This window comes from Anoxybacillus thermarum (assembly GCF_000836725.1).
Classification (GTDB): Bacteria; Bacillota; Bacilli; order Bacillales; family Anoxybacillaceae; genus Anoxybacillus; species Anoxybacillus thermarum.
On the sequence record NZ_JXTH01000004.1, the window covers coordinates 1 to 57,671 of the forward strand.

At 40.4% G+C, this 57,671-nt stretch carries 53 protein-coding genes and 1 pseudogene (1 of these 54 running past the window's edge); 41 read left to right on the top strand and 13 right to left on the bottom strand.

All coding sequences use genetic code 11. The features are described 5' to 3' along the window. The 3 genes and pseudogenes from LH47_RS14975 to LH47_RS01560 form a co-directional block, all read left to right on the top strand. Positions 1-145: pseudogene (locus LH47_RS14975) on the top strand (UPF0236 family protein); the annotation flags it as partial. A gap of 442 nt (positions 146-587) precedes the next feature. Continuing rightward, positions 588-1,421, top strand: coding sequence for a 5'-3' exonuclease (locus LH47_RS01555; RefSeq protein WP_043964145.1), 834 nt, complete (start codon positions 588-590; stop codon positions 1,419-1,421). Positions 1,422-1,433: 12 nt separating this feature from the next. Further along, on the top strand, positions 1,434-1,913 hold the full coding sequence (locus LH47_RS01560) for a hypothetical protein (RefSeq protein ID WP_043964147.1): 480 nt from the start codon (positions 1,434-1,436) through the stop codon (positions 1,911-1,913). 24 nt (positions 1,914-1,937) lie between these two features. Here the strand turns inward: LH47_RS01560 and LH47_RS01565 are convergent, their stop codons facing one another. The 3 genes from LH47_RS01565 to LH47_RS01580 all read right to left on the bottom strand — a co-directional run bounded on the left by LH47_RS01565 (position 1,938) and on the right by LH47_RS01580 (position 5,003). Then, a complete protein-coding gene (locus tag LH47_RS01565; RefSeq protein WP_043964149.1) occupies positions 1,938-3,179 on the bottom strand; it encodes a glutamate-5-semialdehyde dehydrogenase in 1,242 nt (413 codons plus the stop codon). A gap of 21 nt (positions 3,180-3,200) precedes the next feature. Further along, positions 3,201-4,319 carry a glutamate 5-kinase gene (proB, locus tag LH47_RS01570; protein ID WP_043964151.1) on the bottom strand — a complete coding sequence of 373 codons (1,119 nt, stop codon included), beginning with the start codon at positions 4,317-4,319 and terminating at the stop codon, positions 3,201-3,203. Positions 4,320-4,634: 315 nt separating this feature from the next. Continuing rightward, positions 4,635-5,003 carry a DUF1640 domain-containing protein gene (locus LH47_RS01580; RefSeq protein WP_043964155.1) on the bottom strand — a complete coding sequence of 123 codons (369 nt, stop codon included), beginning with the start codon at positions 5,001-5,003 and terminating at the stop codon, positions 4,635-4,637. A 152-nt stretch (positions 5,004-5,155) separates the two neighbouring features. Between LH47_RS01580 and LH47_RS01585 the strand changes: the two genes are divergently transcribed. After that, on the top strand, positions 5,156-6,058 hold the full coding sequence (locus tag LH47_RS01585) for an ABC transporter ATP-binding protein (protein WP_043964157.1): 903 nt from the start codon (positions 5,156-5,158) through the stop codon (positions 6,056-6,058). Next, on the top strand, positions 6,048-7,277 hold the full coding sequence (locus tag LH47_RS01590; RefSeq protein WP_043964158.1) for an ABC transporter permease: 1,230 nt from the start codon (positions 6,048-6,050) through the stop codon (positions 7,275-7,277). Before LH47_RS01585 ends, LH47_RS01590 begins: the two co-directional genes overlap by 11 nt. Before the next feature lie 24 nt (positions 7,278-7,301). Here the strand turns inward: LH47_RS01590 and LH47_RS01595 are convergent, their stop codons facing one another. Beyond that, positions 7,302-7,775, bottom strand: a complete 474-nt coding sequence (locus tag LH47_RS01595; RefSeq protein WP_043964160.1) for a PCYCGC motif-containing (lipo)protein — start codon at positions 7,773-7,775, stop codon at positions 7,302-7,304. A gap of 117 nt (positions 7,776-7,892) precedes the next feature. On the opposite strand from LH47_RS01595, the gene LH47_RS01600 reads away from it, so the two are divergent. Both LH47_RS01600 and LH47_RS01605 read left to right on the top strand, forming a co-directional pair. Continuing rightward, a complete protein-coding gene (locus tag LH47_RS01600; protein ID WP_043964162.1) occupies positions 7,893-9,815 on the top strand; it encodes a FapA family protein in 1,923 nt (640 codons plus the stop codon). Positions 9,816-9,931: 116 nt separating this feature from the next. Then, positions 9,932-11,908: an acetoacetate--CoA ligase gene (locus tag LH47_RS01605; protein WP_043964164.1), complete on the top strand. Its 1,977-nt coding sequence runs from the start codon at positions 9,932-9,934 to the stop codon at positions 11,906-11,908. A 119-nt stretch (positions 11,909-12,027) separates the two neighbouring features. On the opposite strand, the gene LH47_RS01610 is transcribed toward LH47_RS01605, so the two are convergent. Further along, positions 12,028-12,432 (bottom strand): Uma2 family endonuclease, encoded by a 405-nt coding sequence (locus LH47_RS01610; RefSeq protein ID WP_052585001.1) that lies wholly within the window; start codon positions 12,430-12,432, stop codon positions 12,028-12,030. Positions 12,433-12,647: 215 nt separating this feature from the next. Here LH47_RS01610 and LH47_RS01615 point away from each other — a divergent pair, with 215 nt between their 5' ends. The 3 genes from LH47_RS01615 to LH47_RS01625 are packed head-to-tail and all read left to right on the top strand — an operon-like array spanning position 12,648 to position 16,208. Further along, positions 12,648-13,034, top strand: a complete 387-nt coding sequence (locus LH47_RS01615) for a MerR family transcriptional regulator (RefSeq protein ID WP_043964166.1) — start codon at positions 12,648-12,650, stop codon at positions 13,032-13,034. Continuing rightward, positions 13,031-14,560 carry a class I adenylate-forming enzyme family protein gene (locus LH47_RS01620; protein ID WP_043964168.1) on the top strand — a complete coding sequence of 510 codons (1,530 nt, stop codon included), beginning with the start codon at positions 13,031-13,033 and terminating at the stop codon, positions 14,558-14,560. Before LH47_RS01615 ends, LH47_RS01620 begins: the two co-directional genes overlap by 4 nt. Then, entirely contained in the window at positions 14,538-16,208 is a 1,671-nt protein-coding gene (locus tag LH47_RS01625; protein ID WP_043964171.1) for an acyl-CoA dehydrogenase family protein, read from the top strand. Before LH47_RS01620 ends, LH47_RS01625 begins: the two co-directional genes overlap by 23 nt. 34 nt (positions 16,209-16,242) lie before the next feature. On the opposite strand, the gene trhA is transcribed toward LH47_RS01625, so the two are convergent. Beyond that, positions 16,243-16,878, bottom strand: coding sequence for a PAQR family membrane homeostasis protein TrhA (gene trhA / locus LH47_RS01630; protein WP_043964173.1), 636 nt, complete (start codon positions 16,876-16,878; stop codon positions 16,243-16,245). Between the two features lie 138 nt (positions 16,879-17,016). Here trhA and LH47_RS01635 point away from each other — a divergent pair, with 138 nt between their 5' ends. Both LH47_RS01635 and trpB read left to right on the top strand, forming a co-directional pair. Continuing rightward, complete coding sequence (locus tag LH47_RS01635) at positions 17,017-17,943, top strand: alpha/beta hydrolase (protein WP_043964175.1); 927 nt, start codon at positions 17,017-17,019, stop codon at positions 17,941-17,943. Positions 17,944-18,021: 78 nt separating this feature from the next. Beyond that, positions 18,022-19,185, top strand: a complete 1,164-nt coding sequence (gene trpB, locus LH47_RS01640; protein ID WP_043964177.1) for a tryptophan synthase subunit beta — start codon at positions 18,022-18,024, stop codon at positions 19,183-19,185. A 44-nt stretch (positions 19,186-19,229) separates the two neighbouring features. Here the strand turns inward: trpB and LH47_RS01645 are convergent, their stop codons facing one another. From LH47_RS01645 to LH47_RS01655, 3 genes are all read right to left on the bottom strand, one after another. Further along, on the bottom strand, positions 19,230-19,625 hold the full coding sequence (locus tag LH47_RS01645; protein WP_084220348.1) for a hypothetical protein: 396 nt from the start codon (positions 19,623-19,625) through the stop codon (positions 19,230-19,232). 145 nt (positions 19,626-19,770) lie between these two features. Further along, a complete protein-coding gene (locus LH47_RS01650) occupies positions 19,771-20,367 on the bottom strand; it encodes a nucleotidyl cyclase domain-containing protein (protein WP_043964179.1) in 597 nt (198 codons plus the stop codon). A 97-nt stretch (positions 20,368-20,464) separates the two neighbouring features. After that, positions 20,465-21,817: a YjiH family protein gene (locus tag LH47_RS01655; RefSeq protein ID WP_043964181.1), complete on the bottom strand. Its 1,353-nt coding sequence runs from the start codon at positions 21,815-21,817 to the stop codon at positions 20,465-20,467. A gap of 361 nt (positions 21,818-22,178) precedes the next feature. On the opposite strand from LH47_RS01655, the gene LH47_RS01660 reads away from it, so the two are divergent. Then, the gene (locus LH47_RS01660) at positions 22,179-23,147 is read left to right on the top strand and encodes a YbgA family protein (protein WP_043964183.1); all 969 of its coding nucleotides are present in this window, start codon (positions 22,179-22,181) and stop codon (positions 23,145-23,147) included. 16 nt (positions 23,148-23,163) lie between these two features. On the opposite strand, the gene LH47_RS01665 is transcribed toward LH47_RS01660, so the two are convergent. Further along, on the bottom strand, positions 23,164-24,489 hold the full coding sequence (locus tag LH47_RS01665; RefSeq protein WP_043964184.1) for an APC family permease: 1,326 nt from the start codon (positions 24,487-24,489) through the stop codon (positions 23,164-23,166). Positions 24,490-24,789: 300 nt separating this feature from the next. Here LH47_RS01665 and LH47_RS01670 point away from each other — a divergent pair, with 300 nt between their 5' ends. The 4 genes from LH47_RS01670 to LH47_RS01685 are packed head-to-tail and all read left to right on the top strand — an operon-like array spanning position 24,790 to position 28,209. After that, entirely contained in the window at positions 24,790-25,695 is a 906-nt protein-coding gene (locus LH47_RS01670) for a metal ABC transporter solute-binding protein, Zn/Mn family (RefSeq protein WP_019417767.1), read from the top strand. Between the two features lie 2 nt (positions 25,696-25,697). After that, positions 25,698-26,438 (top strand): metal ABC transporter ATP-binding protein, encoded by a 741-nt coding sequence (locus LH47_RS01675; protein WP_043964188.1) that lies wholly within the window; start codon positions 25,698-25,700, stop codon positions 26,436-26,438. A gap of 5 nt (positions 26,439-26,443) precedes the next feature. Then, complete coding sequence (locus LH47_RS01680; RefSeq protein ID WP_043964191.1) at positions 26,444-27,343, top strand: metal ABC transporter permease; 900 nt, start codon at positions 26,444-26,446, stop codon at positions 27,341-27,343. Continuing rightward, positions 27,340-28,209, top strand: a complete 870-nt coding sequence (locus LH47_RS01685; RefSeq protein WP_043964193.1) for a metal ABC transporter permease — start codon at positions 27,340-27,342, stop codon at positions 28,207-28,209. The genes LH47_RS01680 and LH47_RS01685 overlap by 4 nt, the downstream gene beginning before the upstream one ends. Positions 28,210-28,217: 8 nt before the next feature. Here LH47_RS01685 and LH47_RS17075 read toward each other — a convergent pair whose 3' ends face one another. Beyond that, positions 28,218-28,346 (bottom strand): hypothetical protein, encoded by a 129-nt coding sequence (locus LH47_RS17075; RefSeq protein ID WP_009361369.1) that lies wholly within the window; start codon positions 28,344-28,346, stop codon positions 28,218-28,220. A gap of 125 nt (positions 28,347-28,471) precedes the next feature. On the opposite strand from LH47_RS17075, the gene LH47_RS01690 reads away from it, so the two are divergent. The 8 genes from LH47_RS01690 (at position 28,472) to LH47_RS01725 (ending at position 35,370) form a co-directional block, all read left to right on the top strand. Next, positions 28,472-29,713: an MDR family MFS transporter gene (locus LH47_RS01690; protein ID WP_043964196.1), complete on the top strand. Its 1,242-nt coding sequence runs from the start codon at positions 28,472-28,474 to the stop codon at positions 29,711-29,713. Next, positions 29,710-30,270: a histidine phosphatase family protein gene (locus LH47_RS01695; RefSeq protein WP_043964197.1), complete on the top strand. Its 561-nt coding sequence runs from the start codon at positions 29,710-29,712 to the stop codon at positions 30,268-30,270. Before LH47_RS01690 ends, LH47_RS01695 begins: the two co-directional genes overlap by 4 nt. A gap of 99 nt (positions 30,271-30,369) precedes the next feature. Continuing rightward, positions 30,370-30,996, top strand: a complete 627-nt coding sequence (locus LH47_RS01700) for a PEGA domain-containing protein (protein WP_043964199.1) — start codon at positions 30,370-30,372, stop codon at positions 30,994-30,996. Between the two features lie 138 nt (positions 30,997-31,134). Next, the gene (locus LH47_RS01705; protein ID WP_043964201.1) at positions 31,135-31,794 is read left to right on the top strand and encodes a 5-bromo-4-chloroindolyl phosphate hydrolysis family protein; all 660 of its coding nucleotides are present in this window, start codon (positions 31,135-31,137) and stop codon (positions 31,792-31,794) included. Then, positions 31,778-32,929 (top strand): toxic anion resistance protein, encoded by a 1,152-nt coding sequence (locus LH47_RS01710; protein WP_043964203.1) that lies wholly within the window; start codon positions 31,778-31,780, stop codon positions 32,927-32,929. Before LH47_RS01705 ends, LH47_RS01710 begins: the two co-directional genes overlap by 17 nt. A 66-nt stretch (positions 32,930-32,995) precedes the next feature. After that, complete coding sequence (locus LH47_RS01715) at positions 32,996-33,349, top strand: rhodanese-like domain-containing protein (protein ID WP_043964206.1); 354 nt, start codon at positions 32,996-32,998, stop codon at positions 33,347-33,349. A 72-nt stretch (positions 33,350-33,421) separates the two neighbouring features. Continuing rightward, a complete protein-coding gene (gene cdr / locus LH47_RS01720) occupies positions 33,422-35,062 on the top strand; it encodes a CoA-disulfide reductase (protein WP_043964208.1) in 1,641 nt (546 codons plus the stop codon). A gap of 11 nt (positions 35,063-35,073) precedes the next feature. Then, on the top strand, positions 35,074-35,370 hold the full coding sequence (locus tag LH47_RS01725; RefSeq protein ID WP_043964210.1) for a rhodanese-like domain-containing protein: 297 nt from the start codon (positions 35,074-35,076) through the stop codon (positions 35,368-35,370). Between the two features lie 26 nt (positions 35,371-35,396). Here LH47_RS01725 and LH47_RS01730 read toward each other — a convergent pair whose 3' ends face one another. Beyond that, positions 35,397-36,452 carry a DctP family TRAP transporter solute-binding subunit gene (locus tag LH47_RS01730; RefSeq protein ID WP_043964212.1) on the bottom strand — a complete coding sequence of 352 codons (1,056 nt, stop codon included), beginning with the start codon at positions 36,450-36,452 and terminating at the stop codon, positions 35,397-35,399. Positions 36,453-36,525: 73 nt separating this feature from the next. Here LH47_RS01730 and LH47_RS01735 point away from each other — a divergent pair, with 73 nt between their 5' ends. The 6 genes from LH47_RS01735 (at position 36,526) to LH47_RS01760 (ending at position 43,045) form a co-directional block, all read left to right on the top strand. Next, complete coding sequence (locus tag LH47_RS01735; protein ID WP_043964214.1) at positions 36,526-38,118, top strand: ATP-binding protein; 1,593 nt, start codon at positions 36,526-36,528, stop codon at positions 38,116-38,118. Then, a complete protein-coding gene (locus LH47_RS01740) occupies positions 38,115-38,792 on the top strand; it encodes a response regulator (protein WP_043964216.1) in 678 nt (225 codons plus the stop codon). The genes LH47_RS01735 and LH47_RS01740 overlap by 4 nt, the downstream gene beginning before the upstream one ends. An 81-nt stretch (positions 38,793-38,873) precedes the next feature. Continuing rightward, positions 38,874-39,911 carry a TRAP transporter substrate-binding protein gene (locus LH47_RS01745; RefSeq protein WP_043964217.1) on the top strand — a complete coding sequence of 346 codons (1,038 nt, stop codon included), beginning with the start codon at positions 38,874-38,876 and terminating at the stop codon, positions 39,909-39,911. A 56-nt stretch (positions 39,912-39,967) separates the two neighbouring features. Beyond that, positions 39,968-40,489 (top strand): TRAP transporter small permease, encoded by a 522-nt coding sequence (locus tag LH47_RS01750; RefSeq protein ID WP_043964219.1) that lies wholly within the window; start codon positions 39,968-39,970, stop codon positions 40,487-40,489. After that, a complete protein-coding gene (locus LH47_RS01755; protein ID WP_043964222.1) occupies positions 40,486-41,757 on the top strand; it encodes a TRAP transporter large permease in 1,272 nt (423 codons plus the stop codon). Before LH47_RS01750 ends, LH47_RS01755 begins: the two co-directional genes overlap by 4 nt. A 97-nt stretch (positions 41,758-41,854) precedes the next feature. Beyond that, entirely contained in the window at positions 41,855-43,045 is a 1,191-nt protein-coding gene (locus LH47_RS01760) for an MFS transporter (RefSeq protein ID WP_043964224.1), read from the top strand. A gap of 12 nt (positions 43,046-43,057) precedes the next feature. Here LH47_RS01760 and LH47_RS01765 read toward each other — a convergent pair whose 3' ends face one another. After that, the gene (locus tag LH47_RS01765) at positions 43,058-44,401 is read right to left on the bottom strand and encodes a TrkH family potassium uptake protein (RefSeq protein ID WP_043964225.1); all 1,344 of its coding nucleotides are present in this window, start codon (positions 44,399-44,401) and stop codon (positions 43,058-43,060) included. Between the two features lie 169 nt (positions 44,402-44,570). Here LH47_RS01765 and LH47_RS01770 point away from each other — a divergent pair, with 169 nt between their 5' ends. The 10 genes from LH47_RS01770 to LH47_RS01815 all read left to right on the top strand — a co-directional run. Next, positions 44,571-46,253, top strand: a complete 1,683-nt coding sequence (locus LH47_RS01770) for a methyl-accepting chemotaxis protein (RefSeq protein WP_043964280.1) — start codon at positions 44,571-44,573, stop codon at positions 46,251-46,253. A 77-nt stretch (positions 46,254-46,330) separates the two neighbouring features. Beyond that, on the top strand, positions 46,331-47,317 hold the full coding sequence (locus LH47_RS01775; protein WP_043964227.1) for a sugar-binding protein: 987 nt from the start codon (positions 46,331-46,333) through the stop codon (positions 47,315-47,317). After that, complete coding sequence (locus LH47_RS01780; protein WP_043964229.1) at positions 47,314-48,753, top strand: sensor histidine kinase; 1,440 nt, start codon at positions 47,314-47,316, stop codon at positions 48,751-48,753. The genes LH47_RS01775 and LH47_RS01780 overlap by 4 nt, the downstream gene beginning before the upstream one ends. Then, entirely contained in the window at positions 48,731-49,963 is a 1,233-nt protein-coding gene (locus LH47_RS01785; RefSeq protein ID WP_043964231.1) for a helix-turn-helix domain-containing protein, read from the top strand. The genes LH47_RS01780 and LH47_RS01785 overlap by 23 nt, the downstream gene beginning before the upstream one ends. A 179-nt stretch (positions 49,964-50,142) precedes the next feature. Next, positions 50,143-51,225, top strand: a complete 1,083-nt coding sequence (gene xylF / locus LH47_RS01790; protein WP_043964233.1) for a D-xylose ABC transporter substrate-binding protein — start codon at positions 50,143-50,145, stop codon at positions 51,223-51,225. Between the two features lie 16 nt (positions 51,226-51,241). Next, positions 51,242-52,795: a xylose ABC transporter ATP-binding protein gene (locus tag LH47_RS01795; RefSeq protein WP_084221226.1), complete on the top strand. Its 1,554-nt coding sequence runs from the start codon at positions 51,242-51,244 to the stop codon at positions 52,793-52,795. A gap of 3 nt (positions 52,796-52,798) precedes the next feature. Further along, entirely contained in the window at positions 52,799-53,968 is a 1,170-nt protein-coding gene (locus tag LH47_RS01800) for a sugar ABC transporter permease (protein WP_043964235.1), read from the top strand. Between the two features lie 283 nt (positions 53,969-54,251). Continuing rightward, a complete protein-coding gene (locus LH47_RS01805) occupies positions 54,252-55,457 on the top strand; it encodes a branched-chain amino acid ABC transporter substrate-binding protein (protein ID WP_043964237.1) in 1,206 nt (401 codons plus the stop codon). 121 nt (positions 55,458-55,578) lie between these two features. Further along, positions 55,579-56,565: a branched-chain amino acid ABC transporter permease gene (locus LH47_RS01810; protein WP_043964284.1), complete on the top strand. Its 987-nt coding sequence runs from the start codon at positions 55,579-55,581 to the stop codon at positions 56,563-56,565. 9 nt (positions 56,566-56,574) lie between these two features. Beyond that, positions 56,575-57,671: the 5' portion of a branched-chain amino acid ABC transporter permease gene (locus LH47_RS01815; protein WP_043964286.1), read on the top strand. Its footprint extends 190 nt past the window's final position; the window shows 1,097 of its 1,287 coding nt (coding positions 1-1,097); its start codon is at positions 56,575-56,577; its stop codon lies beyond the right edge, outside the window.

Genomic DNA, 57,671 nt, shown 5'->3' on the forward strand with positions numbered 1-57,671 from the left:
GTCCAAGCGGGTTGAACAGGCCAAACGGAAGGCAGGACGGTTGTGGGCAGATGTGGTGCGTCAGAATCTACCGTGTCTGCAGCGGTCATCCGGGACGCCGATCCATCAAGCGTTGTCGGCGCTTCGGGATTTTGGTTGGGTGTAAAAAAATGGAATACAATATCATCACTTCAAGATGAGGGATGAGAGTCCAAAAGCGCTTACGATATCAATTCCTGAAAATGGTTCGCTAACTAGTGATTGACAACACCCGTAGTGAACCGAAAAAATGTTCTCCACAAAGTCTTGACTGACTCAGTTACATTGCTTTCTTTGCATTTCTTGTATGTCTTTTGTATATTAGTTGGTCTAAAGAAGGTTGGAAAGGCATTTTACTTCTTTTTTTAAAAGGTATTGTTATTTTTTTTATTATTTACGTTGTCGTATTTGTTATTGTATGGTCGATTATGAAGTTGGTTGGTTTTTTAAAAAGACGTTTGCAATGAATGATACGTTGCACAAAATATTTTTCGAGCGATTCCACCATCCCATATGGAGTGGTTTTTTGTTATACTTGTTTCATCGATACATAGAAAGGATAACGCGCGATGGAACGAGAACATTTGTTGTTGATTGATGGAATGGCGTTATTGTTTCGATCGTTTTATGCGACAGCGCCGAGATGGATGGTGAATAGCCGTGGGGTGCCGACGAATGCGGTATATGGGGTAGTAAAGCATATCGAAGCGGCGACAAATGCCCTTCAACCGACGCACGTCGTTTGTTGTTGGGATATGGGAAGTACGACGTTTCGCACCGAATGGTTTCCAGACTATAAAGCGAATCGTGGGGAGCCGCCGTGTGAATTAGTTCCGCAATTTGATTTAGCGAAAGAAGCGGTTGCGATGCTAGGCATTCCGAATATCGGCGTGCTCGGTGCCGAAGCGGACGATTGCATCGGCTCGCTTGTGAAGCAATATCGTGAGGAGATGCGCATTTCGATTGTGACCGGGGATCGTGATTTATTTCAACTTCTTTCGGAACATGTCACTGTTTATTTGTTGGCAAAAGGAATCGGCAAATACGAAGCGTATACGCTCGACCGTTTTATTGAAGAAAAAGGGATTCAACCTCATCAGCTTATCGATGTGAAAGCGCTTATGGGTGATCCAAGCGACAATTACCCAGGCGTGCGCGGCATCGGGGAGAAGCAAGCGGTTAAACTCATTCAACAATACGGTTCGATTGAAGGAATTTTAGAGAACTTAGCGAACGTAACAAACGCACAGCAGAAAAAAATAACAGAACATCTCGACTTGCTTCATTTGTCGCGAAAACTAGCGGCCATCCATTGCGATATTCCGATTCAATTAGAGTTGGAAAAAGCGAAATGGGATGGGGAGCAGAGGCGGTTTAGGGAAGTATTAGAAGCGATTCGGTAAGGGGAGTAAATCATGTTAGTAGAAGGAACAAAAAGCGGGACGTTCCATTGCAGAAGGAAAAGTCGGACGTTAAACAACAAAAAGGTGCTAAATGTATGTGAAAATTCTCTAAAAACACTAGATTTGAAGTCGTTTCCGATCATTGATGACTTTGAAATCATAGTGACAGTTAAAAGTAACAAGACATGGGGAAAACATCTTTTTTTCTATAGTGCGAAGCAAAATGAAATTCTCACTTCATTTCCATGGTGGGATTTTGCAGAGAAATTTTTGGGGATGTGGGATGAACATGATATTCCGATTGGCACAATTGCTCGACCTTTTTTTGACCTTGAACAAGGATGGCATATTATCATTTTCGAAAAACGTGACTATGTGTACATTCTAGAAGGTAACGAGTATAATAGTGAATACAACAAAATTCATACGTGGTACAAGGTTCAGAAAGAAGTGTACTATGAAGAATGGAAAAAGTTATTGAATATGTTTTAACCAGCCCCCTGCGGAGGCTGGTTGTTATTTTCGCACTTGCCCGTTTCCATACACGAGTGTTTTCGTTGTCGTGATGGCGCGTAAGCCCATTGGGCCACGAGCGTGCAGTTTTTGCGTGCTAATGCCGATTTCAGCGCCGTATCCGAACTGTTCGCCGTCGGTAAACCGAGTGGAGGCGTTATGGTACAATACAGCGGCGTCGACGCGAGCAAAAAACTGCTCTACATGTTCGTTGCATTCGGAAATAATTGCTTCAGAATGTTTCGTGCCGTACCGTTCAATATGTTCAATCGCTTCATCTACCGTTTCGACGAGCTTCACCGCCAAAATGGGTGCTAGAAATTCGGTTGCCCAATCTTCTTCTTTTGCCTCACAGACGAACGGATATGTATCCGCAAGTAGTTTGTCAACACGCAATTCGACCCCTTTTTCATGCAATGTTTCAAGCAACTCTTTTATATACGGCCATTGTTTATGAACAATCACCGTTTCGACCGCATTGCAGACAGATGGACGTTGTAGTTTCGCATTGATGACGATATCGAGCGCCATTTCTTTTTGCGCGGAGTCGTCGATAAAAATATGGCAATTGCCGACACCTGTTTCTAACACAGGAATTGTGGCGTTTTCGACGACCGACTGAATAAGTCCTGCACCGCCGCGCGGAATGAGGACATCTACATATTCTTTTAGACGAAACATTTGTTGAGCGGTTTCACGGCTTGTATCTTCTAACAGTTGAATGGCGTCTGTAGGAACTTTCGACTGTTTTAATGCTTGTTGCATAACGGAAATAAGTGCTTTATTTGAGTGAATGGCAGAAGAACTGCCACGCAACAAGACGGCGTTTCCTGTTTTTAAACAAAGGCTAGCCGCATCGACGGTGACGTTTGGTCGCGCTTCGTACACCATCCCAACGACGCCGAGCGGTACACGAATTTGTTTTAAGGTTAGCCCATTTGGTCGCGTCCATTGTTCAATTGTTTCCCCAATCGGATCTGGCAAATCAGCGACTTGGCGGACACCATCAGAGATTTGTTGAATGCGTTCTTCCGTAAGCTGCAGCCGATCAAGCAATGAAGGAGAGAGAGCGTTTTCTTTTCCGATCGCCATGTCTTTTTCGTTTTCTTGTAAAATGTACTCTGTTTGTGCAATTAACGTTTCTGCAATCATCGCCAGCGCGTTGTTTTTTTCTTCTGTTGATAACATTGCTAATTGACTAGCCGCTTGCTTTAATTTTTTCGCTTTGACGATTAATTCACTCATTCGTTTTCGCTCCTTTCGTTTTTAGCAGACAGATGTCCTTTTGAAACATACTAAGTTGTCGCGATGAATAACTTCTGGGCGATGGTGGAAAGAATATCGTTTCGCTTCCTCGCTTGCAAGCCCTTTTACTTTCGCTAAATCACCCGCCGAATAATATACTTGTCCTCTAGCGATCACATCGCCTTTTTGATTGACGACATTGACGACATCAAGCGCTTGAAATGAGCCGAATACGTTAGTTACACCGACTGGCAATAAACTTTTTCCTTTATGCAAAATGGCTGTTTCTGCCCCTTCATCAATTTCAATCGCTCCTGTGACTTCGGAATGGTACGCGATCCATTGCTTGCGCATTCCCATCTGTTCTTGAAAAGGAGAGCCGATATACGTTCCATCGCCTTTCCCTTCTAAAATATGTTGCAATTTTTCTTTGCCAGTCCCTGTGCCGATAAAAACACTAACACCGAAAGAAAGAGCTTTTTGTGCTGCCAACAGCTTTGATTTCATTCCTCCCGTTCCAACTTTTGATCCACTTCCACCTGCTTGTTCCATCAGTTCGTCGGTAATTTCTGATAAGAAATGATACTTTTTCGCTTCAGGACGTTTCGGATTTTGGTCGTATAGCCCGTTAATGTCTGTTAAAATGATGAGGGCATCTGCATGTAAAAATCCACTGACGAGCGCCGACAATAAATCGTTATCTCCAAACGTCAACTCTTCAACGGAAACGGAATCGTTTTCGTTAATAATCGGAAGCACGCCCCGTTCTAACAATGTAGAAATCGTCGCAAATAAGTTACGAAATCGCTCGCGGTCGTAAAAATCGTCGCGCGTTAACAACAATTGTCCAGTGACGATTCCAAATGAACGAAAGGCTGAAATGTAGCTTTGCATCAGCACCCCTTGACCGACTGCGGCGGCCGCTTGTTTTCCAGCGATTGTTTTTGGTCGTGAACGATACCCAAGCAACCCAAACCCGGCAGCGACTGCGCCAGAGGAAATGAGAATGATATCATGTCCGAGTTGTTTCGTATACGCAAGCGCTTCAACATGTCCACGTAGTTTTTGTTCCGAGAGTATCCCGTTTTTTTCTGTTAATGAGCTACTCCCGATTTTAACGACAATTCGCTTTTTTTTCACGATTTCACTCCTTTCTTAAAATAAAAACGCTTCTCCGCCCTTATAGAAAAGGACGGAAAAGCGTTGTTTCCGCGGTACCACCTTTTTTGGCGCAAAGCGCCCACCTCTTGCCCCGTAACGTAGGGAAACGACTTATGTTTGCATAAGCGGCCATATAGGGTAGGTTCAACCAATTTCCTGTGAGGAACCTTCCAGCCTATGAGTTCCACTCTCTTGCACATTCCATCGGTTTACTCGTCCCGTGCCTTTTTCACTTATTATATTTTTTATATTTTTTAGAATTATGAAACAAAAAAGCGAAGATGTCAACGGATTTTACGACTGTTTGGATAAAAGACGAAGTTTCCGCTCATGTTGGGGTGTTTTGGAAGAAAGCAGATCAACGGTTTCTTGTGTATCCGATAGCTCGTCTCGTAAGTGATCGATTTTTTCGTTTAGTTGTTTAAATTGTTCGTTCGTCTCTTGCTTCAATTCATCGATTTTTGTTTCTAATTTGCTTTCCACCGCACGAATCTCATTTCGGAGTTGTTGTCCCATTTCTTGCATTTCAGTCCGTAGCTGATTGCCCATTTCTTGCATTTCAGCACGAAGTTGGTTGCCCATCTCCTGCATTTCAGCACGAATTTTGTCTGAAAATAGTTCGAGCGCTTTCACAATTTCTTTTACAATTATTTCTTTCTCCACTTCGATTCGCCTCCCCTTTGCTTTTTATTATAAATGAATGACGGACAAGAAAGAAATATGTTTCTTGTCATTTTTTGATCATAAAAAGTAAATAAATGAAACTTTTACCTGGATTTATACGTTATAATGGAATAAAGGGAGGAGTGAGAAACATGGGTTTAGTTTTACAACATGTAACAAAACAGTTTGGTTCGTTTGTAGCAGTAGATGACGTAACATTATGTATTCCAGAACAGCGTATGTTTGGATTTCTTGGAGCAAATGGAGCGGGGAAAACGACAACGTTCCGAATGATTTTAGGGCTGCTTGAGCCGACAAAAGGGGAGATTACATGGAACGGCGAGCGCATCACGTATAAGCATAGTCACCTTATTGGGTATTTACCAGAAGAAAGAGGGCTGTATCCAAAGTTAAAAGTAAAAGAACAGCTCATTTATTTAGGAAGATTGCGAGGGTTACGTAAAGAAGAAATTGTAAAGGAAATGCGCCATTGGCTCGAGCGTTTTAAAATCCCACAATACGAACATCAAAAAGTAGAGCAATTATCAAAAGGTAATCAACAAAAAATTCAATTTATCGCTGCAGTGCTACATCGCCCGTCATTGCTTATTTTAGACGAGCCGTTTAGCGGACTAGATCCAGTAAATGTAGAAATGTTAAAAGAAGCAGTGATTGACTTACAGCAACAAGGAACAACAATCGTCTTTTCAAGCCATCGGATGGAACATGTCGAGCAACTATGTGAACATATATGTATTATGCATAAAGGAAAACCGATTGTTCACGGATCAATGAAAGAGCTAAAGAGATCTTTCGGCAAAAAAAATGTGATCATTCATGGAGAGTTACCGTTTGAAACGTTAACAGAAGTTCCAGGCGTATTGAAAATGGAGAAAACGGTTGAAGGGGTTCGTTTGCAAATAGCTGATGAACACGTATCACAGCACATTCTTGAACACATTTATGCGAAAGGATTCATTCGTAAGTTTTCATTAGAAGAACCGTCGCTGAATGACATTTTTATTGAGAAAGTAGGTGCAGCGTATGAACAATAAATTTTGGATTGTTTTTGCTCATACGTATATGACGAAATTAAAATCAAAGTCTTTTTTTATTTCAACAATGATTACTGCTCTCATTATATTTGGTATTGGTCAGTTAGATCGCATCATTGAAGCGTTCAGCGATAATGATCAAAAAACAATTGGTGTGATCGATCAAACGAACGGATGGTATGAAGCATTGCAAGCACAAATGCAGTCAAATAAAGAAATAAAACTTGTTCGCCATGATGAAAACGAAGAACAAGCGAAAAAATATGTTCAAACAGAAAAGTGGTATGCGTATATTGTACTTCATGTGAAAAATGGACAACCGAAAGTAGCATATTATGCGAAAAATATTGCAGATAGCGATGTCACTCATGAAATTGAGCAAGCACTACAACAAGTAAAAATTGCGATGATGGCGAAACAAATCGGATTAACATATGACCAAATCAATGCATTATATGCACCGATTGCGATAGAAAAAGTAGCGCTTGAAAAACACGCAAAAACAGAAGAACAATTAGAACAAGCTAGAGCGATCGTGTATGTTTTACTGTTTGCGATGTATATGTTCGTGTTAATGTACGGAAGTATGATTATGATGGAAGTGGCAACAGAAAAATCATCCCGCATTATGGAAATTTTAATTTCAAGCACTTCACCAATTCAGCAATTATTCGGGAAAATTTTAGGGGTTGCTTTGTTGAGTTTGACGCAGTTTGTTGTGATTTTCGCTGTCGGTTATACATCACTCCAAAATAGTGCTATGTTAAGTCAGTTACTCGGAATGGAAGAATTACCAATTTCCTTAATCGCATACGGAATTGTCTTTTTCTTGCTCGGTTATTTGTTATATGCGATGTTATTTGCTGTGCTTGGCTCAATTGTTAGCCGAGTAGAAGAAGTGCAACAAATGGCTGGTCCTGTAACGATGCTTGTTGTTGCCGCGTTTATTATGGCGATGTTTGGTCTGAATGTACCAGAATCTCCGTTTATTACCGTAATGTCGTTTGTTCCGTTTTTTACTCCGATGATTATGTTTTTAAGAATCGGAATGTTAAATGTTCCAATTTGGGAAATTACCCTTAGTCTCGCTTTGCTCGTTGCAACTATTGCTTTTTTATTCGTGTTTGGTTCAAAAATATATCGTGGTGGCGTGCTTATGTACAATCAAGCGTCTTCCTGGAAAGACCTGAAACGAGCATGGCAATTAACAAAAAGATGAAAACCGAGCTGCTTGCTCGGTTTTTTACATCGGCTTTGTCGGCGTTGGTTTCGCATAGCCTTCTTTATATGTTTCATCAATAAGGCGGCGAATGTCTTTCACAGACATTCCTTTTTCATATTGCTCGATTGAAATGGATGCGATTTCTAAACAAACGCCACATTTTGTCGCATGATCATCCCAGACGATTGCACCGCTTCCCTTGTTTTCATATACGAAACAATCATAATTATTTTCATGGCCTGCCGATTCGCCACACCCGCAATAACAAGGGATGCTTTCTAACAATGGTTGATGTGTTGCTACTTGTTCGTATAAATGGATCATCGACTCATTGTAGGATGCTAAAAACGATGGAAGTTCGTGAATCGAGGCAGTCTCTTCTCGAATATCTCCCGTCTGATGTTCAGTTGCGTGATCATTTTCTTTTTGTGCACAACCACTTAACAATAAACCGAAGGAAAGTATTGAACTAATAAACATAAATTGTTTTTTCATATGGAACCATCCTTTTCAAAAATCATGGTGTTGTCCGACTTTTTTCACTATTTCTTTTATCTTTTTACTATTATAATAAAAATAATAGCAAATGATAAGGAAAAAGGCGGGGGAAAAATGGATGGCATCGAAGTAAAAGGACAAACGGTAGAAGAAGCGATTGAAGAAGGGCTAAAACAGCTTCAAGTGACACGCGAAGATGTCGTCATCGAAGTCGTTCAACAAGAACGCAAAAAGTTGTTTGGCATCGTTTCACAACCTGCTATTGTCCGATTGACAAAAAAACAACAAACCGAATCGGTTGTCCAAAAAGTAGAAGGTAAAGCGTGGGTGAAAGACGGTGTTTTACATTATGAATGTGTGCATGTCGGTCCAACCATTGTCGTTGGTGAAGGAGTCATCTGTTTACATAATGGGAAAGCCATCGAAGGAAGTATAACGCTACAAGAAGGAGACGACGTTCGCATTTATCCAAAAGAAGAAAGCATCGCCCGATCTGTTTGGAAGATTGACATAGATGCTAAAAAGCTAGAGGCAACGCTGACGTTTGCACCAGGTGTACGGCGCCGATATGTACTTGAAGATCAGCAACCAGCTAGCAAATTACATATCCAAGCGAGAGTGGAGACAGAACTCATCTGTGATGTGTCATATGAGCAAGTGGTGGCGAAACTCCAAGAATTAGGGATTGTGTATGGAGTGAATGAAGAAGCGATTCGAGAGGCGTTGCAGGCAGAGAAAAAAATAACGGCTGTGATCGCAAAAGGAATTGAACCAATCGAAGGAAAAGACGGCTGGGTGGAAGTAAAAGCAGGGGAGGAGAGAAAAAAGCCAAAAGTTCGTGAAGACGGGACGGTTGATTACAGGGAAATAGAAACAATTGCGACTGTCGGTGAAGGAGATTTAATTGCTGTTGTTCACCCCCCGCAACAAGGGAAACCAGGGTTAACGGTGACAAACGAAGTCATTCCTGTGAAAGAAGTGCATCCGGTGACGATTAAACTTGGTAAAGGGGTAACAATGGAAGAAAATAAAATTTTAGCTATACAGGGGGGACGACCGCAAATAGCAAAAAAAGGAAGGACAGTTGTTGTTTCCATTATTCCAAAGCTCGTTCATCAAGGAGATGTGGATTTATCAGTAGGAAACATTCATTTTAAAGGTGATGTTGAAATTACAGGAAACGTTCAAGAAGAAATGGTTGTTGAGGCGCTTGGTAGCATTATGATTTTACAAAATGTCAATCGAGCAAAAATTCGTGCGCAACAATCGATTTTTATTCAACAAAACGTCATTGGTGGTACAGTAACATCAGGGGAAAATAAAATGCTTGTTACACAGCTTGTTGGTTTATTACAACAAATCCGCCACTCACTTGAGCGAATGATTGTTGCCATTCAACAACTCATGGTCATGTCTAAAATTCGTGAACAAGATATTTATCCAATTACGAAAAAGTTGATCGAAAGTAAATTTCAAACAATGATGGAGGCGATGAAACAGTATAAAACAATGTGTGAGCAAAAACGAGACCAAATCGGCGAACAATGGTTTGACATCGGTTCGCAGTTGGACGGCTGTTTGCTTGCGGATCGTCCGAATCATTTTCATTGTTTAGAAGGGATGGCAAATTTACTGCGTGAGCTCAATACGTTTATCGGACAATATGACCGTGAAGAGAATGATGCAATTGAGCTTTCTTATGCTTTAAATAGCGTCATTCATGGAAGTGGTGATGTAATTGTGACAGGAAAAGGGTGTTACAATTGCAATATTTATGCCGGTGGAACATTGACGGTTCATGGGGTATTGCGCGGTGGAGAAGCGTATGCCCAAAAAGGAATGAAAGTGAAAGAAGTCGGATCTTCACTCGGCATTAAGACCGTATTGGCTGTGCCGAAAGGGGAGATCATTTATATTGAACACGCGTGGGAAGGAACTGTTGTGCAATTCGGTAGAAGGACGTATACATTTTATGAGGGAAAAAAATATGTTGAAATGAAATGGGACGATGAACGTCAAGAAATTGTATTTGGATAAAAAGGCGCAGTGGCAATAAAGGCCATGCGTCTTTTTATATATTTTTCATCTATACATATAGTATAATAAAAATGTTCTTAATTTTCTTTCTTTTTTTAAAAAAAGGAGGTTGGAAAATGAAAGCGGTTACGGATGGGGGTATTTTATGGACACCAACGAAAGAACAAATCGAACAATCAAGCGTAAAAAAGTATATGAATTGGCTAGAAGCGAATAAAGGGCTGACGTTTGAGTCGCACGCGGAGCTGTGGAAATGGTCGGTCGAGAAACTTGAGCAATTTTGGGAAACGGTGTGGGAATATTGTGCCGTTCAGTCGTCCGCTCCATATACGTGTGTGTTAGAAGAGCGAAAAATGCCGAGAGCAAACTGGTTTTCAGGGGCGCGGTTAAACTATGCGGAACATATTTTTCGCAACATGCAGGAAAAGCCAGCACTTTTATTTCGTTCTGAACGCGTTTCACTGCTTGAGGTGACATGGGAAGAGTTAAAACAACAAACGGCGGCGGTTGCTTCGGCACTGAAAAAACTTGGCGTGAAACAAGGTGATCGCGTCGTTGCTTATATGCCAAACATTCCCGAAACAGTCGTTGCGTTTTTGGCGTGCGCGAGCATTGGCGCGATATGGTCAAGTTGCTCTCCAGATTTTGGCGCCAATAGCGTCATCGACCGCTTCCAACAAATTGAGCCGACGATTTTATTTGCGGTCGACGGTTGTCAATATAACGGAAAAACGTTCGACAAAGTGCCTACTGTTAAGGAATTACAAGAAAAGCTACCATCGTTAAAAAAGACGATTGTCGTTCCGTATTTGCGCGACGATGTAAAAGCGTGGGACGAGTCTGTTTTGTTATGGACGGACGTGTTGAAAGAAGAAGGCGAACTTATATATGAACAAGTACCGTTTGCTCATCCGCTTTGGATTTTATATTCTTCTGGCACAACGGGATTGCCAAAGCCGATTGTACAAGGACATGGCGGCATTTTATTAGAACATTTGAAAATTTTATCGATTGAATACAACATTGCACACGATAGCACGTTTTTTTGGTTTACGACGACTGGTTGGATGATGTGGAACTTTTTAGTTGGCGGGCTGTTAGTCGGGGCAACAGTCGTACTTTACGACGGAAGTCCGACGTTTCCAGATGCGAACGTGTTATGGGAACTTGCCGAAAAAACAAAAATCACACATTTTGGCACAAGCGCAGCGTTTATTAACGTCTGCATGAAACAAGGCATCCGGCCGAAAGATACCTATGATTTCTCTCATTTGCAAGCGGTTCTGTCTACAGGATCGCCGCTGACGACCGAAGGGTTTCTTTGGGTGTATGAACATGTGAAAGACGTTTGGCTCGTTTCATGCAGTGGGGGAACGGATGTATGCACGGCGTTTGTCGGTGGGTCGCCGATGCTGCCGGTTCGTGCCGGCATGCTGCAATGCCGTTCGCTTGGGGCTAACGTACAAGCGTTTGATGAACATGGCCATTCGCTGATCAACGAAGTCGGAGAACTAGTCATCACGGAACCGATGCCGTCAATGCCGCTTTTTTTCTGGAACGACGAAAACGACCGCCGCTATCTCGAAAGCTATTTTGATACGTATCCAAGCGTATGGAAACATGGAGATTGGATTAAAATTGACGACGAAGGGAGCTGTATCATTTACGGTCGTTCCGATTCGACAATTAACCGTGCGGGCGTGCGCATGGGCACGAGCGAAATTTATCGCGCTGTTGAAACGGTCGATGGCATTCTCGACAGCTTAGTCATTGACTTAGAAGTGATGGGACGGAAATCGTTTATGCCGCTGTTTGTCGTCCTTCAACCAGGGACAGAGCTAGACGATGCGTTAAAACAACGAGTGAAAGAAGCGATTAAAGTGCACGTATCACCGCGCTTTATTCCAGATGAGATTTATCAAGTCGACCAAATTCCAAAAACGTTAAACGGAAAGAAAATGGAAATCCCTATTCGCAAACTGTTGTTAGGCTTCCCGCTCGAAAAAGCGGTGAACGTCGGCTCAATGGCAAACCCCGAATCTCTTTCTTTCTTTATTGAACTTGCAAAACAATGGGAACATTCGAACGTATGAGAAAGGCTGTTGCCGTTTGGCAACAGCCTTAGGCATGCTTCTTTTTTCATTGTGGGAGAAAAATATTGTTTGCGTGAATCGAAAAGTGCTCAAATAGCTGAACAGGAATCGCGTCTCCTTTAAAATACGTACCATAAAAGTTGGTATACTCCGTCTGTTAGCACATGTACTTCCACATACTCATGAACGGGGTCAACAATCCAATATTCGTGCACCCCTGCCTGTTCGTACCGTCTATATTTAATTAACCGATCTTTTTTTGCGGTAGACGGCGATAGCACTTCGACAATGATATCAGGTGGCCCAATAATGCGGTCATCGCTAATTTTGTTCGAATCGCAGACGATAACAATGTCAAGTTGAACCCATTCGTCATTAGAAAAACAAACATCGATCGGAGAAACGAATACACGACATGTTTTCCCACGTAAATGCGCGACAAACTCCGCACTAAGTAGCATGACCACTTGTTGGTGTTTCGGAGTAGGAGGTGGTGCCATGTTGTAAAGCTTTCCATCGATCATTTCATAACGATCACCATCGCTAAGTTGTACATACTCTGTGTACGTAAACGGTTTTCGCTCTTGCGGAAAGGCTATATCGTCCTCCTACCTTTCTGAATATGGTTGTTACCATTATAGCAAATGTAATTTTGATATGAATAAATATTTTTCGTTGACTTTTACGTAAACGTAAACTAAAATAAAATTCAGAAAATTTAAAAATAAAGGTGAATAGGATGAACTATTATACGATCTCTCAACTTGCCGAGCAGTTTGATGTTAGCACACGAACGATTCGTTATTATGAAGAGCGTGGGCTCATTTCACCCATTCGTACTGAGTCGGGCCAGCGGCTGTATACGAAAAAAGATCGAGCCGCCTTAAAGCTTATTTTAAGAGGGAAACGGTTCGGCTTTTCATTAGAAGAAATTCATGAAATGATTAGCCTGTTTGATAACGATCGCACCGGTCGAAAACAGCTGGAAAAAACAATCGCATATGGCGAGCAAAAGTTAAAGGAGGTGACGGAGCGGATCGAGGATTTAATGCAGTTAAAACAAGAAATGGAGTCGATTTTGGCGGATTTTCGTGAACGATTACAAAAACTGGAGGGAATCGAATGAACATTTCTGAGTTGTTAGCACGCAATGCGCGGAAATTTCCGAATAAAACAGCACTAATTGATGGCGACGTATCGCTTTCTTATCAAGAAGTGGACGATACAGTTAATCGGCTCGCCTCTTCGCTCGCTTCGCTCGGCATCACACAAGGAGATAAAGTCGTACTGTATATGCCGAATACGAAAGAGTTTGTGTATGCGTATTTTGCTGTCTTACGCCTTGGCGCGATCACCGTGCCCGTTAATGCGCGGCTAACTGCCCAAGAAGTGCAATACATTATCGAACATAGCGAAGCAAAAGCTGTCATCGCGCACGATTGGATTTATGAAGAACTTGCCTCGCTTGTTCATACAGTTGATGTCATTTGGGTGAAGACAGGGGAGGCAACAGACGGTTGGTGTTCGGTCACGCAACTCATTGCAAACGGCTATACGTCCCCCATTGTTTGCCCGCTGAACGAAGATGACGAAGCGACCATTTTATACACGTCAGGAACGACAGGCCGCCCGAAAGGTGTCTTGTTCACGTACCGCAATATTTTAGCCGTCGCAACGATGATGGCGCTCGAAACGAAAATGGATAAACATAGCCGCTTATTGCATATGATGCCACTTAGCCATTCTGCACCGCTTCATTTATTTTTTGTCGGCGGTATGTACGTCGGGGCCACCCATGTGTTATCACCAACGTTTTCCCCAGAAGCATTGTTACAACTGATCCCGAAACATCAAATTACCCACTTTTTCGGAGCACCAGTCGCTTATTTACTCACGGCGCAACATCCACGCCTTCACGAATACGATTTATCGTCCGTCCAATATTGGACATATGGCGGCGCACCGCTATCGGCAAATGAAGTGCAATTTGTCGCCAAACAGTTTCGCACCAATCGACTCATGTGTTTATACGGACTAACGGAAGCCGGTCCGAACGGGACGTATTTATCCCCAGAAGAACACGTGACAAAGGCAGGGAGTGTGGGCAAAGATGCTGCTCTTCATTGCGAAGTAAAAATTGTCGACGAACACGGCAAAGAAGTTCCGGCTGGCGAGGTTGGTGAAGTCGTCTTAGCTGGAGAAGGCGTTATGAAAGGCTATTACAAAGACGAAGAAAAAACAGCGGAAACGGTGAAAAACGGCTGGCTATACACAGGCGATTTAGCACTACGCGACGAAGATGGGTACATTTGGATCGTCGATCGAAAAAAAGATATGATTATTTCTGGCGGGGTGAACATTTACCCGAAAGAAGTGGAAGATGCACTAAAGCTGCATCCGGCGATTGTCGATGTTGCGGTTGTTGGTGTGCCGCATCATGAATGGGGCGAAACGGTGAAAGCGTTTGTTGTAACAAAAGAGCCAATCGAGCAGCTTGCGGAAGAATGTAAACGTTTTCTTTCAGATAAACTCGCAGACTATAAAATTCCAAAAATTTACGAATCTATTCATGAACTGCCGCGCAATGCGACAGGAAAAATATTAAAACAAGTGTTGAGGGGGATCGATCATGAAACGGCTAAAAGAAGTTGACCCGAATTTACTTGCCAATTTAAAAAAATATTTAGACGAAGAATTTTTTGCGTATGCGGAAGAAGAGTTGGAGAAGTTTTGGCAACGTTGCATGACCGATATCGACCGCCGCGCGGTTCATACAGACCGTGAAGGCCAGCCGCGGCTCATCAAATATGACCGTTTTGGTAACGATATTTCTGAAATATGGGTGAACGAAGGATATAAGCAAACGGTGAAAGAAATGTATGAAACAGGCATTGTCGGCTATGTCCATAAACCGATTCCTGCGCTTGGCCGTGTTGGCAATTACATTTACTCGTATGCCCAAGGCTATTTGTTATCACAAGTCGAGCCGGGGTTTTATTGCCCGGTGACGCTTACGATGGCAACGGCGTACGTGTTAGAGCATTTTGCGGACGAACGAATCAAAGCAAAATATTTGCCGCACGTCATTTCGACAGGAGAAGTCGAGTTGTATGAAGGGGCGACGTTTTTAACGGAACGGCAAGGCGGTTCTGACGTTGGCGCCAATGAAGTGCGGGCCGTTTTATGCGGCGATCATTATGAAATTTATGGAGAAAAATATTTTGCGAGCAACGCTGGCATGTGTGGTGTTGCCTTAGTGCTTGCCCGCATCGACGGAAGCGAGCCGGGGACGAAAGGGCTTAGTTTATTTTTAGTGCCGTGGCGTAACGATGACGGCACATTAAACGCCATTCACATTCGCCGCCTAAAAGATAAACTTGGCGTTCGCGCTGTGCCGTCAGCGGAAGTCGTATTTGAAGGGGCGAAAGCTTGTTTAATTGGTGATGCGAAAAAAGGGTTTTATTATATGATGGAAGCGCTCAACTTATCGCGTGTCTGCAATGCTGTCGCCTCGATTGGCATCATGAAGCGAGCGCTAGAAGAAGCGAAGCAATATGCGGAAAATCGGCAAGCATTTGGGCATACGCTTACATCCTATCCGATGGTGAAAGAAACGCTTGCGAACTTAACGGCTCGTCAAGAAGTGCAAACGAGCGCTTGTTTTGAGTTGATTTCCTTTTTTGACCGTGTGATGCGCGCGCCGAATCAAGCGTCTGAGCAAGAAAAAGCATGGAATCGCTTATTAATTGCGCTTTTAAAAATGCGTACAGCCGAAGAAGCGATTGCATTTGCACATGAAGCGATTGAAATGCACGGTGGCAACGGCTATATCGAAGATTTTGTCACGCCGCGTTTGCTTCGTGATGCCCAAGTGTTGACGGTGTGGGAAGGAACAGCAAACATTTTAGGACTCGAAGTATTGCGTCTTATTCGCAAATATCGCATTCATGAAACATTTATTCAAACAATAAGCGAACAACTAGCTGCACTTCCTAGCGAAATACGCCCATTTGCCAAACCGATCGAAAGCGGGCTGCGTGAATTGGTGCAGTCGCTCCAAAAACTTCACGGACAGTCGGAAGACGTGCAAACGTATCACGCCAAAAAAATCGCCAACCGACTTTGCGACTTGTATGTAAGCGTCGTCGCGTTAAAAGAAGCAGAAGAAAGCGAACGAAAACAAATCATTGCCCGTCTCTTTTTACAACATATTTGGGGATGCGATTTATTTGATGAAGAGATGCTATCCGTTCGTCATTTTGATTTAGTGATGAATGAAACGAGGGAAGTCGAAGTATAAAGAAAAAGGCAAGGAACCAAGTCGGTTCCTTGCCTTATAGCAATACAAACACCGCTAAAAAGTGCGTAACAGACCCACCTAACACAAACACATGCCAAACTGCATGATGAAATTTAAACCCTCGCCATACGTAAAAAATCGCACCGATCGTGTATAAAATGCCACCGCTCACTAAATACACGACTCCTTCTTGTGATAAAGCAGAAACAAGTGGTTTCCATGCAAATACAATTAACCACCCCATCACAACATAAATCATTGTCGATGTGTATAAAAAGCGATTGACGAAAAAGCATTTAAATACTGTTCCGATGAGCGCCAGTCCCCAGACGATGCCAAACAGCGTCCAACCGATTGCTCCTTTCACCGCTAAAAATAAAAACGGTGTATACGTGCCTGCGATAAAAAAGTAAATGGACGAGTGGTCGAAAATTTCGAATATTCGTTTCCAGCGCCCCTCTGGCAAGGCGTGCACGATTGTGGATGATAAATACAAAACGAACATCGTGGTCCCAAATAACGTAAAACTGACAATGTGCCAAGCATTTCCGTGCATCGCAGCCATGACCGTCAAAATAATAAGCGCTGCGATGCTAAACACTGCACCAATTCCATGCGTAATCGCATGAACAATTTCTTCTTCTTTCGTAAATGTATGTGTAAAAGCCAATGGTTTCATTCCTTTCGTGAAAGACATTTTGTTTATTCTACCACATATACATACATATCGTACATTTTTATTCATTGTACATTTTTATTCATTATTGTTTTTGCTCGCGATATAATGGAAAAAAGGAGGTGAAGGACAATGCAAATACAGTTGGAGAGGAAACGAAATACAAAAAAATGGCTTGTACCATCACTCATCGGAGTATTGTTCCTTGCCGTAATCGCATGTGTCGCTATTTCGATTTACGTCGGCTGGAATTTGACGCATAAAGAGCGAAAAGCGGTCGTTGAGACACCGAAAGTTTACGGCATGGCTTATGAAGATGTGACATTTACGAGCAAAGATGGCGGTTTGAAGCTGAAAGGTTGGGTCATCGAACCAACAAAACAAGCGAAAATGACCGTTATTTTTTCACACGGTTATGGTGGCAACCGCTACGAACCAAACGTGCCGTTTTTACCAATTGCCAAAGCGCTAATAGACCAAGGGTATCGAGTCATCATGTTTGATTTTCGTGCCAGCGGTGAATCGGAAGGGGAGATGACAACGATTGGTGCGAAAGAAAAATACGATTTACTCGGTGTCATCGATTATGCGAAACAACATTATCCCGAACCAATTGTGCTTTACGGAGTGTCGATGGGGGCAGCCACGTCGATTTTAGCGGCAAGTATGGATAAAGATGTTCGCGCGGTTATTGCTGACAGTGCGTTTAGCGATTTAGAGGGATATTTGCGGACATATATGCCCGTATGGACGAACTTACCGAATGTTCCGTTTACGTACTTAATTATTACCCTTATTCCGATGATTACTGATTTAGATCCAGCGGAATCTGTTCCGATCAAAGCAGCTGATACGATTGCTCCGCGTCCCATTTTATTCATTCATAGCAAAGCTGACCTGTCCATCCCATATGAAGAAAGTGTAAAAATGTATAACAAACATCCAGACGTATTTGAACTTTGGCTCACCGACAAAGCGAAACATGTAAAAAGTTTTGCGATGTATAAAGATGAATATATTCAGCGTATGTTAGCATTTTTGGAAAAAGTGAAAGAATAAAATTCTGAATATTCATTGACTTCTGATAAAAAGATAGGTATGCTTGTAGTAAATTTGAAAATAGAGAGGGGAAAGAAGATGAGCGTAGTTGAGCAGAGAAGAGGGTATTTTGGAGAATTTGGTGGAAGTTTTGTGCCACCGGCGTTACAGGAAGCGTTAGACTATTTAGAGGCACAGTTTTTAAGATACAAAGACGATCCTACATTCCATGAGGAATTTACATTTTATTTAAAAGAGTACGTCGGCCGAGAAAATCCGCTCACGTTTGCTTCAAGGTTAACTGAAAAGCTTGGTGGAGCGAAAATTTACTTAAAACGAGAAGATTTAAATCATACCGGTTCCCATAAAATTAACAACGTCATCGGGCAAATTTTATTAGCGAGACGAATGGGTGCTAAGCGTATTATTGCTGAAACAGGAGCCGGACAGCACGGTGTGGCGACGGCGACAGCTTGTGCCATGTTTGGGATGGATTGTGTGATTTATATGGGGGAAGAAGATACGAGACGGCAAGCATTAAACGTTTTTCGGATGGAGCTATTAGGGGCGAAAGTTGTTTCTGTAGCGAAGGGACAAGGAAGATTGAAAGATGCAGTTGATGAGGCGTTAAACGACTATGTCCAAAACTATGAACATACATTTTATTTGCTCGGTTCGGCGGTTGGACCACATCCGTATCCGACGATCGTGAAACATTTCCAATCTATTATTAGTGAAGAAAGTAAGCGGCAAATTATCGAGAAAGAAGGACGTTTGCCTGATGCTGTGATCGCTTGTGTGGGTGGTGGCAGTAATGCGATTGGTGCTTTTGCTCATTATATCGATGAACCGAGTGTGCGCTTAATCGGTGTTGAACCTCAGCGGGCCGCTACACTCACAAAAGGTGTTCCGGCGGTCATTCATGGTTTTAAATGTCTCGTTTTGCTTGATGAAGAAGGAAATCCACAACCAACATATTCTATTGCGGCGGGACTTGATTACCCGGGAATTGGGCCAGAACATAGTTTTTTAAAAACATCAGGTCGCGCGGAATATTATACGGTCACGAACGAGGAAGTGTTAGAAGCATTTCAAACGCTTTCAAAAACTGAAGGAATTATACCGGCTTTAGAGAGTGCTCATGCCGTTGCATATGCGATGAAATTGGCTCCGACGCTCAATTCTGATCAAATGATTATCGTCAACTTGTCGGGGCGTGGTGATAAAGATGTCGAGCAAGTGTTTCATATGTTGAGAAGTTAGACAAAAAAAACGTCGTTCCTATCATGCGGAACGACGTTTTTTTGTTAATTTGCCTTTTTTAACATGTGCAATTCTTCTTCTGTCCGTGCAATACGACCGAGCTGATAGTCGAGTCGTTCGTGAATGTAAGCGATGTCCTGTTTTGTAGCCATTTCTCCTCGGATGTGAGCAATTTCATGCCGCATTGCATCTTGAATGCTACGTTGCTCTAGCTGGTTGTCTCGAATGGCTTTAATCATTGCTGTATTTTCCTTCATTTGCTCTTTCAACCAACGAATATCTTCTTCATGTCTATGAACGATTGCTTTTAATTCACCAATCTCTTGTTTCATTGTCTGAATCTCTTGTTTCATTGTCTGAATCTCTTGTTTCATCCATTGCATGTCTTCTGCTAAGTTTTGAACGAGGTTAACAAGTTGAAGGAGAAGTTGTTCTTGCACGCCTGATTCACCTACCTTTCATCCTAGAGGTATACGGCATTTCTAGTGAGGAGTATGAAGAGGAAATTGGTGAAATGCCTTTGCCGTCATCTTATCATAATTTGTCGAGATGGACAAACTATTTTTTATATATGTGTTGAATCGCTTATTTTGTCGTACGTGTAGCATACATGCGCTCTTTTGCAACTTGTAAAAGCTGTTGTAATTGCTCTCCTTCGACTGGATATGTCGCATAACCGACAAGAAAAGATACGGGGCTATTTCGTCTGATTCGTTCAATCATTGTAGACGGTTTCACAGCATTTTCGACAGCAATAATCAAGTATTCATCATTTGACCATTTAGCGATGATGTCGCTTTTTCGTGTTTCTTCGACTAAAAGTTGTTCAAATGCTGCTTTTTGTTGTGGTTGGCTATTTTGTTTCGTGCGGAGTAAATAAATGGTTAGACGACTATCCGGATCACGATCAACGAGCGCTGCGATTTTTTCAAATGTACTTGTAGCAAAGTCTTTGCTTTTTAACTGATATATTAAATCTTTGACGCACGTTTTTCTATCATAACGATTACCAAAATAAATACCTACAATGGTTTGGAACACATAAAAACCGACGACAACATATAATTCCGTTCCGTGTAATTGTGTTACATCAATCGTATCGCTCATAGCGACCGCTTCCGAAAATAATACAAGTTGACTAATGAATAGACCAATTGTTTTTCCTATATGTTTCTTAAACATATATTGTCACCTCTCTCCATATTATGAAACAATCGTGCTGTTGGGTTGGACAAATGGAGGAAAAATAAAAAAGGGCGAGACGATCGCCCTTTTCACATTAAAAGATGAAATGCGCTATAAAAACGATAATTGGCAATGTAATGAGTGTGCGAAGTAAGAAAATAACAACTAAATCTTTAAACGTAATTGGTAGTTTAGATGCGAGCAGCAATCCACCTACTTCAGACATATAAATAAGCTGTGTTACGGAAACGCAAGCAATGACGAAGCGAGTAAATTCACTTTCAATGCCGCTACCGATAATCGCAGGTAAAAACATGTCTGCAAAGCCAACAACCATCGTTTGTGCAGCAGCTGATGCTTCTGGTACTTGTAAGAGGGTTAAAAGTGGTACAAACGGTTTACCGAGCCATTCAAACACCGGCGTTGTTTCCGCGATAATTAATGCAACCGTTCCAATTGCCATGACGACTGGTAATACACCTAACCACATATCAATGACTGTTTGTATGCCGTTTTTTAATATTTTCACCATATCGCTATTGCGTTTAGCAACGTCTGTTGCTTGTTTTAGTCCCCACCGAAAAGGTGTGTACCCAGCTGGTACTGTTTCATCGACTGGTACGTGATGTTCATGATAATACGTATCTGGTTTTTTAGATAATGGCGGGATACGCGGCATAATGATCGCTGCTACGAGACCGGCAACGACGATAGTAAAATAGTACGCTCCAAACATATGTTCAAGCTTCATATACGTAATGACGACAATGCTAAATGTAATTGAAACGACAGAGAAGGTCGTTCCGATCACTGCTGCCTCTCGCTTCGTATAAAAGCCGTCTTCATATTGCTTATTCGTTAACAACACGCCAATTGTTCCATCTCCTAACCAAGAAGCGATACAGTCGATAGATGAACGACCAGGTAATTTAAATACGGGACGCATAATTTTTGTTAAAAGTGCACCACACAATTCGAGTAAGCCGAAATCTAAAAGTAACGGCAAAAATAATCCTGCAAATAAAAAGACAGAAAACAAAATCGGAATCAAACTATATAACAACAAAGCACCTGTATTTTCTGACCATACCCATTCCGGACCAATTTTCCATAATGTCATTGCCCCTAAAATTGTACCAACGATACGGGCAACGACAAACAAACCATTGACATCAAATAATCGGCGAAGAAACGAGCTATTCATTATAAAAGAAGGCTGTGCTATTTTTGTGATAATTGTGCCAATCGTTGCGATAAACATAAATAAAACAGAGATGGCTGGGATGACAGAAACAAAATTCCCTTCGACCCACTTCGCTAAAATGGCTACAGGAATAGTCATTTCACTTTTATAAGGGACAGGAATCATAAAAAGAAATACACCAATAAGTGATGGAACGAGAAATTTTAGTATGTCAGTAAGCTTGTGTGATTGAGTATGATTCATTTTTAAAAACCACCTTTCTACTACATATTTTGAAAGCGGATACATAACATTACTACTATCGTAATATAAAAATAAAAATAGTCAATATAACAAAATGATTCAGAAATATAAATTATTTTGCATGGATGTATAAATATAAAAGTGTACACTTATATACATACGAAATTATGAATTAATAACGATTTTAATATTGCGAAATAAGCAACATAAAGCATAATAAAACAAAATAAACATATAATCAATCATTTTTTTGTATAAACGTTCAAATTCGAAATTTTTTGTTTTTGTAAGCACATCGATGCGTGTATTTTTTTTGTTTGTGCGATATGATAAGCAAAAACAAGCAAAGAAGGAATAACAGATGTGGCATTATGCAAAACCAATCGTCGTTGTTAGTGAATGTCTCGGTTTTTCTCCTTGTCGGTATAACGGTGATCAACTAAACGATGAAGTAGTACATAAGCTCGCGCCATTTGTGCAATTTATTCCTGTTTGTCCCGAAGTTCGCATTGGGCTTGGTACGCCACGTGAGACGATTCGGCTCGTTCAAGACGGAGAACAAGTGCGGCTTGTCCAACCATCGACCGAAATGGATATAACCGAGCGAATGAACGAGTTTTCTGCTTCGTTTTTAACGCAATTAACGAATGTAGACGGTTTTATTTTAAAAAGTCGGTCGCCATCGTGTGGAATGAAAGATGTCAAAATATATCGTAGTGAACAAAAAGGAGCTGCATCAGGAAAGGGAAGCGGGATGTTTGCGAAACATGTATTACAAATGTTTGCACATAAAGCTGTGGAAGAAGAAGGGAGATTGACGAACTTTGTTATTCGAGAACATTTTTTGACGAAGTTATTTACACTTGCTTTGTTTCGAGAGGTTAAAGAGTCAAAATCACATCATCGTCTCGTTGAGTTTCATGCGGAGCATAAATATTTATTTATGGCGTATCATCAACAAAAATTGAAACAATTAGGAAACATTGTTGCGAATCGAGATCGTTTACCGATGGAAGAAGTATTTTTACATTATGAACAAACATTATATGAACTGTTTGCCCGTCGCTCACGCCGGAATTCAAACATAAATGTTTGTGAACATATGATCGGTTATTTTAAACATGAATTAAGCGGCGATGAAAAACGTTATGTCCATGAGTTGCTACAAAAATATCGCGCGGGCAAGTTACCGCTAAGTAGTGTGACAACGGTCATTCGTTCGTGGGCCATTCGTTATCAAAATAAATATTTACTGAAACAACGATATTTTCAGCCTTATCCAGAACCATTGCTTGATGTGACGGACTCTGGAAAAGGGAGAGACTATTGAAAAAAGCGACAAAGGATTATCCTTGTCGCTTTTTCGTCATAGCATAATACACTGGGATACCAGATAACGTCACAACAATCGATAAAAACGTATCTAACGGTGCATGAAGTACTGTACTCATAATAATATATGCTGTGCCGACAATCGCGACGATTGGAGTAAATGGATAAAGTGGCACTCGATATAATGGTTCGTTAGATAATGGTTCGTTAAATAAGGATGATTTCCGTAATAAAAATACCGCATAAAAGGCAAAGCCGTAAAATAAAAAGACGCTAAAAATAGCAATATCCGTTAAGCGATCCGCATTTCCAAGCAACATCATGACAATGGCAATTGCCATTTGTGCAAGTGTCGCAAAGACAGGTGTGCGCCATGTTGGATGAATATGAGCCAAATATTTAGAAAAAGGAAACAAACCATCTGTTGCCATAGCAAATGGCATACGTGGAAATGTAAGTATTTTTCCATTTAAACAGCCGAAAATAGAAATTAAAATACCAATAGCAATAAATTTCCCACCGAATGCCCCAAATAAAATGGTCGCCGCTTCGCTTGCTGCATTCGGTCCAAGTGCAACAATTTCATCGGCACGAAGCACATGAAGCAATGCTACATTCACAGCCACGTAGGCAAACATGACGATAAGAATACCAGTGATAATCGCTTTTGGTAACGTTTTTGCTGGATTTTTCATTTCGCCAGCAACAAATCCAACGTTCATCCATCCGTCATACGCCCACAATGTTGCTAGAACAGCAGCTCCCATACTGATCGTTTGGCTGTTTCCACTATCCATGTTGAAAATAGGTACATTCCCCTTTACTACTCCAAAAATAATAATAAGAAAAATAGGCAATAGTTTCGCCGCAGTTAACACACTTTGAACCATTCCACCAAACTGCGAACCAAGCATATTCACAACGGATAAAAACAAGACCGCAATGATTCCAATCCAAAGCTCACTTTCTTTTGGTAGAGCAAAAACACCTGCAAACAATGCACCAAAATACAACCCTAGTGCACCGATGACGGCAGGACCGTAAATGATTGTTTGCATCCATCCACATAAAAATCCCCAAAACCGTCCATACACTTTTTCGATATACACATACAATCCACCTGTTTCAGGAATTTTTGAACTTACTTCTGCAATCGTTAACCCACTTGCTAAAGTAATGATGCCGCCGATGATCCATGCGAGAAGAGCAAGTGTAGAATTTCCAGTTGAGTCGATGACGATCGCTGGTTTCATAAAAATGCCTGAACCAATGACTGTGCCGATGACGATGGCTGTAGCTGTCATAAAGCCGATGCTTCGTTTTAATTCTGTGTTCATCATGTTGTTCACCTCTAAAGGACAAATGTTTTTTTGTGTCGAACAATCGCTATTATAGCATGAGATGAAGAAAAAATTCTTTTTTTGAAAATTAAAACATTGACACGATAGAAGGAAACGAATAAGATAAAATTAAAGTTGGTTTAAAGAAACTTTTTTAACTTTAATCATCATTGTTTGCTTGTTCCACATGTCACAACATTTTTTGCTTATGCATATGATGGGCGGCAAACAAATTTTTTTGACTTTATTTTGCATTAAGGAAACTTTTATACCTTTATACAACTTTCGAGGAGGATGCATATGAAAAAGTGGATAGTTGTGTGGACTGCTTTATTATTGTTGTTTGGGTGTGAAACGAAAGAACATAAAAAAGACGTCATCTATATTGTCGCTACGACAGGGCAAATTGCTGATCTAGTTGAACGTGTCGGAGGAGAGCATGTTCATGTAGAAGCATTAATGGGGCCAGGGGTAGATCCGCATTTGTATAAAGCGACACAAGGAGATATTCAAAAGCTAAGTCAAGCAGACGTCATTTTTTATAACGGTCTTCATTTAGAAGGGAAACTAGGGGAAATATTTTCTAAAATGTCAAAAACGAAAAAGGTTGTCCCAATCAGCGAAGCAATTCCAAAAGAAAAATTAATTGACGTAGATGGAGTATATGATCCGCATATATGGTTTGACCTTGATTTATGGAGCTATGCTGTTCGAACAGTAAAGGATGAGTTAAGTGCGATCGATCCGAAACATAAACAAACTTACGAAGAACGAGCAGAAGAATATATCTCCCAACTGATGAAATTAAAAGAAGAAGCAAAACGAGAAATCAGCTCTATTCCAAAGCAGCAGCGTGTTTTAATTACAGCGCACGATGCCTTTCATTATTTTGGGCGTGCATATGATATTGAAGTAGTTGGATTGCAAGGATTAAGTACGGATGCAGAATATGGACTAAAAGATGTGCAACAACTTGTTGATTTAATCGTGTCTCGAAATATTCAAGCGGTGTTTGTGGAAAGTAGTGTATCGAAAAAAGCGATCGAAGCAGTTGTCGAGGGAGCGAAACAGCGTGGACATCATGTCTCAATTGGTGGGGAGCTCTTTTCAGATGCGCTCGGGCGAAAAGGGACAGAAGAAGGAACATTCATTGGTATGTATCGTTACAATGTCAAAACGATTACACAAGCGTTGAAAGGGGAATGAAGATGAATCCGTTAGTTGTAGAACAAATGACAGTTGCATATGACCGGCAGCTTGTATTGGAGAATGTGTCGTTTTCTGTTCCTGAAGGAAAGTTAGTCGGGGTGATCGGCCCAAACGGAGCGGGAAAATCAACGTTAATGAAAGCGATGTTAAATTTTATTCCGCGCATGCACGGACATGTTTTCGTATACGGTCAACCATATGAAAAGCAACGCCATCTTGTTGGATATGTTCCACAACGAAATTCGGTCGATTGGGATTTTCCGACGAATGCGCTTGACGTCGTATTAATGGGGAGATACGGTCATATCGGATTATGGAAACGACCGAGAAAAGAAGATATAGATATGGCTATGCAATGTTTAGATAAAGTTGGCATGTTGCCGTATGCAAAGCGACAAATTAGCCAATTATCTGGCGGGCAGCAACAACGTGTATTTTTGGCGCGTGCGCTAGCACAAGACGCTTCCATTTATTTTATGGATGAACCGTTTGTTGGGGTAGATGCAGCCACAGAAAAAGCGATTGTCCAACTGTTAAATGAATTAAAAACGCGTGGAAAAACAGTATTAGTCGTTCATCATGATTTGCAAACGGTACGGGATTATTTTGATTACGTTTTACTGCTAAATAAACGTGTCATTGCATTTGGAGAGACAGAAAGTGTATTTACGTATGACCATATTCAAAAAACGTATGGTGGAAAAGTGACTTTTCTTTCTTCCACACATATTGTGGGGTGAATAGGATGGATATTAATGTTCAATGGGTATTTACAAGCACGGCTTTGCTTGGATTAGCCAGCGGGATGATCGGAACGTTTGCCTTGCTAAAAAAACAAAGTTTAATAGGAGATGCGATGGCGCACGCTGCTCTTCCTGGTATTTGTATCGCTTTTCTTTTATATGGACAAAAATCGCTACTTCTTTTTCTCATTGGCGCTACTTGTTCGGGATATATTGCGACGATATGCATTCAGTTTATTGTGAAACATACGCGTGTAAAAGAAGATGCCGCGATCGGTATTGTGTTGTCTGTATTTTTTGGTTTAGGCATTGTGCTATTGACATGGATTAATCAACATGAAGGCGGAAATCAAAGTGGAATTCATGACTTTTTGTTTGGAAAGGCAGCGTCATTGACTGGAAGTGATGTCAATGTGTTAACTGTAACAGCTGTAACGGTCATTATTATGATTCTCATTTTCTTTAAAGAGTTTAAAATCATTACATTTGACCGAGCGTTTGCGCAAGGAATTGGTATACCCGTATCGCTGTTAAATGGTGTGCTTATGTTTTTAATCGTTTCTGTTGTTGTTATTGGTTTACAAGCAGTAGGCGTTGTGTTAATGTCCGCACTACTTATTACCCCCGCATTAGCTGCGAGATATTGGACAGAAAAACTTGAATGGATGACGTTATTAGCCGGGGGATTCGGTGCTTTATCAGGGGTGGCCGGGGCATATATTAGTTTAATCGCCTATGCACCCACTGGTCCACTTGTTATTATTTTTGCGACGGTGCTGTTTATTTTTTCATTTTTATTTGCTCCGAAACGTGGTTTATGTAGCAAAATGATTCGGCGCCATATAGAAAGAAAAAAATTGCAATCTCAACAACTGATGTATAAGCGAGGAGAGCAACTATGAGTTATACGATGTGGATTTTACTCACTGCATCTCTTGTCGGCATCAACTGCGGATTAGTCGGTACATTTCTTGTGTTGCGAAAAATGTCAATGCTGTCCGATGCCATTAGCCATAGTGTGTTGCTCGGTATTGTTGGAGCGTACATGGTCAGTCATCATCTGCAAGGTGTGTCTATGCTCGTTGGTGCATTAATTGTTGGATTGCTCACGACATTTCTCGTTCAATGGCTGCATCAAAAAGGGGTTCAAAATGATGCAGCAATCGGAGTTGTGTTTACATGTTTGTTTGCTATCGGTGTTGTTCTCATTTCTCTCTTTGCAGATCGTGTCCATTTAGATGTTGAACATGCATTAATGGGAGAGATTGCATTTGTGCCTTGGGATGTGCTTGAAGTCGGAGGCAAAAGCATCGGTCCGAAAGCGATTTGGTTGCTTGGATTTGTTTTAGCTATCAATATATTTTGCATCGTTTTTGCTTACAAAGAATTCAAAATTAGCTCATTTGATTATGAAATGGCAGTCACGCTCGGCATTCCGGTTGTATTGATTCATTATGTATTAATGGGAATGTTGTCATTAACGACCGTTGCATCATTTGATAGCGTTGGCGCCATTTTAGTAGTAGCGATGCTTATTGTACCGAGTGCAACGGCATACTTATGGACGGATCGGCTAAGTGTGATGCTTATATGCAGTGCGCTCATTGGTGTGTTAGCGTCGATGATCGGTTACATGATTGCAACGGTATTCAATGTATCTATTTCCGGAGCAATTGCTGTATCAACAGGTGTCATCTTTTTTATCTCTTTATGGATCGCGCCAAAACACGGACTATTACGAAAGTGGTTAAAAAAATCTCCTGCCTAGGCAGGAGATTAATCTTTTATTGAGGAAAGAAACGCATCCACAATGCTTACATCATTTGTAATAAGAAAAGCAGGAAGTAATGCAATAATTGTCACAACCGTCGCATAAGAGACAATAATATTTTTCACTATTTTCACTGTGCTCACTTCCTTTTGAATTTATTTTCTTATTTTTCTGTCATTTTGTCAACTTCTTTTTATAAGCAAAATGTTTATAAGAAAATGGTATAATAAAAAAATAGTTGTTTGAAAGGGGGGGTACGGTGCGAATACGAGATTGGGATCGGAATTTACGCATTCGTTTAATTGGAGAGTCATTGGTCGGGGTTACATTTTGGATGATATTTCCTTTTATCGCTATTTATTTTTCAGAGATGTTTGGTAAAGAAAAAACAGGTATATTACTTGTTATTTCGCAATTATTTTCCGTGATTGCTAATTTGCTTGGCGGGTATTTGGCTGATCGATTCGGAAGAAAAAAAATGATGGTGTTTGCTGCTTGTGGACAAGCGCTTGCTTTTTTGCTATTTGCATTGGTCAATTCTCCGTTATTTTCATCGCCGTTCATGAGTTTTATTTGTTTTGCTCTTGTAGGGGTATGTGGTTCACTTTATTGGCCTGCTAGCCAAGCGATGGTGGCTGATGTTGTTTCGGAAAAAGATCAAAGTCGCGTTTTTGCCGTGTTTTACACGATGAATAACGTCATGGTTGTCATCGGTCCGCTGCTCGGTGGAATATTTTATCCTGAGCATCGTTTTTTCCTATTTTTAATCGCGGGAACGTTTTGTGCTATCGTCGCGATTGTTCTTTCCATTTATTTAGAGGAAACAGCACCGATATGGAGAAAAACAACAGGGACGTGGTATATGTTTTTTGTTGAGCAATTGAACAATTATCGTCTCATTGCAAAAGATCGGACGTTCCTTTTATTTATTGTTGCTGGTATTCTTGTGGCACAAACGTTTATGCAACTCGACATTTTACTTCCTGTTTACATAAAGGAAGTTGTTTCAAAACAAACATTATTTTCTGTTGGTTCATGGTCACTTTCGTTGAGCGGGGAGAAAGCGTTTAGTGTCCTAATTGCTGAAAACGGATTGCTTGTCGCTTTATTTACGGTAGCTGTGACGAAGTGGATGGAAAACTATAAAGAAAAATGGGTGTTTGTCTTTTCTTCACTCTTTTACGGAATCGCTATTTTTCTTTTTGGTCAAACCACATCGCTATGGATGATGATCTTTTTAATCGCCTTATTTACGCTAGCAGAACTAATGACAGTCGGCTTACAACAAACGTTTGTTGCTAAATTAGCACCTGAACATATGCGCGGACAATATTTTGCTGCAGCGAGCTTACGTTTTACGCTTGGGCGCATGATGGCACCACTCGCTTTGACGTTGCCGTTTGCGTATCATTGGACGTTTTTTATCTTAACGTTACTTGCCGTATGCAGTGCTTGGCTGTATGCGATCATGTTTCGAGCGATGGAGGAAAAACAAGCATGATTATTTTCATTCGGCACGGAAAGCCTGTTTGTAAAAGAAGCGGATGGATGACGAGAGAACAATTAATCAACTGGTTAAAAGCATACGATGAGGCGATCGTTTATGACGAGCCTCTATCGTATGCGGAAGCAAAAGAAAAAATAAAATGCGCATCTGTCGTCCTTGTTAGTTCGCTTGCTCGCGCTCGCCATTCAGCGTCTTTATTGCAACCAGCAAGTCCAATTGAGGAGCACAAATGGCTAAATGAAGCCCCACTCCCTCAACCACCAAAGTGGATGAAAGGTGTATATCCGCTATGGATGTGGCTTATTTTGTTGCGCTTGTTATGGTTTTGTGGATATGGAGAGGAGCCTTATACCAAAACAAAGCAGCGAGCGATGAAAGCGGCACAACAGCTCGTCCACTATGCTCGAACGGGAACCGTTGTCGTCATTGGACATGGTTGGTTTCATTTGCTTGTTAGTCGGCAACTCAAACGATATGGTTGGCTTGCAAAAAAGAAAAAATGGGCGTATTGGGAAGCTGTGACGTTGTCGTTGACAAGGCGCACACCGTGATGTACATATATGGTGTGTAGCCCCTTCTTTTTCTCATATTTTCCCTTTTCTTCTCATACATATGATGATGTAAATATGAGAAAAAGAGGGGAAATACGTGTGAATGAACAAGGGGGATTACAAAAAGAAGCGATGACACGAAGCGAACGACGAAAACGAAAACGACGATTTGTTTTTGTGTGTTTATTATTCGTTGTAAGCGCGTGTGTCGTCGGGGCATGGGGAATGGTGAAACGAGAGACGAATGAGCAAAAAGTAATCGAACAATTCATCATCGCGTTGCGTCAAGAAGATGTACATACGTTGCGCCAATTTATTGATGGACCATTAAATCATAAGTCGCTCTCACCGCTTTTTGCGTATTTGCGCCAACACCCAGAAGGCTATGACCGAATAAAGAAAGAGTTAGAGCGGCAAAAAGATGATCGAGTTTACATAAAAGGATTAACGTCAACTCCACCGATTTTTTTAATGAAATTGTCGCAAGGAACACACAAATTTGAGCCCGCGTTATATCACGTCTATGTACAAACGAATGAGAAAGGGGCGCGTATTTTTATTAACAACGACTATGTTGGAGAAACGAATGTGCCGTTAACGCAAATCGGGACATATGTTCCTGGCTTATACGAAGTGAAGATCGCTACTGATGAACACGAACGAACGGAAACAATATCGCTTTTCGGCGGTGAACGCATTCGGATGATCCGCCTTGATTTCAATTAAAAGGATGCAGCGATACGTTGCGTCTTTTTTTATGAACAATTGAAACATATCTTTTCGCTCGTACGTAATACAGTCAGCGTTTCCATTTAGTAAAAAATCATAGTAAAATAAAGGATCATAGACGATCGGAGGAAAACGATGAAACGATTCATTCGAACGATATGGCGATGGTTTGTATCATGGAACGTTGGGTTATTTAGTGCTCTTATTTCATTGTTTGCGTTTCGCTTACCGTTTCCTATTTCATTTTTGCTCGGAGTAAGTATAGGAGTGATGTATTCACTTTACATGAAGAAAAAAGAAAAGAAAAATCCATTATATGATTTTAAGGACGAGCGTTTGAAAGATGCGAAAAAAAAGGTTCGGAAAATAGGAAAAAGTTTGTGGAGAATTCGTTCAGTTGCGATGTTTTCTAAACTTTCCCGTTTGTACGCCATTTGTCAAAAAATCATTGAAATTGTCGAAAAACAACCGGATCGTCTCGCTGTCGCGCAACCGTTTTTTAACACAACATTGGACTCCATTGTTACAATTATTGATAAATATGTTTATTTAACAAAACAACCCGTAAAAAGTGAGGAGATTCGTCAGGCAATTCATGAAGCAGAAGAAGCGCTTGGTCTTGCGCTAATGAAAGCAGAAAACGAACTGTTGGACATGCTTGAAGAAGATTTGTTTGATTTAAAGACGGAAGTAAAACTTGTGAAACATACGGTTGCATCAGAGGATCCCCTTTCTTTACCAATAAAACATACAGTAACAATAACGGAGGAGAAAAAGCATGAGCAAAAACGATGAAATGCTTTGGACAAGTTCGATCGATTCGTTACTTGCTAATCCATTTGGCGAAGTAACAGAAGTAAGGGACAAGCCATCATCTTCGCGTTTCATTGACCAATTAAAAGAAGAACATCGTCAAAAAGCGTTCGCACTTGCAGAACAAATTGATCCGCGCAATCATCAAGCTATTTTACAATATGGAGTCGCGGCACAAGCGGAGTTGTCACGCTTTTCACATTCGATTTTAAACCATGTGCAGAAAAAAGATGCTGGATCTGTTGGAGAAGTCATTCAAGAGCTAATGAAAAAAATGAAAGAAGTAAACGTTGAAGATTTTGCAATGAACAAAAAAAGCTTTTTCGTGCGCATGTTTCAATCTGTCACACAGTCTGTGCAACATATTTTATCTAAATATCAAAAATTAGGTGTCGACATTGATCGGATTGCCGATCAACTTGAAAAACATCGCCAAATGTTATTTCGTGACATTATGATGTTAGAAACATTATACGAAAAAAATAAAGAATACTTTGATGCATTAAACATTTATATTGCTGCTGCTGAGTTGAAGCTCGAACAACTGCGAACAAAAACAATTCCAGAGCTAGAGAAAAAAGCGTTACAGTCACAAAATCAAATGGATGTGCAAGAAGTAAATGATATGATTCAATTTGCTGACCGACTTGAAAAACGCATTCATGATTTAAAATTAAGTCGGCAAATTACGCTCCAAACGGCACCACAAATTCGGCTCATTCAACATGTCAATCAAACGTTAGTCGAGCGCATTCAATCGTCCATTTTGACAGCCATTCCGCTTTGGAAAAATCAGCTTGTCATCGCATTAACGCTCCTTCGACAAAAGAAAGCAGTAGAAGCGCAAAAAGCGGTAACAAAAACGACGAATGAGTTGCTGTTGCGAAACTCGGAAATGTTAAAAATAAATACAATTGAAGCCGCAAAAGAAAATGAAGAAGGGCTTGTCAGCATCGAAACGTTAAAGAAGACGCAGGAAAATTTATTAGAAACACTGGAAGAAGCGTTAAAAATTCAAGAAGAAGGTCGCATGAAGCGTCAGCGAGTAGAGCAAGAGCTTATCGAAATGGAAGAACAATTAAAACAACGACTACTTACGTTAAAAAGGGCTGAATAAAATCAGCTCTTTTTTATTGATTTTATATACCTATTAGGGTATGATGTGTAAGGGAGGTAAGACAATATGATTTATACACCAATTGTTCTGTTCACACTATATGCTTTGTATTATCGTTATGTACCTGTTCGTGGTGTCAAAGAGTTGACATCTTTATCATCATATGAACATGTGACGTTGCTTGATGTGCGTGACTACAATGAGAAAGATGAGATAAATGGAGCGCTTCGGATTCCGGTTGCGTACTTAAAACGTCATTATCAAGCCATTCCAAATCGTCAAGTGATCATTATTGCAAAAAGCCATTTGGAGAAAAATGTCGCGATTCGATTGCTTAGACGTTATCATTTTTCTGTACAAGGATATTATATAAAGGAACATGAGCATGCAAATGCGTTAAAGATGGTAAAATGTCACTAACTGTTCAAACTTTATGAAATGATTGTTTGGTATAATACGGTTACACGTACTTGTATATGGAGGGGATATATGATGAGAAAAATTGTTATTGTTGGCGGTGTAGCTGGAGGAGCTTCTGCCGCGGCACGTTTGCGTCGGTTAAGCGAAAAAGATGAAATCATTATGTTTGAACGCGGTGAATATATTTCATTTGCAAACTGTGGGCTTCCGTACTACATTGGGGATGTGATCCAAGAGCGAAGCAAGCTACTTGTACAGACGGTTGATGGCATGTCCAAACGATTTCGCATTGATGTGCGCAATTTAAGCGAAGTTACAAGCATTAACCGTGAACGAAAAACGGTAACTGTAACAAATTTACGAACAAATGAACAGTATGAACAACCGTATGATGTTCTTATTTTGTCGCCAGGTGCCAAACCGATTGTACCACCAATTCCAGGGATTAATGAGGCAAAAGCACTTTTTACGTTGCGCAATGTACCGGATACAGATCGTATTCGTTCGTTTGTTGATAACGAAAAACCGAAACGTGCTGTCGTCATTGGCGGAGGATTTATTGGTGTAGAAATGGCTGAAAACTTGACAGAGCGCGGTGTACATGTGACGCTTGTAGAAATGGCCAATCAAGTGATGGCACCGATTGATTACGAGATGGCAGCAATTGTGCATACACATATGAAAGAACACGGTGTCGATTTAATTTTAGAAGATGGTGTGCAATCGTTTGAAAACGAAGGTCGACGCGTCGTGTTAAAAAGCGGTCGCACGATTGAAACAGATATGATTATTTTGGCAATTGGTGTTCAGCCGGAAAGCCAGTTAGCGAGAGATGCAGGATTGGAACTTGGTTTTCGTGGTGCCATTAAAGTAAATGAACATTTACAAACATCTGATCCAAATATTTTTGCAATCGGTGATGCGATTGAAGTAAAAAGCTTTATTCACGGATTTGAAACGTTCATTCCGCTTGCATGGCCAGCAAACCGTCAAGGTCGACTAGTTGCCGATTACATTAACGGCCACGATGTAAAGTACAGCGGAACGCTCGGTACGTCGATTGCTAAAATTTTTCATATGACAGTAGCGGCAACAGGATTGAACGAAAAAATATTAAAACATCACGGTGTTGATTATGAAGTCGTTCACGTCCATCCAATGAGCCATGCGAGCTATTATCCAGGCGCAACACAAATGACGTTAAAGTTAATTTTCGATCGTCAAGGTCGAATTTATGGAGCACAAGCAGTTGGACAAGATGGAGTTGACAAACGCATTGACGTCATTGCAACGGCGATAAAAGGTGGATTAACTGTATACGATTTGCCAGATTTAGAATTAGCCTACGCTCCTCCGTTTTCATCAGCGAAAGATCCAGTCAATATGGCTGGATATGTAGCGTCCAACGTGCTAGATGGCATGGTTGAAACGGTACAATGGTATGAAATTGATGACATTGTTGCTAACGGTGGGTTGCTCATTGATGTTCGCACACCGAAAGAATTAGAAACAAGAGGAGCGATTCCAGGAAGCATCAACATCCCACTTGATGATTTGCGTGACCGTCTTCATGAATTACCGAAAGATCAAACGATTTATGTCACATGTCAAGTTGGTTTACGCGGATATTTAGCTACGCGCATTTTACAAGAACATGGTTTTCAAGCAAAAAATTTAGACGGTGGTTATAAACTGTATTCAAGTGTAAAATAAGGGGGATTTACATGTTTGAAAATATTTTACCAACACAAGCGGACGTATTGCGTCATGAAACAAATGTTGAAGTGCTAGATGTTCGTGAAGCACACGAAGTAGCGGCAGGAAAAATTCCAAACGCACGCCATATTCCGCTCGGCCAGCTGTTTGCTCGCTTAAATGAACTTAATCCGAGCAAAACGTACATTGTCGTTTGCCATTCCGGTGGCCGAAGTGCATTAGCGTGCGAATGGCTAGCGGAACGTGGCTTCCATGTAAAAAACATGGTCGGTGGCATGATGAGTTGGGAAGGAGAAGTGGAGTAAGACTGGCGATGTGCCAGTCTTATTTTTTATTGCAAATATTTTTGTTGAATGCGGAGTACTTCGTTCATTAATTGTCCCCCCACTTGACGGCGTACACGATCATAAAGTGGTTGAAGATGGTTGAGCCATTCTCTCTTTTGCTCATCGGTCAACCAATGGATGTGCATTCGCCGTGTATGAATAATTTCATTCAGTTGTTTTTCGTTAATGATTTTTGCGTGTATTTTCATCCATGTCGTCGTTTCTGCAAGCGCCTCGAGAATGACTTGCTGTTGGGAAGATGTTAAGCGATTCCAAAACGATTCATTCATTAATACGACATATCCAAGATACCCGTGGTTACTGATTGTCATATATCGTTGTACTTCATAAAATCTTTTTGAATAAATGTTGGAAATCGTGTTTTCTTGGCCGTCAACTTGCTGGTAGTACAGTTCACGAAATGTGTCGTGGAAAGGAGCAACTTTTGGTATTGCACCGAGCAAACGGAACTGTTCTTGAATAACATCACTTGGCATCGTTCGGAACCGCAAATCGTGAAAGTCGGCCGGTTGTACAATCGGTCGAACGCTGTTTGTCACTTGCTTAAAGCCGTTTTCCCAAAACGCCAATCCTTTGACGTGAAAAGATTGTAGTTTAGAAAATAAAATTTTCCCCACTTTCCCTTGAAGGGCTTCCTCAACGGCTTTGTCATTTGGGAGTGCAAACGGCAAATCAAGTACTCGCCATTCGGGAATGAAACCCGTTAGTTTTGAATAGGCGGGGGCAATCATTTCTACTTTTCCTTGTTTTAACGCCTCCAATTCTTCTTCATCTGTAAACAATGTACCGTTCGCATAAATCTCAACTTTCATTTTTCCGTTCGACTTTTTTGCTACGAGCGATGCAAACTTTTGTGCTGCTAGACCTTTCGGTGTATGCTCTGCGACAACGTGGCTAAAGCGAATGACAATCTGATCTTGAAGCCCCTCCTGTTCGTCGTCGTATGGGAGGGAAGCTGTTGATGAAAAGGGAGGAACGAGCCAATAAAGCCAAAAAGTGATCATAACGACCGACAAAACAATCCATTTTACGTTATTCATCTTTATCACCGTGAATTATATTGTATAATTAATTATAAATTATACAAGAAAATTTCGAATGGATGAACAATTCATGAAAAAGTTGTCGATCAGATGGAAAATTTTAATGTTATGTATGGTTATCGTCCTTGTCAGTGTTGCCGTCGGGAGTACCATTGTCATTAGTCACGTCATTCAATTAAAAGAACAGTCGCTTAACGAACGTTCTCTTCTCATTGCCCGAACGGTAGCTCAAATTCCTGAAGTGAAAAAACATGTGCAACAGGAGGAAGGGTGGACGACGATTCAGCCGATTGTTGAAAACATCCGGACGATTTATCATGCCAACTATATCGTTGTGATGAATATGGAGCGCGTTCGTTACGCACATCCGTCTTATGACAAGCTTGGCACGATCTCTTACGGTGAAGATGAAATTGAAGCGTTTACAGAACATACTTATACATCGAAAGCAAAAGGGGATTTAGGTGTTTCTGTTCGGGCATTTACGCCAATTATGAATGAGAATCATCAGCAAGTAGGCGTTGTTGTTGTCGGCCATTTATTGCCATCAATTAAAGAAATATTAGGCGATTTTCAAAGAGAAATTATTTGGACGCTAATGCTTACAATTAGCTGTGGGGTGGTCGGCTCGCTCTTATTAGCTAATCATTTAAAGAGAGAAATGTTTCAACTAGAGCCGCATGAGCTAGCGCGATTGCTTGTCGAGCGAACGGCAACGTTTCATGCCATGTACGAAGGTGTAATCGCAATTGACAAAAAAGAGCGAATTACAATTTTTAACGAGCGAGCAAAACAAATGATGGGTGTAAGTGGGGATGTGATCGGAATGTACATTCGTGATGTGATTGCGGATACACGTCTGCCGGAAGTGTTATATACGAAAAAAGCGGTATATCAGCAAGAAATTATTGTTGGTAATCAATTGATCGTGAGCAATCGCATCCCAATCGAAGTAAACGGTGAGATTGTTGGAGCGGTTGCAATTTTCCAAGATCGAACGGAAGTGGCGAAAATGGCTGAAGAATTAACAGGTGTGCGAGCTTTTATTGACGCGTTGCGAGTACAAAACCATGAATACATGAATAAATTACATACAATTGCCGGATTGATTCAGCTCGGTAGGACGAGCGAAGCGCTTGCTTACGTATTTGAAGAGAAAGAAGAACAAGAGGCTCTAATGCACTTTTTACGTACGCGTATTCGTGATGAAAGTGTTGCCGGTTTGCTTTTAAGCAAAGTTTCTCGCGCAAAGGAAATAGGAATTTTGTTCGCTATCGATCGTTCTAGCGTGCTCTTTTCATTTCCACCGCGATTAGATCGCCACGATTTTGTCGTTTTACTCGGCAATTTAATTGAAAACGCTTTTGATGCATGTTTGGCGACAGAGAGGGAGGAAAGATTTGTTGAACTGTGGATAGGAGAACAAGAAGATAAGTGGGTGATTGTTGTGGAAGATAATGGGATCGGAATGAGAGAAGAGGAGAAAAAGCGACTGTTTGATTATGGGTATACAACGAAAGACGGCAATCATCAAGGTATAGGTATGCACCTTATTTATAATATCTTAAAGAAAAGTAACGGAGAGATACATATTGAATCAAGCTGGCAAATAGGAACAACGATCACGATTGTATTTCCGCAAAACAAGGGGGAGGACAAATGATTCGCATATTGCTCGTAGAGGACGATCCGATGGTGCAACAAATTAACAAGCAATTTGTTGCTCAAGTAGATGGCGTTTTAGTGGTAGGTACAGCTACAAACGGTGAAGATGCGTTAGAAAAATTGGAAAAATTGCAGCCGGATTTAGTTTTACTTGATATATACATGCCGAAATTAGATGGAATACAAACGATTCGTCTATTTCGTGAGCGGGGCTATCAAGTTGATGTGATTATTATTTCCGCAGCAAGTGACGCAGAAACGATCCAAACGATGTTGCGTAACGGAGCGGTGGATTATATTATTAAACCCTTTCAATTCGAGCGCTTAAAGCAAGCGCTCGAACGATATCAATTGATTCAAAAAACGTTAAAAGATGAACGAGTGACGCAGAAACAAATTGATGAGTGGATGTACAAGCATGCGCAACCACAACAAGTCAGTTTGCCGAAGGGGCTGAATGAAACGACGTTGGGACAAATCGAACAGTATATGTCTCAAGCAACAAATGCTCAATCGGCCGATGAAGTGGCCGAAGCGATCGGCATCGCACGAGTCACAGCAAGACGTTATTTAGAATATTTAGAGAACATCGGTGAAGTGGAAAAAGAAGTACAGTATGGGACAGTAGGTCGTCCGATTCATCGCTATCGAAGACCAAAAAGAACAAAATGATCAATATGTTCGAAATATTCCATCCTTTTAATGAAAGCGATATCATTTAAATCGTAATCATTGATAGGGGGGGAATTTTTCATGAAGAGAGTGAGCTTTTTGTTTATGCTCATCTTGCTTATTGGAGGATTGTTTGCTTGTAGCAATTCACAATCGACGAGCACAAACACGACAGAAGAGAAAAAAGAGGAGTCATCAAGTGAGCCGATTGTGATTAAATTTTCACATGTTACAGCTCCAGATAGCCCAAAAGGAAAAGCGGCTGATTTATTTAAACAACTAGTCGAAGAGAGAACAAAGGGAAGAGTAAAAGTAGAAGTGTATCCATCGAGTCAATTGTTTGATGATGATAAAGCGATTCAAGAATTGCCGCGAAATACTGTACAGTTAATCGCACCATCAACAACAAAGCTTGTCAGCTATGACCCAGCTTTCCAAATCGTTGATATGCCATTTTTGTTCACAAGTGATAAAGCGGTATATAAATTTTGGGATGGAGAAGGTGGCCAAATTTTATCGAAAAAACTAGAAAAATATAATATTAAAGTTTTAGCGATGTGGGCAAATGGGGATAAGCATTTTACTAACTCTAAGCGTCCATTGAAAAAGCCAGCAGATTTTAAAGGACTCAAGTTCCGTACACAAACTGGGAAAGTGCTTGATGAACAATTTGCTGCGTTAGGTGCATCTGCAGTGCCAATGGGATTTTCTGAAGTATATGTTGCGTTACAACAAGGTACTGTCGATGGACAAGAGAATACGTTTAACAACATCGATACGCAAGGATATGCCGAAGTACAAAAATATTTAACAGTATCCGGACACGGGCGCTTGGACTACCTTTTATTAACGAATACGAAGTTTTGGGATAGCCTTCCTGAAGACGTTCGTAAAACCTTAGAAGAAGTTATTGTAGAAGTGACTGAACAACAGCGAAAATGGTCTGAAGAGTTAAACAAAGCGTCATATGAAAAGTTAAAAGCAAGTGGAATGGAAGTATACGAGTTAACGAAAGAAGATATTGAAGAGTTCCAAAAGGCTATGCAACCTGTCTATGAAAAATTCGCGGATAGTATCGGTCAAGATTTGATCGAATTAGCGAAAAAAGCAAACGAATAAATGAATGGAACAACCTGGAGTTTTCCAGGTTGTTTCTGTAAGGGGAGGAAGCGAGTGTGCAAAAGTTGAAGCATGTTATTGAAGCACTAGAAGATTGGATTGCTGGTCTATTTATTGTTGGGGGACTATTTCTTATTTTGATAGGTGTTGTTATGCGCTACGTGTTCAACTCACCGTTAAGTTTTGTAGAAGAATACGCGGGATATATGGTTGTGTGGGGAACGATGATTGGAGCGGTTGTCGCATTGCGAGACAATCATCACATTCGTATCGATATGTTTTATCGTTTGCTTCCAGAGCGAGTAAAAAAAGCTGTTGATATATTTGCTAATATCGTTGGGCTCATTTTTGCATTATTTCTTGTTGTTTACGGTATAAAAGGTATTTTTTTAGATGAGTTTAGTGCTTATCGAATGGGGATCGTTTCAATCGGTGAAGGAGTAGAATTGTGGAAAGTATATATGGTCATGCCGCTAATGGGAGTGTTGATGGTGCTTCGTTTTATCATTCGTCTCGTTCGTGTGGCGAAAGGATTGCCTGAATCTGATTATGAGCATAAAGGTGTGGAACAAGTATGATGACTGTAGGTTTATTTGCTGTATTCGTAATACTAATGTTGCTCCGTGTTCCTGTTGCGTTTGCGTTAGCTTTATCTGCTCTTTTATTTTTGCCTTTTCTTAATTTCCATTATGAAAGTGCAGTTGTTGAAATTTTTTCAGCACTTAATCATACATCCCTAATGGCTATTCCAGGATTTGTATTTGCGGGTATTATTTTAGCTCGGGGAGGTATTTCCAAATATTTGATTGATGGATTGCGTGCATGGGTTGGTCATTTACCTGGAGGAATGGCAGTAGTGACTGTATTAGCATGTGCCATTTTTGCTGCTATTTCTGGCTCTAGTCCCGCTACTGCAGCAGCAATTGGTTCAATCATGATACCAGCTATGGTGCAAGCTGGGTATAGTAAAAAATATGCGATGGGACTCGTTGCATCAGCTGGAACACTTGGAATTTTAATCCCACCTAGCATTCCGCTAATCATGTATGGATATGTCGCGGAAAATAAAGCTACGATTAATAAATTATTTATGGCAGGAATTATCCCAGGACTTTGTTTGACAGCCATTATCATTGTGTCTGCGATTGTATACGCAAGAAAAAATGGATTTGGCCGTGGGGAAAAGGCAACATGGTCGGAAAGATGGATGTTAACATGGAAGGCACTTCCTGGTGCATTTATGCCGATTTTAATTCTCGGTTCGATTTACACAGGAATGGCAACACCGACGGAATCTTCTGTTATCGCTAGCGCATACGCAGTCATTGTTTCGCTTCTTGTTTATCGCGAATTAAAATGGGGAGAGTGGCGTCCGATTTTACGCGAAACGGTTCACATTAGCTCGATGATTTTTATGATTATTGCATCTGCTATTTTATTTAAGCAATATTTAACGCTAGCCCAAGTACCTCAAATGATTGCACAATGGATTATTGACCATGAATTTAATAAATGGATGTTTATTTTACTCGTCAACTTACTTTTCTTTGTGCTTGGCACCTTTTTAGAGGCAATTGCGATCATTTTAATTACCCTACCAATTTTTTTGCCTGTACTTGATAGTCTTGGCATTAACGTATATCATTTTGCCATCATTATGACGGTAAACTTAGAAATCGCGATGATTACCCCACCTGTCGGCTTAAACTTGTTCGTCGTGAGCGGTATTGCGAAAGAACCTCTCGAAAAAGTGATTCGAGCTATTGTACCGTTTTTGATCATTATGCTCATCCAACTCGTTTTAATTATTGTTTGGGAAGATTTGTCGACATTTCTCATTCGTTAAAACCTCTCTAAAGATGGAGAGGTTTTTCTTTTTCGATTATTTATTGTAAAATGAAAGACATGTATTGGAAGAAAGATATAAATGAAGGGGAATACGTATGTGGAAAAATAAAAATATCATCCTTATTTTCATAGGGGAGTTTATTGCAGGGATTGGTTTATGGCTTGGAATTATTGGGAATTTAGAATTTATGCAGAAACATGTTCCTTCCGACTTTGTGAAGTCGCTTATTTTATTTTCTGGTTTGCTTGCAGGTGTGATTGTTAGTCCAATAGCGGGGAAATGGATTGATACATATAACAAAAAACATATTCTCCTATATGCTGGAATCGGTCGTGTAGGGAGCGTCCTTTTTATGTTATTCGCTTTAAAATATGAATCTATTTTTCTTATGATTTGTTTTATGATCTCGATTCAAATGGCGGCAGCTTTTTATTTTCCAACGCTACAAGCGATCATTCCACTTGCCGTAACGGATGAGAAGCAATTGATGACCGTCAATGGAATGCATATGAACATCTCTGCACTATCACGTATTGCTGGTACTGCCTTCGGTGGTGCGCTACTGATGATTACGAGTTTACAAACGTTATATATTGGGGCGATGATTGCATATATTTTACTATTTTCGCTTACGTTTTTTATTGATATAAAAGAAGAAAGGCGTGAAACAAAACACAATACAAAAGAAAAACAGCGATTTACAGACATATTTCCAATCATTCGTCAACTCCCTATCGTTTATGTGGCGGTTGTTTTAACGATTGTGCCGCAGTTGTTTATTGGCGGGTTTAATTTAATGGTCATCAATATTAGTGAATTGCAACATGACCCGTCAATTAAAGGATGGCTATATACCATTGAAGGAATCGGATTTTTGTTCGGGGCATTTTTCATTAAATATGCTACTCATGAAAAAACGTATATAAAATGGATGTACGCATTAACATGTTTCATCGCCTTTGCGCAACTATCTCTACATTTTGCTCATATAAAATGGGTTTCACTCGTTTCATTTGGATTGTTTGGCATATCTGTCGGTTGTTTTTTCCCAATGATTGCGACCATTTTTCAAACAAATGTTCCAAAGCGATACCACGGTCGATTTTTTTCATTTAAAAATATGTTTGATCGCGTGACGTTCCAAATTGTATTGTTAGCTTCTGGATTTTTGTTAGATACAATTGGATTAGAGAATATGGTCGTTTTCTTTGGATCTTTATCACTTTTGTTAATGATGTACACGATGTTTCGTAAAAAAGAAGAGTGGAAAAGCGAAGGAACATAAATGCCTTCGCTTTTAGCCAATAATAATGCGCTCTTTTGGATAATGGTACGTCTCTTTTGAATTGTTGCCGCGAATAAGGAACAAAAACGATAAAATGCCAATTCGCCCAATGAACATTAAAGCAGTAATTACTAGTTTTCCAAATGTGCTTAGTTGGGATGTAATACCCATGGATAAACCAGTCGTTCCAAAGGCTGAGCACACTTCGAAAACAATTTCAATCATTGTAAAAGGCTCTGAGAAAGAAAGAAAAACAACCGCCAGGAAGCAAAGAATAAGAGCTGTTCCAAACACAATAAACGATTTTAATATATCGTCATGATGAATTTCTCGTTGAAACACTTTAATCGAGTTTTTTCCCTTCGCATAAAAGAAAATCGTCAACATCACAATCGCAAACGTCGTCGTCCGAATTCCTCCCCCTACACTGCTTGGAGAGGCGCCGATAAACATGAGGACACTTAAAACAAGTAGTGTAGGTTCAGAAAAGTCGGCGACATTCATCGTTGCTAGCCCACCGTTGCGAGAAGAAATCGATTGAAATAACGCATAAAAAAGCGACTCATGCCATGTTTTATTCGCAAAAAAACGATTCCATTCAATGAATAAAATAGCCCATGTCCCAAATAAAACGAGAAGAAAAAATGTGACGGTCGTTAATTTTGTGAAAAGCGAAAAACGATATTGTTGCTTTTGACGATGGAAGAAAAATTCTTTCACTTCAATAAGTACAGGAAAACCAATTGCGCCTAAAACGAGCAAAATCATATGTATCGTTTGGACGAAATAATCGTGAGCAAATGGCATAAGTGACTGTCCTGTAATATCAAATCCGGCGTTCGTTGTTGCGCTAACCGATGCAAAGAAGCCTTGGAAAAAAGCTTCTTTCCATGACGGAAAGTAACGGAGAAAATATACTCCTAAAATCACCCCACCAACGATTTCAATAGTAATAATGAGTGTTAAAATTTCTTTCATTAGCTTTACTAATCCAGCAAATGTTGAACGGTTTTGATCTGTCATAATCAGTTGGCGTTCGCGAAACCCAATTTTTTTCCCGAACATAAGCCAAATAAATGTTCCAAGTGCCATAATGCCAATTCCGCCAAATTGAAGAATAAAAGCTAATACAAATATACCAGGCGTATTAAAGGTATGAGCTGTTGATACGACGGTGAGGCCTGTTACACTAATGGCGCTGACTGCGGTAAATAACGCATCAACAAAACTAATCTTTACACCAGGCTGATGAAAAATAGGAAGCCATAGTAAAAATGTCGATATGCAAACAGCTCCAAAGTAAAATAAGACGATAAGCTGAACGGTAGATAGGCGCGATAATTTTCGAGATTTCACAGCTTTACTCCCTCGCATGTTTTCGTTTTACACATATTTTGATTTTGGCAAATGACAAAAAGGAATGCAAGTCTGTTTTTTCATGAAGCAATATTTTGTATTTATAAATTTTGTTACATTTGATAAAATAGTGTTGCTCATTGATTCACAAAAAGTGGAGGGGACAATCATGAAAACGCGTGGAAAAATTGTAGCTGTATATATTCTGACCGTTTTTTTATTAGTTGGGCTTATTAACGGTATGATTTATGTTCAATTTCAAACATTAATCGCCAATAAAGTGATAACGACAAACGCTCAGCTTGCTTTGCAGTTGATTGATGCGAAGTTTGTTGGGAAGTGGCAAATGAAAGACGGCAAGCTGTATAAAGGGGAAGTAGAAATTAACAACAACGAGAAGGTCGTTGATTATGTAAAAGAAGTTGTTGGGGCGGAAAGTACTATTTTTCTTAATGATGAACGTGTTACCACCACAATTATGAAAGATGACGAAAGACAAATAGGAACGAAAGCAGATCCGAAAGTTGTACAGGAAGTCATTCATGGTGGAAAACGTTACATCGGTGAAGCGAACGTACTTGGGGAACCGTATGTAACGAGTTATTTACCGATTACAAACGACCGTGATGAAGTCATCGGTATGTTTTTTGTCGGTATGCCAAAACAAATCGTCAATCAAGAGATTAATAATGTTATTGTAAAAGTCATTGCTATTTCTGCATTGTTTGTTATCGTTGGAGTCATCGCATATCATTTCTTTATTTCTATTCGAATTATGAAACCGTTACATATCGCGAAACAACATCTCGAACAAATGGCTAGCGGCGATTTTAGCAAGCAGGTACCTGAGGAGCTTCTCGAGTCAAAAGACGAATTCGGCGAGATGGCACGCGCACTTGCGGAGACAAAACAAGCACTTCGGGGTATGGCTGTTCTCATTCAGACGCAAGCAGATGCCATCGATCAACAATCAAGTGCACTATCAGCTACTTCACAACAAATGTCTGCCTCTACTGAAGAAGTGGCAGCAACGATGGAACAAGTATCGCAAGGAGCGGCTGCGCAAGCGAACGATTTAGCCGATATGACCCATTCGCTTTCATATTTAACAGAGAAAGTCGAACGTGTATATGTAGAACTTGAAAATGTCAAACAAGAAGCGGTTCGTACGTCTGAACGGGCAGATATTGGAAAAAAAGAAATGGATGTATTAATTGCTTCGATTGAACAAATTAAACAAGCGTTTGAAACGGTGACAAACCATGTTCAGACATTAACGACATCTGTACAGAAAATTAGTGGAATTACGGAAATGATTTCAACGATTTCGGATCAGACAAACTTATTAGCCTTAAATGCTGCCATTGAAGCGGCACGTGCGGGGGAGGCAGGAAAAGGGTTTGCTGTTGTTGCTGATGAGGTGCGTAAATTAGCCGAACAGTCTAAGTCATTTACAGAGGACATCGTTCATCTCATTTCATCTATTAGTAAAAATACGGAAGATGTCATTCATACATCGGAAGAAGTGGAGCACTTTATTAAAGATCAAGCAAATGCCGTCGAAAAAACGGTACGTTCGTTTGCCGATATTTTAACATCTATTAGTCATATCGCACCTTTACTTGTTTCGACTGAACAAGCGATGGATGAAATTGTGAAAGAAAAAGATAAAGTGATTGCTCGTATTGAACAAATTAGTGCAGTAGCTGAAGAAAACTCAGCAGCGACACAAGAAGTAACTGCTTCGTCAGAGGAATTAACCGCATCAGCCCAAGAAGTATCCGCAACCGCTCAACGGTTGTATGACATTGCAGAAAAGATGAAAGAAACGACCAATCGATTTACCGTGTAAAGCGACAGAAAATCTGTCGCTTTAAAAAACATTGTAAACGTTATCAAAACGAATTATAGTAAAATTAGGTGAAGACAATGGCACAAAAAAAATGGACAACAAGTCTGATCGTATTGCTCGTTTTGTTTTTATACGTTTTTTTTCACTTTATCACGGTCACCAAGCAGCTTGAAAAAACGGTAGCGAAGTTGCAACACGGACAAAAAGCAGTGTCGCATCTTCCGCATATTATTTTAATATCTCAAGAGTTTGATAATCCGTATTGGCGGAAAATTGAACAAGGAGCAAAAGAAGCAGGAAAGAAGAATAACGTCAATATTGAATACATTGGTCCTCTCCGAACAAGCATTGATGAGCAAGTAAAATTGCTAGAAAAAGCGATTGCCTCTCGGGTTGATGGCATCATTGTTCAAAATTTAAAAGACGAAGCGTTTACGCCGCTTATTGACAAAGCTATTTCGCGAAATATTCCTGTAATTACAATTGATGCGGATGCCCCAAAAAGCCGACGTATCGCTTATGTTGGAACAAATAATTTTGAAGCAGGACAGTTGCTTGGAAAGGCAGTTGTTTCTCGCGTAGAAGGAGAGCGAGCGATTGGAGTAATCATTGGAACCGATACATCAGAAAATCAACGCCTACGTTTGCAAGGGTTTTTATCTGTTATTGCTGAACAGCCGCGCTTACAAGTTGTTTCCATTACATCATCGAACATTTCCCGCATTCAAGCCTCGATTCAAGCGGAACAAATGTTGCGAAAACATCCTAATATTTCTGTTATGGTCGGCACGAGTGCGCTCGATGCGATTGGAATTCGAATGGCGGTAAAAAACTTACATCGTGAAAACATTCAAATTTTCGGTTTTGACGATGTGGAAGAAACAATGGAAGCGATCAAAGAAGGGGACATTGTGGCTACGGTCGTCCAAAAACCTTACGATATGGGATATTCGGCAGTCAAATTAATGGTTGAACATCTTTCTGGCAAACAAATTGATAAGGAACATTTTACAGCGATCGAAGTCATCGACCGCCAAAACGTTCAGCAGGAGAGAAACAAATGAAGATTCGGACGAAATTGTTTGTTTTTATTCCACTTCTCGTTCTTTTACTGAATTTTATCGCGTTTTTTATTTTTCAAAGCGGAAAAAAAGTACAAGAAAGTTACGATGTCATGATGCAGCGCATTTTTTTATATAAACAAATTTCGCTTGAAACACAAGAAAATGTTCGTTTTTTAAGCAGCTACTTAATTCATCAAGATGAATATAATTACGAGCAGCTTATCAAACATAAAAAACAATTAGAAAAACTGCAACGTGAATTAACTGTAAGACAGTTAGAAGGATACAATGCATTTACGCTCGAAAACTATAAAAATATGGTTTATGTTTTTCTCGATTTAGAACAAGTGATTATTCATAAATTAACAAGAAAACAATTTACAGGATATGCTGACCAATATAACGAAATTGAAAAAATTGCTTCATTTATTCGCGAAGATAGCCAAGTGCTCGTTGATGTTGAACTAAGCTTATATCAACCGGTGTATAAACAGATGTTACAACATACAGCAAGAATGAATGAATTAGGCGGGATGCTGTTTATTTTAACAACGATTTTAAGCATCGTATTTGCCATATGGTTATCACGAACGATCGTCATTCCGATCCATCATCTTGTTCATGCGGCGAAAAACATCTCAGCGGGTCAACTGGACACGCGAATCCCCCGCTTTGATGGACATGATGAAATTGGCTTGCTCGGTAAAACATTTCAACATATGATTGAAAATTTGCGCATATTAATCTCTAAAAATATGGAAATATTAGAAAAAGAAAAACTTGTTCGTGAATTAGAGCTAAAAGCGCTCCAAAGTCAAATTAATCCTCACTTTTTATTTAATACGCTAAACGTCATTTCAAAACTTGCCTATATCGAAGGGGCAGAGAAGACAAGCGAACTCACCGTATCCACGTCGAACTTGTTGCGATACAACTTACGAAAGCTCGACCAACCTGTTACGTTGCGTGAAGAAGTAGAGCATGCGAAGGAGTATTTTGCTATTCAAAAAGCCCGTTTTCGCGATCGTGTGACGTTTCAACTGGAAATAGATGAATCATGTTTAGATCAGCCGATCCCTTGTTTAACGTTGCAGCCACTGATTGAAAACGCTTTTATTCATGGGATTGAAGGAATGGAAGAAGGAGCGAACATTCGATTAATCATCGAAGAAAAAAGAAATTGCATTCAAGTAACCATCGCAGATAACGGTGTAGGGATGCCGTACGACGTACAACGAGCGATTATGAACGCATCATATTCATTAACAAAAACAGGGCATTCCACTGGACTTGGATTAGAAAACGTGCTACGGCGTCTGCAGCTTTTTTATGGAGTAGAGAAAATACTTGATATAAAAAGCGCACCAAACGAAGGTACAGCAATTATTTTACGACTGCCAAGGAGGGAGAGCGATGTACAAGCTACTTATTGCTGATGACGAGCCGCTAGAGCGTGAAGGGTTGCAATTGATGATTGAGCGCGCATTTCCACAGACGTTTACTATTTTTCATGCTGAACATGGTCGAAGTGCGATTCAGCAAGTGGAACAACATCGTCCGCATATCATTTTTATGGATATTAAAATGCCGGGCATTCAAGGGCTAGAAGCGATTGCGGAAATACGCAAAATGGATGTTCAAGCGAAAATTGTCATTTTAACCGCATATGATTACTTTACATATGCGAAAGAAGCGATTTCTTTAGGTGTCATCGAATACGTGTTAAAACCGGCTAAAAAGCAGCAAATCGTCGAGCTGTTGCAAAAATTGTTACATCAAATTACGGAAGAACAAGCGATGCGTGAACAGCAATTAACAGCTCGTGAAAAACTCGTTCAGTTGCAAGCGCTAAGTGAGACAGCTTGGACATGGTTGTTAATGGGGAAAATGGATGAATGTTCTGCCCATACATTTACCGGCATGGAATTTGAGAAGGGGTATGCAATGGTTATTGAATTAGAAAAAAGTGATGCTCCTAAGCGTGAAAAGTGGGAAGAGATAGTGAAACAATGTATAAAACAACAGCGACATTGTTTATGCAGCCCGCTTACCCAAAGGCAAATGGCTATTTTTATTGAGGCTGAACAACATGAACGGATCATTTCTTTCGCTCAATCGTTGTTAAAACAGCTCGAGAAAGCATTGCAACAGCGTGTAAAGATAGGGATTGGTACGATTCGCTCGGGACTAGATGGTCTGAAACGTTCATATAAAGAGGCGTGGACCGCTGTACGCTATGTATCATCATTTAGTCGGGCGATGCATATTGATGATGTTCCGGTAACGGACGAAGTGGAACAAATTCATATAAAGACAAATGGAAACGTCATTGAGCAAGTCGAAATGTTTTTGCACGAAAACTATTGCTATGATGTCACGCTTGAAGAAGTAGCAAAATATGTCCATTTAACACCGTATTATTTCAGCAAATTATTTAAAAAAGAAACAGGTCAAACGTTTATCGACTACTTAACGCATTTGCGCATTGAAAAAGCGAAACAGTTGATGCGTGATGAAGGATTAACGGTGAAAGAAGCGTGTTATCGCGTTGGATATAAAGATCCGAACTATTTTAGCCGTGTGTTTAAAAAAGTGACAAATATGACACCGACAGAATACCGGCAAGAAATGTGCGAGCGTCTATAAAGCGCTCGCACTTTTTTGTTTTACCACAAAAAAATGCTAGTTTGTTCTTTTTGTAACAATGAAAACGTTTAAATTGTGCGAATATATCACAAATAAGTGAAGAAAACGAAGAAAACGCTTTCTTTTCTTTGTGGTACGCTTAAACATGTAAACGATATGAAAAACAAGGGGGAATACATGTGAAATGGTGGAAACATGTCGCGAAAGGGGCGGCAACATTTGTTCTAGCTTCCGCATTAACAGCGTGCGGAGTTGTATCTTCAGGAAACGAAGGGGGAAGCGAATCGTCGAAAAAAGACGATGGCAAAATTGTGATCGGTTTCTCGATGGACACGTTAAAAGAAGAACGTTGGCAACGGGATAAAGAATTGTTTGAGGCAAAAGTGAAAGAGCTTGGAGCAGAGGTGAAAACATTAGCAGCAAACGGAGATGATGCTGCACAATTGAGCCAAGCCGAGCAGCTCATTTCCGAAGGAGTCGATGTTCTCGTTGTTGTGCCTCATAACGCTGAAGCGTCAGCAGCAATCGTAGAAAAAGCGCATAAAGAAGGCATTCCGGTTATTTCTTATGACCGTTTAATTAAAAACGCTGAAGTAGATTATTATGTTTCATTTGACAATGTGCGCGTCGGTGAAATGCAAGCACAAGCGATTGTAGAGAAAGCACCAAAAGGAAATTACGTTTACATCGGTGGAGCAGATACAGATAACAACGCCCATTTATTCCGTCAAGGAGCGATGAACGTATTAAAGCCACTTGAAGAAAAAGGCGACATTAAAATTGTTTACGATCAGTTCTCAAAAGATTGGAAACCAGAAGAAGCGTTGAAAAATATGGAAAACGCATTAACAGCAAACAATAATAACATTCAAGCTGTTGTTGCAGCGAATGACGGAACAGCAGGTGGTGTCATTCAAGCATTAGCGGCGCAAGGGTTGGCAGGCAAAGTACCTGTTTCAGGGCAGGATGCTGAGTTAGCTGCATTGCAACGTATCGTTGAAGGTACTCAAACGATGACAGTATATAAGCCAATTAAAGCTATTGCAACAAAAGCAGCGGAGATGGCTGTTGCTTTAGCGAAAGGCGAGAAAATCGAAACGAATCAAACTGTATCAAACGGCAAAATCGATGTTCCATCTGTTTTACTTGATCCGATTGCGGTAACAAAAGACAACGTATTAGATACAGTCATTAAAGATGGATATCACAAATTAGAGGACGTATTCAAAAACGTACCGAAAGATCAATGGCCAAAACAATGAAAACAAGGGGCTGGCTTTGCCAGACCCTTATTTTCAACATGATACAACGGGAGTGAAACGAATGTATGCGTTAGAAATGATGAATATTACAAAAGAATTTCCCGGTGTGAAAGCGCTTGACCGCGTTAGTTTCAAAGTGAAAAAGGGAGAAATTCATGCTCTTTGTGGCGAAAATGGTGCTGGCAAATCGACATTGATGAAAGTGTTAAGCGGACTATATCCAGCTGGCACGTATGATGGTGAAATTCGTATTGATGGTAAATCGGTCTCGTTTCGAAATATTGTTGATGCGGAACAGGCGGGTATTGCGATCATTCACCAGGAGCTTGCACTCGTAAAAGAAATGACAGTTGGCGAAAACATTTTTTTAGGACGTGAACCACATAAATTCGGCGTCATTCAATGGGATCAATTGTATTATGAAGCAGAAACATGGTTAAAGAAAGTCGGATTAACGATTTCTCCACGAACAAAAATCCATTCACTCGGCATAGGTCAACAGCAATTAGTTGAAATCGCAAAGGCGCTCGCAAAACAAGCAAACATTTTAATTTTAGATGAACCTACGGCAGCTTTAACCGAAAGTGAAGTTGAAATTTTAATGGATATTTTAGAACAGCTACGGGCACAAGGAGTTGCGTGTATTTATATTTCTCATAAAATGCCAGAAGTATTTCGATTAGCAGATTCGATCACCGTATTGCGCGACGGAAAATCCATTGCGACACTTTCACGTGCAGAAACGAATGAAGATGAAGTTGTTGCGCTCATGGTTGGACGCGAATTGACAGAACGTTATCCGTACGTCAAAAAAACGCCACGGCATGTCGTATTAGAAGTGAAAAACTATTCCGTTTGGCATAAAGAAAAACCGATGAAAGTCAACGACGGTATTCATATGACTGTTCGTGCTGGGGAAATTGTCGGAATTGCTGGCTTGATGGGAGCCGGGCGAACGGAACTAGCGATGAGCTTATTCGGTGCATACGAAGGAAAAGCTGAAGGAGAAGTATGGATGGAAGGAAAACAAGTGCACATTCGCTCTGTAAAAGATGCTATTCGTTCAGGCATTGCACTTGTCACAGAAGATCGAAAAAGGTTAGGTCTTGTACTCGGAATGGATGTTAAAACAAACACGACACTAGCAAGTTTAAAAAACATTAGCCGTTTGCAAGTCATCAATCAAAACGAAGAATTAAAGTGGAGTCAAAAGTATGTCGATGAACTAAAAACAAAAACAGCGTCTTTAGAAACAACTGTTGGTACGTTATCTGGAGGAAATCAACAAAAAGTCGTATTAGCGAAATGGTTAATGGCGAAGCCAAAGCTTTTAATATTAGACGAGCCAACACGCGGTATTGATGTTGGGGCAAAATATGAGATTTATCATTTAATGAATCAATTAGCTGAAGAAGGCGTTGCTATCATGATGATTTCTTCTGAGCTTCCAGAAATTTTAGGAATGAGTGATCGCATTTATGTCATGCGTGAAGGACGAATCGTGAAAGAGTTATCACACGATGAAGCAACACAAGAAAATATTATGATGGCAGCGACAGGAGGGGAATGAGTCATGGAAGTAAAAGCAGTCATCGAACAGCAACAAAAGAAGAAAAATATATTTGGAAAAGTAGATATTCGTGCTTATACGATGATCGGTGCACTGATTGCGATTTGGATTTTCTTTGGTATGTTAAATGAGACGTTTTTAAGTGCACGAAATTTATCCAACTTATTTACACAAATGTCGGTTACCGCTATTTTGGCAATTGGCATGGTGCTCGTTATCGTTGCCGGGCATATTGACCTTTCCGTCGGTTCGATCGTCGGATTAACTGGTGGCATCGCAGCCATTTTAAGCAACTGGATGGGAATGCCGACATCTGTTGTCATCGTATGCACGTTGCTTGCGGGAGCGCTTGTCGGTTTTGTTCAAGGATGGCTAGTTGCTTATCGAGCGATTCCAGCGTTTATCGTTACGTTAGGTGGGATGATGATTTTTCGCGGGGTGTTAATGGGGATTACAAAATCAACAACAATCCCAATTTTTGATGCTCAATTTGTCGCTTTAGGAAGCGCATATTTTACAAACGCCTTTGGGATTGTGCTTGCGGTGATCGCTATTGTTTCTTTATTCGTTTCTACGTTCCGTAAGCGAAAATCGCGGCAACAATACGGCTTTACCATCTCGCCATTACCGATCGAGATTGCTAAACTACTTGTCATTAGCGTACTTATTTTGTTATTCGTTTTGACGATGAACAGTTATAAAGGGATTCCTTTTCCAATTATTTTTGTTATTGCACTCGCGTTGATCTTTTCATTCATTGCGACAAAAACGACATTTGGTCGCCATGTATATGCAATCGGCGGCAATGTGGAAGCCGCCCGTTTATCTGGTATTAACATTCAACGTCATACGATGATGTTGTTTGTTTTTACAGGATTGCTTTCTGCCATTGCAGCCCTCGTTTTAACGGCACGCTTATCATCAGCTACCATTTCAGCGGGACAAATGTACGAACTAGATGCGATTGCGGCTTGCGTCATCGGTGGAACATCGTTAATGGGTGGATCTGGTACAATTATCGGTGCAATTATCGGAGCCATGGTCATGACGTCGCTAGATAACGGGATGTCGCTACTAGGTATGGAAACATTTTGGCAATACATTGTAAAAGGAAGTATTTTAATTTTAGCCGTTTGGATCGATATTGCTAGCCGAAAACGAAAAGGAAATTAATAAAGAGCGCACAGAAAGACAGAAAAAGCTGTCTTGCTGGCGCTTTTTTTGTATTAAAATGGAAAAATTTTATAGATATATTGTTAGGAGGGATATTTTCATACGTCCCATTTCATTGTTCAACGGGATGTGGGGAAGCTGATCGTTAATACGATCAGTTTTTTGTTCAAATATGTCTTTTCTTTTAAATTTTAAAAAATACGTCTTGTCTATTCTGCTCATTCGTATTATATTATTCTTGTGAAAATATTAAATTTTCAGAAAATAAAAAAGGGGGATTGACATGAAAAAGAAAAAGACGCTTTCTATTTTCACGTCTGCTGCTTTAGCTATTGGTTTATTAGCTGGCTGTTCAGCAGAGAAAACGTCAGAAACAACGAAAAACGGTGGAGATTCTGGAGGAGGGACAGTCATTAAAATTGCCACACAAAGTCCGCTCTCTGGTGGAGCAGCAACGTTAGGAGAATCGATTAAACTTGGGGCTCAACTCGCGTTAGAAGAACAAAAAGAAAAATTCGAGAAGTTAGGTTTCAAATTAGAACTCGTTCCATATGACGATCAAGCCGATCCGAAAAAAGGGGTAGCAAATGCTCAATTAATTGGAGCGGATCAGCAAGTTTTAGGTGTAGTTGGACATTTGAACTCAGGTGTTGCCATTCCATCCTCAGAAATTTACGAAAAATATAGCATCCCAATGGTCTCTCCAGCAAACACAGCAACAGATGTCACTGACCGAGGCTTAAAAACGGTGAACCGCATTTGTGCACGTGACGATTTCCAAGGCCCTGCAGGTGCAAAATTCGCTGTTGAAAAATTAGGAGCAAAGAAAATTTTTATCATTCAAGATAAAACAGCATACGGCACAGGCTTAGCAGAAGCGTTTAAAAAAGGAGCAGAAGAAGCAGGTGCTGAGATTGTTGGATTTGAAGGAATTACAATTGGCGAGAAAGACTTTAATGGCGTATTAAATCAGGTGCTCGCGAAAAAACCAGATCTTGTTTATTTCGGTGGTATGTATACAGAAGGTGGCATGTTAATTAAGCAAGCTCGTGATAAAGGTATTAATGTACCATTTATGGGCGGAGATGGGATGGACTCGTCAACGCTTGTTGAAATTGCGGGCGATGCAGTAAAAAATACATTCATTACATCTGCAGCAGGTATTGCAACGGCGACAGAGGCCGGAAAGCAGTTTGCTGAAAAGTATAAACAAAAATTCGGCAAAAATATTGAATCGTATTCTGCTTATGGATATGATGCGATGGGTGTTTTATTAAATGCGATTGAAGAAGCAATTAAAGCAAACGGAAACAAACTTCCTTCCCGTGAACAAGTAGCGGAAGCGGTTCGCAACGTTCAAGATTATGAAGGAGTTGTGACGAAAGTAAGCTTTGATGAAAAAGGAGACAACAAATATGCAAAAATTTACATTTACAAATTCGAAGAAGCAACATATCCAGCTCGATTAGAAGATGAAGTAAGTAAATAATGATGAATACGTTTGAAAAGGGTATGACAGTTTGCCGTACCCTTTTCTTGTAAATTTTTTCACGAGCAAAGGGACAAGCTAAATGTTTTTAGAAAAAGACAACGAAATGGAGGAACTACACATGATCGAACATGTGCTACAAACATTGCCCCAAGTCATCATCGACGGATTGGCATTGGGCGCTGTATACGCCATTGTCGCTCTCGGATATACAATGGTGTACGGCATTTTAGAGCTCATTAACTTCGCCCATGGAGAAATTTTTATGACAGGTGCATTTGTTGGGACAGCGCTTTTATTATCATTTTCTGCTTTTGGCTGGCTATCTTCTATGCCGATGCTGTTGGCATTGCTTCTTGTCCTTGTAGCGACATCGATTGTGACAGGTTTGCTTGGCATGGGCATTGAGCGAATTGCTTATCGTCCATTGCGAAATGCCCCAAAATTAATTACGCTCATTACAGCAATTGGTATTTCATTTTTATTACAAGATTTTGTTCGTTTTATTACAGAATTAAAGAAAGGAAACTACATTTTAACTGGTCCAAGTTTATTTACTGGACAAGTAAACATTTCAGCTTCCTCTATTTGGTCAGGATTTCATGACGCCTCAGTTAAGTCCTCTTTCTTTATCGTTTTAGTTACAGCTGTTGTCATGATGATGACGCTTGACTTCTTTGTGAATAAGACGAAGTGGGGGATGGCGATGCGTGCTGTCGCCCAAGATCGTGAAACGGCTGCGCTTATGAGTGTAAATGTCAATAAAGTTATCGCTTTAACGTTTTTTATTGGATCTGCATTAGGTGGGGCTACAGGTGTTCTCTTTGCAATTCAATACGGAACGATTGATCCATACATCGGCTTCATTTTAGGATTGAAAGCTTTTACCGCAGCAGTATTAGGTGGGATTGGAAACATTCGCGGAGCGATGTTTGGTGGCATTGTTCTCGGTCTGCTTGAAATGTTTGCAGCGGCTAACTTACCGATCGTCTCTGATGGAATATTAGGAGCGGAATACAAAGACGTGTTTGCTTTTTCTATTTTAATTATTGTTCTTATTTTCAAACCAGAAGGGTTATTCGGAAAAGTGTCCGTTGAGAAAGTGTAGGTGGTCGATATGAAAAAATGGTTGAACGTATTCGAGCAAAATAAACGTATTCAGGCGACCTTGATTGGTGCGTATATCGCTACCACGTTTATCAGTTTATATTTAGCACAAAAATCAGTTGTTGCTTTTTTGCTTTTGCTTTCTTCGCTTTTATTTTTATATTTTACGTCATTTTCGAATCGTGTGAAGTGGGGCATAGGCATTCTCGTATTAAGCGTGCTATTGCCTTTAGCCGCAAGCCAAGGAGAAGCTTATCAATCATATATGGAAGTGGCAACGTTAGTCGGAATTTACATCGCCATGGCGCTAGGATTGAACATTGTCGTAGGACTTGCCGGCCTTTTAGACTTAGGGTTTGTCGCTTTTTTTGCCATTGGTGCCTATACGTACGGTATTTTTGCGACAGCACAGGCAAACAACTTTATGCCATTTGGAAAGTATCCGTTATCCGGAGAAAGTTTTTGGATATTTTTAATCGTCGGGTGTGTTGTTGCTGCAATATTTGGAGTGTTGCTCGGCATCCCGGTGTTACGCGTAAAAGGCGATTATTTAGCGATTGTAACGCTCGGATTTGGAGAAATTATTCGTATTATTTTCAATAATTTGGATAAACCAGTTAACATTACAAACGGTGCAATGGGGCTCGCTTCCGTTCAACCGCCCAAACTGTTCGGGATTGAATTTATGTACCCGAGTCAATTTTATTATGTTGTATTAGTGATTTTGTTGCTTACGATTTTTATTGTCCGTCGTTTAGAATATTCGAAAATTGGTCGAGCGTGGAAAGCGGTGCGGGAAAATGAAATTGCCGCACAAGCGATGGGCATTCCGCTCGTTCGTACAAAGTTGATGGCGTTTGCCGTTGGTGCTTCATTTTCAGGAATGATGGGTGTCGTATTTGCAGCAAAACAGACGTTTGTTGATCCAACAAGCTTTACACTGCTTGAGTCCATTACAATTCTCGTCATGGTTATTTTAGGAGGCATGGGTAGTGTCCCGGGGGTTATACTCGGTGCGGCGCTTGTGACGATTTTAAATCTTCAAGTGCTTACAGAATTAACAAACTGGTTAAACCAGCTTAGTTTAAGTGGAGTCGTTCACATTCC

Bases quoted from the DNA above. Each gene is read 5' to 3' on its own strand.
- LH47_RS01555 (WP_043964145.1), top strand. From the start codon at position 588: ATGGAACGAGAACATTTGTTGTTGATTGATGGAATGGCGTTATTGTTT.
- LH47_RS01560 (WP_043964147.1), top strand. From the start codon at position 1,434: ATGTTAGTAGAAGGAACAAAAAGCGGGACGTTCCATTGCAGAAGGAAA.
- LH47_RS01565 (WP_043964149.1), bottom strand. From the start codon at position 3,179: ATGAGTGAATTAATCGTCAAAGCGAAAAAATTAAAGCAAGCGGCTAGT.
- LH47_RS01585 (WP_043964157.1), top strand. From the start codon at position 5,156: ATGGGTTTAGTTTTACAACATGTAACAAAACAGTTTGGTTCGTTTGTA.
- LH47_RS01590 (WP_043964158.1), top strand. From the start codon at position 6,048: ATGAACAATAAATTTTGGATTGTTTTTGCTCATACGTATATGACGAAA.
- LH47_RS01595 (WP_043964160.1), bottom strand. From the start codon at position 7,775: ATGAAAAAACAATTTATGTTTATTAGTTCAATACTTTCCTTCGGTTTA.
- LH47_RS01600 (WP_043964162.1), top strand. From the start codon at position 7,893: ATGGATGGCATCGAAGTAAAAGGACAAACGGTAGAAGAAGCGATTGAA.
- LH47_RS01605 (WP_043964164.1), top strand. From the start codon at position 9,932: ATGAAAGCGGTTACGGATGGGGGTATTTTATGGACACCAACGAAAGAA.
- LH47_RS01610 (WP_052585001.1), bottom strand. From the start codon at position 12,432: ATGATCGATGGAAAGCTTTACAACATGGCACCACCTCCTACTCCGAAA.
- LH47_RS01615 (WP_043964166.1), top strand. From the start codon at position 12,648: ATGAACTATTATACGATCTCTCAACTTGCCGAGCAGTTTGATGTTAGC.
- LH47_RS01620 (WP_043964168.1), top strand. From the start codon at position 13,031: ATGAACATTTCTGAGTTGTTAGCACGCAATGCGCGGAAATTTCCGAAT.
- LH47_RS01625 (WP_043964171.1), top strand. From the start codon at position 14,538: ATGAAACGGCTAAAAGAAGTTGACCCGAATTTACTTGCCAATTTAAAA.
- LH47_RS01635 (WP_043964175.1), top strand. From the start codon at position 17,017: ATGCAAATACAGTTGGAGAGGAAACGAAATACAAAAAAATGGCTTGTA.
- trpB (WP_043964177.1), top strand. From the start codon at position 18,022: ATGAGCGTAGTTGAGCAGAGAAGAGGGTATTTTGGAGAATTTGGTGGA.
- LH47_RS01650 (WP_043964179.1), bottom strand. From the start codon at position 20,367: ATGTTTAAGAAACATATAGGAAAAACAATTGGTCTATTCATTAGTCAA.
- LH47_RS01655 (WP_043964181.1), bottom strand. From the start codon at position 21,817: ATGAATCATACTCAATCACACAAGCTTACTGACATACTAAAATTTCTC.
- LH47_RS01660 (WP_043964183.1), top strand. From the start codon at position 22,179: ATGTGGCATTATGCAAAACCAATCGTCGTTGTTAGTGAATGTCTCGGT.
- LH47_RS01665 (WP_043964184.1), bottom strand. From the start codon at position 24,489: ATGATGAACACAGAATTAAAACGAAGCATCGGCTTTATGACAGCTACA.
- LH47_RS01670 (WP_019417767.1), top strand. From the start codon at position 24,790: ATGAAAAAGTGGATAGTTGTGTGGACTGCTTTATTATTGTTGTTTGGG.
- LH47_RS01675 (WP_043964188.1), top strand. From the start codon at position 25,698: ATGAATCCGTTAGTTGTAGAACAAATGACAGTTGCATATGACCGGCAG.
- LH47_RS01680 (WP_043964191.1), top strand. From the start codon at position 26,444: ATGGATATTAATGTTCAATGGGTATTTACAAGCACGGCTTTGCTTGGA.
- LH47_RS01685 (WP_043964193.1), top strand. From the start codon at position 27,340: ATGAGTTATACGATGTGGATTTTACTCACTGCATCTCTTGTCGGCATC.
- LH47_RS01695 (WP_043964197.1), top strand. From the start codon at position 29,710: ATGATTATTTTCATTCGGCACGGAAAGCCTGTTTGTAAAAGAAGCGGA.
- LH47_RS01705 (WP_043964201.1), top strand. From the start codon at position 31,135: ATGAAACGATTCATTCGAACGATATGGCGATGGTTTGTATCATGGAAC.
- LH47_RS01710 (WP_043964203.1), top strand. From the start codon at position 31,778: ATGAGCAAAAACGATGAAATGCTTTGGACAAGTTCGATCGATTCGTTA.
- LH47_RS01715 (WP_043964206.1), top strand. From the start codon at position 32,996: ATGATTTATACACCAATTGTTCTGTTCACACTATATGCTTTGTATTAT.
- cdr (WP_043964208.1), top strand. From the start codon at position 33,422: ATGAGAAAAATTGTTATTGTTGGCGGTGTAGCTGGAGGAGCTTCTGCC.
- LH47_RS01725 (WP_043964210.1), top strand. From the start codon at position 35,074: ATGTTTGAAAATATTTTACCAACACAAGCGGACGTATTGCGTCATGAA.
- LH47_RS01730 (WP_043964212.1), bottom strand. From the start codon at position 36,452: ATGAATAACGTAAAATGGATTGTTTTGTCGGTCGTTATGATCACTTTT.
- LH47_RS01735 (WP_043964214.1), top strand. From the start codon at position 36,526: ATGAAAAAGTTGTCGATCAGATGGAAAATTTTAATGTTATGTATGGTT.
- LH47_RS01740 (WP_043964216.1), top strand. From the start codon at position 38,115: ATGATTCGCATATTGCTCGTAGAGGACGATCCGATGGTGCAACAAATT.
- LH47_RS01745 (WP_043964217.1), top strand. From the start codon at position 38,874: ATGAAGAGAGTGAGCTTTTTGTTTATGCTCATCTTGCTTATTGGAGGA.
- LH47_RS01755 (WP_043964222.1), top strand. From the start codon at position 40,486: ATGATGACTGTAGGTTTATTTGCTGTATTCGTAATACTAATGTTGCTC.
- LH47_RS01760 (WP_043964224.1), top strand. From the start codon at position 41,855: ATGTGGAAAAATAAAAATATCATCCTTATTTTCATAGGGGAGTTTATT.
- LH47_RS01770 (WP_043964280.1), top strand. From the start codon at position 44,571: ATGAAAACGCGTGGAAAAATTGTAGCTGTATATATTCTGACCGTTTTT.
- LH47_RS01775 (WP_043964227.1), top strand. From the start codon at position 46,331: ATGGCACAAAAAAAATGGACAACAAGTCTGATCGTATTGCTCGTTTTG.
- LH47_RS01780 (WP_043964229.1), top strand. From the start codon at position 47,314: ATGAAGATTCGGACGAAATTGTTTGTTTTTATTCCACTTCTCGTTCTT.
- LH47_RS01785 (WP_043964231.1), top strand. From the start codon at position 48,731: ATGTACAAGCTACTTATTGCTGATGACGAGCCGCTAGAGCGTGAAGGG.
- LH47_RS01800 (WP_043964235.1), top strand. From the start codon at position 52,799: ATGGAAGTAAAAGCAGTCATCGAACAGCAACAAAAGAAGAAAAATATA.
- LH47_RS01805 (WP_043964237.1), top strand. From the start codon at position 54,252: ATGAAAAAGAAAAAGACGCTTTCTATTTTCACGTCTGCTGCTTTAGCT.
- LH47_RS01810 (WP_043964284.1), top strand. From the start codon at position 55,579: ATGATCGAACATGTGCTACAAACATTGCCCCAAGTCATCATCGACGGA.